51 protein-coding genes and 2 riboswitches (1 of these 53 running past the window's edge) are annotated in these 56,755 nt (G+C 75.2%); of the genes, 32 read left to right on the plus strand and 19 right to left on the minus strand.

Annotation, left to right across the window (positions count from 1 at the left end):
- Positions 1-24 precede the first annotated feature (24 nt).
- The 4 genes from ABZ234_RS09700 to ABZ234_RS09715 all read left to right on the plus strand — a co-directional run bounded on the left by ABZ234_RS09700 (position 25) and on the right by ABZ234_RS09715 (position 3,114).
- Positions 25-558, plus strand: coding sequence for a hypothetical protein (locus ABZ234_RS09700; protein WP_355011705.1), 534 nt, complete (start codon positions 25-27; stop codon positions 556-558).
- Between the two features lie 186 nt (positions 559-744).
- A complete protein-coding gene (pdxS, locus tag ABZ234_RS09705; RefSeq protein ID WP_355011706.1) occupies positions 745-1,656 on the plus strand; it encodes a pyridoxal 5'-phosphate synthase lyase subunit PdxS in 912 nt (303 codons plus the stop codon).
- Positions 1,657-1,759: 103 nt separating this feature from the next.
- Positions 1,760-2,368, plus strand: a complete 609-nt coding sequence (gene pdxT / locus ABZ234_RS09710) for a pyridoxal 5'-phosphate synthase glutaminase subunit PdxT (protein ID WP_355011707.1) — start codon at positions 1,760-1,762, stop codon at positions 2,366-2,368.
- Positions 2,365-3,114 (plus strand): YebC/PmpR family DNA-binding transcriptional regulator, encoded by a 750-nt coding sequence (locus ABZ234_RS09715; RefSeq protein ID WP_267945886.1) that lies wholly within the window; start codon positions 2,365-2,367, stop codon positions 3,112-3,114. The genes pdxT and ABZ234_RS09715 overlap by 4 nt, the downstream gene beginning before the upstream one ends.
- A gap of 208 nt (positions 3,115-3,322) precedes the next feature.
- Here the strand turns inward: ABZ234_RS09715 and ABZ234_RS09720 are convergent, their stop codons facing one another.
- Both ABZ234_RS09720 and ABZ234_RS09725 read right to left on the minus strand, forming a co-directional pair.
- Positions 3,323-4,192 (minus strand): alpha/beta hydrolase, encoded by an 870-nt coding sequence (locus tag ABZ234_RS09720; protein ID WP_355011708.1) that lies wholly within the window; start codon positions 4,190-4,192, stop codon positions 3,323-3,325.
- 164 nt (positions 4,193-4,356) lie between these two features.
- The gene (locus ABZ234_RS09725) at positions 4,357-5,634 is read right to left on the minus strand and encodes an FAD-dependent oxidoreductase (RefSeq protein ID WP_355011709.1); all 1,278 of its coding nucleotides are present in this window, start codon (positions 5,632-5,634) and stop codon (positions 4,357-4,359) included.
- Positions 5,635-5,928: 294 nt separating this feature from the next.
- Between ABZ234_RS09725 and ABZ234_RS09730 the strand changes: the two genes are divergently transcribed.
- Together ABZ234_RS09730 and ABZ234_RS09735 are read left to right on the plus strand one after the other, a co-directional pair.
- The gene (locus ABZ234_RS09730; protein ID WP_355011710.1) at positions 5,929-7,494 is read left to right on the plus strand and encodes an MFS transporter; all 1,566 of its coding nucleotides are present in this window, start codon (positions 5,929-5,931) and stop codon (positions 7,492-7,494) included.
- On the plus strand, positions 7,484-8,041 hold the full coding sequence (locus ABZ234_RS09735) for a TetR family transcriptional regulator (protein ID WP_355011711.1): 558 nt from the start codon (positions 7,484-7,486) through the stop codon (positions 8,039-8,041). Before ABZ234_RS09730 ends, ABZ234_RS09735 begins: the two co-directional genes overlap by 11 nt.
- A 234-nt stretch (positions 8,042-8,275) precedes the next feature.
- On the opposite strand, the gene ABZ234_RS09740 is transcribed toward ABZ234_RS09735, so the two are convergent.
- A complete protein-coding gene (locus tag ABZ234_RS09740) occupies positions 8,276-9,334 on the minus strand; it encodes a tartrate dehydrogenase (protein ID WP_352982922.1) in 1,059 nt (352 codons plus the stop codon).
- A gap of 222 nt (positions 9,335-9,556) precedes the next feature.
- Here ABZ234_RS09740 and ABZ234_RS09745 point away from each other — a divergent pair, with 222 nt between their 5' ends.
- Complete coding sequence (locus ABZ234_RS09745; protein ID WP_355011712.1) at positions 9,557-10,429, plus strand: LysR family transcriptional regulator; 873 nt, start codon at positions 9,557-9,559, stop codon at positions 10,427-10,429.
- Positions 10,430-10,443: 14 nt separating this feature from the next.
- On the opposite strand, the gene ABZ234_RS09750 is transcribed toward ABZ234_RS09745, so the two are convergent.
- Complete coding sequence (locus ABZ234_RS09750) at positions 10,444-10,869, minus strand: PPOX class F420-dependent oxidoreductase (RefSeq protein ID WP_355011713.1); 426 nt, start codon at positions 10,867-10,869, stop codon at positions 10,444-10,446.
- Between the two features lie 148 nt (positions 10,870-11,017).
- Here ABZ234_RS09750 and ABZ234_RS09755 point away from each other — a divergent pair, with 148 nt between their 5' ends.
- Positions 11,018-11,527, plus strand: a complete 510-nt coding sequence (locus tag ABZ234_RS09755) for a hypothetical protein (protein WP_267945878.1) — start codon at positions 11,018-11,020, stop codon at positions 11,525-11,527.
- 140 nt (positions 11,528-11,667) lie between these two features.
- Here ABZ234_RS09755 and ABZ234_RS09760 read toward each other — a convergent pair whose 3' ends face one another.
- The 5 genes from ABZ234_RS09760 to ABZ234_RS09780 form a co-directional block, all read right to left on the minus strand.
- Complete coding sequence (locus ABZ234_RS09760; protein WP_355011714.1) at positions 11,668-13,065, minus strand: adenylosuccinate synthetase; 1,398 nt, start codon at positions 13,063-13,065, stop codon at positions 11,668-11,670.
- Entirely contained in the window at positions 13,062-14,057 is a 996-nt protein-coding gene (locus ABZ234_RS09765) for a hypothetical protein (protein ID WP_267945876.1), read from the minus strand. The genes ABZ234_RS09760 and ABZ234_RS09765 overlap by 4 nt, the downstream gene beginning before the upstream one ends.
- Positions 14,058-14,115: 58 nt before the next feature.
- A complete protein-coding gene (locus tag ABZ234_RS09770; protein ID WP_355011715.1) occupies positions 14,116-15,237 on the minus strand; it encodes a J domain-containing protein in 1,122 nt (373 codons plus the stop codon).
- Between the two features lie 94 nt (positions 15,238-15,331).
- Positions 15,332-16,159 (minus strand): NUDIX domain-containing protein, encoded by an 828-nt coding sequence (locus tag ABZ234_RS09775; protein ID WP_355011716.1) that lies wholly within the window; start codon positions 16,157-16,159, stop codon positions 15,332-15,334.
- Positions 16,160-16,210: 51 nt separating this feature from the next.
- Positions 16,211-16,900 (minus strand): DUF998 domain-containing protein, encoded by a 690-nt coding sequence (locus tag ABZ234_RS09780; protein ID WP_355011717.1) that lies wholly within the window; start codon positions 16,898-16,900, stop codon positions 16,211-16,213.
- Positions 16,901-16,994: 94 nt separating this feature from the next.
- Here ABZ234_RS09780 and ABZ234_RS09785 point away from each other — a divergent pair, with 94 nt between their 5' ends.
- From ABZ234_RS09785 to ABZ234_RS09815, 7 genes are all read left to right on the plus strand, one after another.
- Complete coding sequence (locus ABZ234_RS09785; RefSeq protein ID WP_355011718.1) at positions 16,995-17,639, plus strand: TetR/AcrR family transcriptional regulator C-terminal domain-containing protein; 645 nt, start codon at positions 16,995-16,997, stop codon at positions 17,637-17,639.
- 146 nt (positions 17,640-17,785) lie between these two features.
- Entirely contained in the window at positions 17,786-18,334 is a 549-nt protein-coding gene (gene ruvC, locus ABZ234_RS09790; RefSeq protein WP_267950462.1) for a crossover junction endodeoxyribonuclease RuvC, read from the plus strand.
- 50 nt (positions 18,335-18,384) lie between these two features.
- Positions 18,385-18,999 carry a Holliday junction branch migration protein RuvA gene (gene ruvA / locus ABZ234_RS09795; RefSeq protein WP_267945871.1) on the plus strand — a complete coding sequence of 205 codons (615 nt, stop codon included), beginning with the start codon at positions 18,385-18,387 and terminating at the stop codon, positions 18,997-18,999.
- Positions 19,000-19,013: 14 nt separating this feature from the next.
- On the plus strand, positions 19,014-20,165 hold the full coding sequence (ruvB, locus tag ABZ234_RS09800) for a Holliday junction branch migration DNA helicase RuvB (protein ID WP_267945870.1): 1,152 nt from the start codon (positions 19,014-19,016) through the stop codon (positions 20,163-20,165).
- A 347-nt stretch (positions 20,166-20,512) separates the two neighbouring features.
- On the plus strand, positions 20,513-20,878 hold the full coding sequence (gene yajC / locus ABZ234_RS09805) for a preprotein translocase subunit YajC (protein ID WP_267945869.1): 366 nt from the start codon (positions 20,513-20,515) through the stop codon (positions 20,876-20,878).
- Positions 20,879-20,996: 118 nt separating this feature from the next.
- A complete protein-coding gene (locus tag ABZ234_RS09810) occupies positions 20,997-21,551 on the plus strand; it encodes an adenine phosphoribosyltransferase (RefSeq protein ID WP_267945868.1) in 555 nt (184 codons plus the stop codon).
- Between the two features lie 541 nt (positions 21,552-22,092).
- A complete protein-coding gene (locus ABZ234_RS09815; protein ID WP_276567169.1) occupies positions 22,093-24,267 on the plus strand; it encodes a bifunctional (p)ppGpp synthetase/guanosine-3',5'-bis(diphosphate) 3'-pyrophosphohydrolase in 2,175 nt (724 codons plus the stop codon).
- Between the two features lie 105 nt (positions 24,268-24,372).
- Here ABZ234_RS09815 and ABZ234_RS09820 read toward each other — a convergent pair whose 3' ends face one another.
- The 4 genes from ABZ234_RS09820 to ABZ234_RS09835 all read right to left on the minus strand — a co-directional run bounded on the left by ABZ234_RS09820 (position 24,373) and on the right by ABZ234_RS09835 (position 27,949).
- Complete coding sequence (locus tag ABZ234_RS09820; protein ID WP_267945866.1) at positions 24,373-24,840, minus strand: nitroreductase/quinone reductase family protein; 468 nt, start codon at positions 24,838-24,840, stop codon at positions 24,373-24,375.
- Positions 24,841-25,009: 169 nt separating this feature from the next.
- On the minus strand, positions 25,010-26,200 hold the full coding sequence (locus ABZ234_RS09825; protein WP_344176316.1) for an acyl-CoA dehydrogenase family protein: 1,191 nt from the start codon (positions 26,198-26,200) through the stop codon (positions 25,010-25,012).
- Positions 26,197-27,549, minus strand: a complete 1,353-nt coding sequence (locus ABZ234_RS09830; RefSeq protein ID WP_344176371.1) for a CoA transferase — start codon at positions 27,547-27,549, stop codon at positions 26,197-26,199. The genes ABZ234_RS09825 and ABZ234_RS09830 overlap by 4 nt, the downstream gene beginning before the upstream one ends.
- Positions 27,550-27,565: 16 nt before the next feature.
- On the minus strand, positions 27,566-27,949 hold the full coding sequence (locus ABZ234_RS09835; protein WP_355011719.1) for a DUF3870 domain-containing protein: 384 nt from the start codon (positions 27,947-27,949) through the stop codon (positions 27,566-27,568).
- Between the two features lie 374 nt (positions 27,950-28,323).
- Positions 28,324-28,438: riboswitch (SAM riboswitch) on the plus strand.
- A 60-nt stretch (positions 28,439-28,498) separates the two neighbouring features.
- Here ABZ234_RS09835 and ABZ234_RS09840 point away from each other — a divergent pair.
- From ABZ234_RS09840 to ABZ234_RS09860, 5 genes are all read left to right on the plus strand, one after another.
- Complete coding sequence (locus tag ABZ234_RS09840; RefSeq protein ID WP_355011720.1) at positions 28,499-29,869, plus strand: aminotransferase class V-fold PLP-dependent enzyme; 1,371 nt, start codon at positions 28,499-28,501, stop codon at positions 29,867-29,869.
- A gap of 239 nt (positions 29,870-30,108) precedes the next feature.
- Positions 30,109-30,918: an ABC transporter ATP-binding protein gene (locus ABZ234_RS09845; RefSeq protein WP_355011721.1), complete on the plus strand. Its 810-nt coding sequence runs from the start codon at positions 30,109-30,111 to the stop codon at positions 30,916-30,918.
- Positions 30,915-33,506, plus strand: coding sequence for an ABC transporter permease (locus ABZ234_RS09850; RefSeq protein WP_355011722.1), 2,592 nt, complete (start codon positions 30,915-30,917; stop codon positions 33,504-33,506). The genes ABZ234_RS09845 and ABZ234_RS09850 overlap by 4 nt, the downstream gene beginning before the upstream one ends.
- Before the next feature lie 304 nt (positions 33,507-33,810).
- Complete coding sequence (locus tag ABZ234_RS09855; protein WP_267945860.1) at positions 33,811-34,518, plus strand: SAM-dependent methyltransferase; 708 nt, start codon at positions 33,811-33,813, stop codon at positions 34,516-34,518.
- Complete coding sequence (locus ABZ234_RS09860) at positions 34,509-35,051, plus strand: DinB family protein (RefSeq protein ID WP_344176325.1); 543 nt, start codon at positions 34,509-34,511, stop codon at positions 35,049-35,051. Before ABZ234_RS09855 ends, ABZ234_RS09860 begins: the two co-directional genes overlap by 10 nt.
- A 36-nt stretch (positions 35,052-35,087) precedes the next feature.
- Here the strand turns inward: ABZ234_RS09860 and ABZ234_RS09865 are convergent, their stop codons facing one another.
- A complete protein-coding gene (locus ABZ234_RS09865) occupies positions 35,088-37,289 on the minus strand; it encodes a primosomal protein N' (RefSeq protein WP_355011723.1) in 2,202 nt (733 codons plus the stop codon).
- Positions 37,290-37,398: 109 nt separating this feature from the next.
- Here ABZ234_RS09865 and fmt point away from each other — a divergent pair, with 109 nt between their 5' ends.
- Together fmt and ABZ234_RS09875 are read left to right on the plus strand one after the other, a co-directional pair.
- Complete coding sequence (gene fmt / locus ABZ234_RS09870; protein WP_355011724.1) at positions 37,399-38,334, plus strand: methionyl-tRNA formyltransferase; 936 nt, start codon at positions 37,399-37,401, stop codon at positions 38,332-38,334.
- 75 nt (positions 38,335-38,409) lie between these two features.
- On the plus strand, positions 38,410-39,879 hold the full coding sequence (locus ABZ234_RS09875) for a transcription antitermination factor NusB (RefSeq protein ID WP_355011725.1): 1,470 nt from the start codon (positions 38,410-38,412) through the stop codon (positions 39,877-39,879).
- Between the two features lie 299 nt (positions 39,880-40,178).
- Here the strand turns inward: ABZ234_RS09875 and ABZ234_RS09880 are convergent, their stop codons facing one another.
- Entirely contained in the window at positions 40,179-41,177 is a 999-nt protein-coding gene (locus ABZ234_RS09880; protein ID WP_355011726.1) for a hypothetical protein, read from the minus strand.
- Positions 41,178-41,180: 3 nt separating this feature from the next.
- A complete protein-coding gene (locus ABZ234_RS09885; RefSeq protein WP_355011727.1) occupies positions 41,181-41,576 on the minus strand; it encodes a hypothetical protein in 396 nt (131 codons plus the stop codon).
- Positions 41,577-41,848: 272 nt separating this feature from the next.
- On the opposite strand from ABZ234_RS09885, the gene rpe reads away from it, so the two are divergent.
- The 8 genes from rpe to ABZ234_RS09925 all read left to right on the plus strand — a co-directional run bounded on the left by rpe (position 41,849) and on the right by ABZ234_RS09925 (position 49,338).
- Entirely contained in the window at positions 41,849-42,529 is a 681-nt protein-coding gene (gene rpe, locus ABZ234_RS09890; RefSeq protein WP_355011728.1) for a ribulose-phosphate 3-epimerase, read from the plus strand.
- Between the two features lie 236 nt (positions 42,530-42,765).
- Entirely contained in the window at positions 42,766-43,845 is a 1,080-nt protein-coding gene (locus ABZ234_RS09895; RefSeq protein ID WP_355011729.1) for a phosphatase PAP2 family protein, read from the plus strand.
- 70 nt (positions 43,846-43,915) lie between these two features.
- A riboswitch (FMN riboswitch) is annotated at positions 43,916-44,044 on the plus strand.
- A 118-nt stretch (positions 44,045-44,162) separates the two neighbouring features.
- The gene (locus ABZ234_RS09900; RefSeq protein WP_267945851.1) at positions 44,163-44,795 is read left to right on the plus strand and encodes a riboflavin synthase; all 633 of its coding nucleotides are present in this window, start codon (positions 44,163-44,165) and stop codon (positions 44,793-44,795) included.
- A gap of 91 nt (positions 44,796-44,886) precedes the next feature.
- Complete coding sequence (locus tag ABZ234_RS09905) at positions 44,887-46,176, plus strand: bifunctional 3,4-dihydroxy-2-butanone-4-phosphate synthase/GTP cyclohydrolase II (protein WP_330162412.1); 1,290 nt, start codon at positions 44,887-44,889, stop codon at positions 46,174-46,176.
- Between the two features lie 102 nt (positions 46,177-46,278).
- A complete protein-coding gene (gene ribH, locus ABZ234_RS09910; protein ID WP_267945849.1) occupies positions 46,279-46,752 on the plus strand; it encodes a 6,7-dimethyl-8-ribityllumazine synthase in 474 nt (157 codons plus the stop codon).
- A gap of 84 nt (positions 46,753-46,836) precedes the next feature.
- Positions 46,837-47,298, plus strand: a complete 462-nt coding sequence (locus ABZ234_RS09915; protein ID WP_267950460.1) for a PH domain-containing protein — start codon at positions 46,837-46,839, stop codon at positions 47,296-47,298.
- A 112-nt stretch (positions 47,299-47,410) separates the two neighbouring features.
- The gene (locus ABZ234_RS09920) at positions 47,411-48,577 is read left to right on the plus strand and encodes an XdhC/CoxI family protein (protein WP_355011730.1); all 1,167 of its coding nucleotides are present in this window, start codon (positions 47,411-47,413) and stop codon (positions 48,575-48,577) included.
- A 125-nt stretch (positions 48,578-48,702) separates the two neighbouring features.
- Positions 48,703-49,338, plus strand: coding sequence for a nucleotidyltransferase family protein (locus ABZ234_RS09925; RefSeq protein WP_344176342.1), 636 nt, complete (start codon positions 48,703-48,705; stop codon positions 49,336-49,338).
- A gap of 77 nt (positions 49,339-49,415) precedes the next feature.
- Here ABZ234_RS09925 and ABZ234_RS09930 read toward each other — a convergent pair whose 3' ends face one another.
- Together ABZ234_RS09930 and ABZ234_RS09935 are read right to left on the minus strand one after the other, a co-directional pair.
- On the minus strand, positions 49,416-50,342 hold the full coding sequence (locus ABZ234_RS09930; RefSeq protein WP_355011731.1) for an aldose 1-epimerase family protein: 927 nt from the start codon (positions 50,340-50,342) through the stop codon (positions 49,416-49,418).
- 550 nt (positions 50,343-50,892) lie between these two features.
- Positions 50,893-51,561 carry a DUF998 domain-containing protein gene (locus ABZ234_RS09935; RefSeq protein WP_355011732.1) on the minus strand — a complete coding sequence of 223 codons (669 nt, stop codon included), beginning with the start codon at positions 51,559-51,561 and terminating at the stop codon, positions 50,893-50,895.
- 144 nt (positions 51,562-51,705) lie between these two features.
- On the opposite strand from ABZ234_RS09935, the gene ABZ234_RS09940 reads away from it, so the two are divergent.
- Positions 51,706-52,029, plus strand: coding sequence for a YciI family protein (locus tag ABZ234_RS09940; protein WP_355011733.1), 324 nt, complete (start codon positions 51,706-51,708; stop codon positions 52,027-52,029).
- 103 nt (positions 52,030-52,132) lie between these two features.
- Complete coding sequence (locus ABZ234_RS09945; RefSeq protein WP_355011734.1) at positions 52,133-54,091, plus strand: DUF6596 domain-containing protein; 1,959 nt, start codon at positions 52,133-52,135, stop codon at positions 54,089-54,091.
- Positions 54,092-54,271: 180 nt separating this feature from the next.
- Here ABZ234_RS09945 and ABZ234_RS09950 read toward each other — a convergent pair whose 3' ends face one another.
- Positions 54,272-56,755 carry the 3' portion of a protein kinase gene (locus tag ABZ234_RS09950; protein ID WP_355011746.1) on the minus strand. 222 nt of this gene lie beyond the right edge of the window, so 2,484 of the gene's 2,706 nt are visible here — the last part of the coding sequence; the start codon falls outside the window, past its right edge; the stop codon is at positions 54,272-54,274.

Here is a 56,755-nt window from a genome sequence, read left to right on the forward strand (position 1 = left end):
ATCGAGGACGTCCTCTTCGCCGCCGTGGTCGCCTGGGCGGTCCTGGCCCTGGCGCTGTTCGGGTTCTACCTGTCCTGGAGGGCCACGCGCCTGCACCGCCTGCACCACCGGGTCGACGTGGCCCGCGCGGGGCTGGAGGGCGCGCTGGCGCGCCGCCGGTCCGCCGTGCTCGCCCTGGCGGGGGCCGGGTGCGTTCCGCGGGCGGGGGCCCGTGCGCTGGAGGAGGCGGTCGCGGCGGCCGGCGAGGCGGGGGAGCGGCGCCTCGACCTCGCGGAGAGCAGGCTCTCCCGGGTCCTGCGGGACGTCGTCGAGGAAGCGGGGTCCGGGGGCGCGGCGTCGGCGCCCCCCGTGCGGGCCGAGGTGGAGGCGGCGGCCAAGGGCGTCCACATCGCCCGCACCTTCTACAACGACGCCGTCTCCGACACCCGCCGGGCGCGCCGCTCCAGGATCGTCCGCGTGTTCCGCCTGGCGGGCACCGCGCCCCTGCCGGACTACTTCGAGATCGACGACCGTCCACCCCGGACCGCGCCCCCGGCCGCCCGTCCCGACACCCTGTAGAACCCCGGTCCGGGAAACCACCGATCTGGCCAAAGCCCCCGAAAGGGGGTGGAACTAGGATGGGGGGCTGGTCGACCCGGGGTGCGCGGCACCGACGGTGCCCGCGTGCCACCGCGCGGCCGCCGCCCCCGCTGCCCGGCGACCGCAGGCCCCCAGCGGCAACTCGACGAACGGGAGTCCACAACCGTGGCCAACAACGCATCGAACAGCACCGAGGCAGTGGTCGGTACCCAGCGCGTCAAGCGAGGCATGGCCGAGCAGCTCAAGAACGGCGTCATCATGGACGTCGTCACGCCCGAGCAGGCCAAGATCGCCGAGGACGCCGGCGCCGTCGCGGTCATGGCCCTGGAGCGCGTCCCCGCCGACATCCGCAAGGACGGCGGCGTCGCCCGCATGTCCGACCCGGACATGATCGACGGCATCACCGCCGCAGTCTCCATCCCGGTCATGGCCAAGGTCCGCATCGGGCACTTCGTCGAGGCACAGGTCCTGGAGTCCCTCGGCGTCGACTTCGTCGACGAGTCCGAGGTGCTCACCCCCGCCGACGAGGCCTACCACATCGACAAGTGGGCGTTCACCGTCCCCTTCGTGTGCGGGGCGACCAACCTCGGCGAGGCGCTGCGCCGCATCGCCGAGGGCGCGGCCATGATCCGCTCCAAGGGGGAGGCCGGGACCGGCAACGTGGTCGAGGCGACCCGGCACATGCGGTCCATCCGCTCCGAGATCAAGCGCCTGGGCACCCTGGACGAGGCCGAGCTCTTCGGCGCCGCCAAGGAGCTGCGCGCCCCGTTCGAGATCGTCAAGGAGGTCGCCGGCCTGGGCAGGCTCCCCGTTCCGCTGTTCTCCGCGGGCGGCGTGGCCACCCCGGCCGACGCCGCACTCATGCGCCAGCTCGGGGCGGAGAGCGTGTTCGTGGGTTCGGGCATCTTCAAGTCCGGCGACCCGGCCCGGCGCGCCGACGCCATCGTGCAGGCGACCCTGCACTACGAGGACCCCGCCGTGATCGCCCGCGTCTCCCGCGGACTGGGCGAGGCCATGGTCGGCATCAACCTCGACGAGCTCTCCGACGCCCAGCGCTACGCCGGACGCGGCTGGTAGACCCGGGCGCCCCGGCGCCCCGGGCGGGCGGCGGTCCCGCGCCGGTGCCGCCTCCCGCCCTCCCCGTCCCCGCTCCCCCCTCAGCCGACGAGTGAGGCCGTTCGTGACCAGCAGACCCACCATCGGAGTCCTCGCCCTCCAGGGCGACGTCGCCGAGCACCTGCGCGTCCTCGACACGCTGGACGTGCACACCGCCAAGGTGATCTCCCCCGACCAGCTCGACACCGTGGACGGCCTGGTCCTCCCCGGCGGGGAGTCCACCACGATGTCCAAGCTGGCCGTCAGGTACGGTCTGCTGGAACCGCTGCGCAAGAGGGTCCGGGCGGGGATGCCCGCCTACGGCACGTGCGCGGGCATGATCATGCTGGCGGACCGCGTCGAGGGCGCCGTCGAGGGCCAGGAGACCGTCGGGGGGATCGACATGACGGTCCGCCGCAACGCGTTCGGGCGCCAGGCCGAGTCCTTCGAGGCGCCCGTGGACATCGACGGCCTGGACGGCGCGCCGTTCGACGCGCTGTTCATCCGCGCGCCCTGGGTGGAGCGGACGGGCCCCGAGGTCACGGTGCTCGGCAGCGTACCGGGCCCCGACGGGGCCGGTAGGATCGTCGCCGTACGACAGGGCGGCCTGATGGCCACGTCCTTCCATCCCGAACTGACCGGCGACGCGCGCATCCACCGCCTCTTCGTCGACCTCGTGAAAGGACATGCATGAGCGGCCACTCCAAGTGGGCCACCACCAAGCACAAGAAAGCCGTCATCGATGCCAAGCGCGGCAAACTCTTCGCCAAGCTGATCAAGAACATCGAGGTGGCCGCGCGTACCGGTGGTGGGGACCCCGACGGGAACCCGACGCTCTACGACGCCATCCAGAAGGCGCGCAAGAACTCGGTGCCGCTCGACAACATCGAGCGCGCACGCAAGCGGGGCTCCGGCGAGGAGGCCGGCGGCGCCGAGTGGCAGACCATCATGTACGAGGGCTACGCCCCCGGCGGCGTGGCGCTGCTCGTGGAGTGCCTGACCGACAACCGCAACCGCGCCGCGTCCGAGGTGCGCGTGGCGGTCACCCGCAACGGCGGCAACATGGCCGACGCCGGATCGGTGTCGTACATGTTCAACCGCAAGGGCGTCGTGATCGTCCCCAAGGAGGGGACGACCGAGGACGACGTCACCCTCGCCGTGCTGGACGCAGGGGCCGAGGAGGTCGAGGACCTGGGCGAGGCGTTCGAGATCGTCTGCGAGGCCACCGACCTGGTGCAGGTGCGCACCGCGCTCCAGGAGGCCGGCATCGACTACGAGTCCGCCGACTCCAGCTTCCTGCCGACCATGGAGGTCCCGGTCGACGCCGAGACCGCCAAGAAGGTCATGCGGTGCGTGGACGCGCTGGAGGACTCCGACGACGTGCAGAACGTCTTCACCAACGCGGACATCCCCGACGAGGTCATGGCCGAACTCGGCTAGCGCGCCGGCCGCGGGCGTGGCCGGCGCGAAACGCGGCCCCCGGACCCCTCGGACCACCGCGCCGGGGGCCCCGGGCGGGCCGCGGGGCCGTCACCGCCCGTGCCCGGCCCCCCGCGACGGCTCCACCCGTCGCGCGAGACGCGGAGGAGCCCGGGACCGGGCGCGGGACGCCGGTGGCCGAGCCCCTCCGCGCGGTCGCGCCGCGGGTTCAGCCGCCGCCCCTCCGGAGCAGCTCGCGGACCTGCTCCGGAGCCTCGTGGAGCACCAGGTGCCCCGCGTCCGCGACCTCGTGGACGCCGGTGTCCAGGAGCCGCCGGGCCGCCCCGCGCAGGAGCGCGGGGGAGACGACGCGGTCGCGTGCCCCCGTCGCCACGGTCACCGGCGTCCCGCGCCAGTCGCGGAACTCCTCGCCCCGCAGCAGCCCGGGCACCGTGTCCGCCCGGCAGTGGCGGCCCACCAGCGTCATCCACTCCGCGAGCGGCCCCGGGCCGGCCGGCCCGCCCCACGCGCCGATCAGCCGGGCACTGGTGTCCTCACCGGGGCGGAGCCGCCACGCGCACGTCGCGCGCAGGCGTCCGGGATCCCTCGCCGGGGCGGCCAGGCCGGCCGGGTTGACCAGCAGCAGGCGGTCCACCAGCGGAGAGGGCGGCGAGGACAGCACGGCGGCGGCCCCCAGCGCGTGTCCGAGGAGGACCACCGGGCGGTCCGTGACCTGGGGCAGCAGGGCGTCCAGCCACGCGCCGTAGGCGGCGGCCCGGCCCCCGAGGGGGCGGAGGGGGGAGCTCAGCCCCGGCTGCCCCGGCAGGTCGGCGAGGATCACGGTGCGGTCCCGGGCCAGGAGCCGCGCGGCGCCGGTGAGGGTCGCCGCGCCCAGACCCGCACCGGGCAGGACCAGGACCGGGACCCCGCCACCGCCGCCGAGCACGTGGACCCGGGTGCCGCGGCCGTCCGCCACGATCCGGGGCAGGGGGCGCATCCCCGGGCAGGCGGCCAGCTCCCTCTCGCACCACGAGCGCACGGCGGCCTCGCCGGATCTGGAACGGTACACGCGCACGTGTGCCGGGAACGGGGTCGACATCTCTCACCTTCGGACGGCAGGCCGCGGCGCGCACGGGACCCGGAGCGGCGGGAGCCGTCCGGGGCGCGCCGGGGCACGGGAAGCGGCCCGGCCCCGGGACGGGGCGCGGGCCTGGCAGGAGGGGCGGGGCCGGGGCGGTGCTCGCACGCGCCGCGGGCCGGGGGTCAGCGCAGCGGATCGAGGAGGCGCAGCTCCTCGGGGCGCTTCCCGGTGGCGACCTGCTCGGCGAGCAGCCGCCCCGTGACGGGACCGTGGGTGAGCCCCCACATCCCGTGGCCCCCCGCCACGTACACGCCGGGCGTGCGGGTCGCCCCGACCAGGGGCGCGCCGTCCGGGGTGACCGGACGCGGGCCGACCCACTCGTCGGTACGGCCCTCCCAGTCCACCCCGGCCAGGTGGGTGCGGGCCGACCTGACGATCGCCGCGACCCGCCGCCCCTCCATGGCCGCGTCCGGCGGTCGGAACTCCATCGTCCCCGCCACGCGCATCGCGCCCCGGTACGGCGTGCACGCCACCCGTGCCTCGGGGAGGTACACGGGACCGGGGACCGGGACGTCGGTGGGGACGGTGAACGAGTAGCCCCGGCCGGCGCGGACCCCGACCCGGACGCCGTGGGCGCGGACGAGTCGGTCGAACCACGCGCCCGTCGCAACGACCGCGGCGTCGGCGGTCAGCCGCTCCCCGCCGGAGGAACCCCGGGAACCGGCGAGGTCCGCGACGACCCCGCCTCCGTCAGGGCGGACGCCGACGGCCTCCGCGCCGCCCCGGACCTCGCCCCCGCGCTCGCGCACGGACGCGGCCAGGGCCCGGACCAGGGCGCCCGGGTCCACATGGCGCTGCCCCTCCAGGCGCACCGCCGCGGCCACGCGGCCGGAGACCTGGGGGACCGCCTCGCGCGCCTGGTCGCCGGTGAGCACGGAGCGGTCCACGGACAGCCCCGAACGGGCCACGCGGTCGAGCTCGCGCAGCAGTGCGACGGCGGCGCCGGGCGAACGGAACACCGCCGTGACGGGCGCGCGGACCCCGGTCGTCACGACGCCCCCCTCGGCCAGGAGGTCGAAGGCGTCCAGGCACGCGGAGTTCAGGGGCAGGTTGGCGCGGACCGCGCGCTCCCACGCGCCCCACCGGCAGTGCGCGGCGAAGCGGGCGAGGAAGGCCCACAGGCCGGGGTCGGGGGAGAGGGGGACGGACAGCGGCGCGGACGGGTCCAGGAGGGCGCGTGCGCCGTAGCGGAGGACGCCGGGCTCGTTCAGGGGCAGTGCGAGAGCGGGCGAGAGCCATCCGGCGTTGCCCCAGGACGCGCCGGAGCCGACGTCGCCGCGGTCGATGACGACGACCCGGGCGCCGTGCTCCTGGAGGAACCAGGCCGTGGACAGCCCGACGACCCCCGCGCCGACGACCAGCACCCTCCGTGCCCTGCCGCCGAGACCCCTGCCCGCCATGTCCGTGCCCTCCGTCCTCCGTGTGCCCGATCCCCAGACTGGTGCCTCGCCCGCACCCGGGTGTTGTCCCCAGAGGACAACACAAGGGGCTTTGAATGTCACGGCGGCACAAGGATCGAGGCCATGACAGTGGTGCTCCGGTGTCGCCCGGTGCCGTCGGCGCGGTCGCCGCCGGCCCTCCGTGCCGAGGGGCGGACGCCCGTGGGGCCCGGCCCCGTCCTCCCCGCCACCAAAAGTTGAACTATGGTACAAGTAGTACGTTGGTTCAACTACTTCTGAGGGGGTGTGGCGGGCATGGGGAAGTCAGAGCGCGCCGGGTGGCGCGAGTGGATCGGTCTCGCGCTGCTGGCGCTGCCGACCATGCTGCTCGGGCTCGACGTGACGGCGCTCTACCTCGTCGTTCCGAGCCTGGCCGCGGACCTGGACCCGACCGCGACGGAGACACTGTGGATCATGGACGCCTACGGCTTCCTCATCGCGGGCTTCCTGATCACGATGGGGACGCTGGGCGACCGGATCGGGCGGCGCCGACTGCTGATGATCGGGGCGGCGGCGTTCGGCGCGACCTCGGTCCTCGCGGCGTTCGCCCCCAGCGCCCTGTGGCTGATCGTGGCGCGGGCACTGCTCGGAGTGGCCGGCGCGACGCTCATGCCCTCGACGCTGTCGCTGGTCAGCACCATGTTCACCGACGTCCGGCAGCGGGCGCTGGCGATCGGCGTGTGGGCGACGATGTTCGCCCTGGGGATGGCGGCGGGCCCGGTCGCGGGCGGGGCGCTGGTCGCCGACCTCTGGTGGGGCGCGGTCTTCCTCGTCGCCGTGCCGGTCGCCGTGCTGGTGCTGGTCGCCGCGCCGGTGCTCCTGCCGGAGTACCGGTCCTCCGCCGGCCCTCTCGACCTGTTGAGCGTCGGGCTGTCCCTCGCGGCGATGCTGCCGATCGTCTACGCGGTCAAGCACGCGGCCGCACACGGCGTCGATGCCCCGGCGGTGGTCGCGGCCCTCGTCGGCGGTGGCGCCGCGGTCGCGTTCGTCCGTCGCCAGCTGCGCCTGAGCGAGCCGCTGCTGGACATGGGGCTCTTCACCGGCCGGGCCTTCTCCGCGGCCCTGTCCGTCCTGTTGGTCGGCCTGGCCGGCTTCGGCGGAGCGATGTACCTCGTCACCCAGTACCTACAGCTCGTCGCGGGCCTCTCACCGCTGACGGCCGGGCTGTGGATGGGGCCGCCCGCACTGGCCATGCTCGTCGGCGCCGTCGGCGCCCCGCTCGTGGCCGTTCGCGTGTCGCCCGGCGTCGTCATGTCGGCCACCCTGGCGCTGTCGCTGTCCGGATACGCCCTGCTCTCCCTCGCGGGGGCCGACAGCACACCGGGCGTGATCGCCGGATTCGCGTTCGTCTACCTCGGGCTCGGGGTCATCGCCGCGCTCGGTACCGACATCGTCGTGGGCGCGGCGCCACCGGAGAAGTCCGGATCGGCGGCCGCGCTCTCCGAGACCGTTCAGGAACTCGGCATCGCGGCGGGGGTCGCGCTCCTGGGAAGCCTGACCACCGTGATCTACCGGAGCCGGGTCGAGGCCCCGGCCGGGCTGTCCCCCTCCGAGGCCGATGCCTACGGTGACAGCCTCCTCGGGGCCTCCTCCCTCGGGAACCAGTTGTCGGCCCCGGCCCTCGACCAGGCACGAGCCGCGTTCACCGGCGGACTCAACACCGCCGCCGTGCTGGCCGGCCTCGCCGTGGCGGCTGCTTCACTGGTCTGCTTCACGGCGCTGCGCCACCTCCGGCCCCTGGGCGACACCGCCGGTGGGGCGGAGCCGATAGCCTCGTCGGCAGGAACGGCGACCACTGGTGAGCGGGAAGATGGCGGCTGAACGAAAACCTGTCGACGGGCGCAGACTGCGCGGTGAACGCCGCCGGGTCCAGATCATCGAGGCGACGCTCGCGATCGTCCGCCGCGACGGGGCCTCCGGCGTCACCCACCGCACCGTGGCCAAGGAGGCGGGCATCACCACCAGCCTGACCCTCTACTACTTCGCGACCTTGGACGACCTGTTGGTGGCCGCCCTGACCAGCGTCACGGACGAGTACACCCGCCGCATCCGCCGACTCATCGAGTCCGAGGACGACCCGATCGCCGGCCTCGCCCACCTCATCGCCGAATCCGCCGGCCCGGGCCGGGAACGCGCACTCGCCGAACGGGAGCTGTCGACCCTGGCGGCCCGCCGCCCCGCCCTGCGGCCGGTGGCACGGCACTGGCGCGACAACGTCGCGGAGCTCGCCCGGACACAGACCGACGACCCCGATGCGGTCGAAGCCGTCGTCGCGCTGTCCGACGGCCTGTGCGCGGCCATCCTCCTCGACGACCGCGAGGCCGACCCGGACCACATCCGGGGCGTCCTCGGCAGGGCGCTGGGGTGAACCCGCCCGAGGGCCGTCGACGGCACCGGCGAGTCCCGACCGGCGTCGCGGACGCCCCGCCCCGTGACGGCCGGGTTCCCGTCCCGTGGTCGCGACCGCGCCCGCCCTCCGCCTCGTGGAGGGCGGGTCCCGGTGACCGGCGGCGCGCGTCCGTCCGCACCGGCGCCCCCGCCCCACGGACGGCCCCGCCACGGGGGCCGACCGGCGCGGGCGGGGCCCCGGTTCCGGGCGGGCTCAGGGGAGGCGGCTGAGCACCTCGCCCGTGAACTCGTCCGTGCCCGCGGTCCCGCCCAGGTCGGCCGTGCGCACCGGCGAGGACGCCAGGACGCCCCGGACCGCGTCCATCACCTGCGCGCCCGCCTCGGCGTGGCCCAGGTGGTCGAGCATCATCGACGCCGACCAGATCGCGCCGAGCGGGTTGGCCAGCCCCCGGCCCGCGATGTCGGGGGCCGACCCGTGCACCGGCTCGAACATCGACGGGAACTCGCGCTCCGGGTTGAGGTTCGCGGACGGGGCCACCCCGATACCGCCCGCGACCGCGGCGGCGAGGTCGCTGAGGATGTCCCCGAACAGGTTGGAGCCGACGATCACGTCGAACCGGGCCGGGTCCAGGACGATCTTGGCGGCCAGGGCGTCGATGTGCTCCTGGTCCCACGACACGTCCGGGTGCTCGGCCGCGCGCTCCGCCACCAGCTCGTCCCAGAACGGCATGGTGTGCACGATCCCGTTGGACTTGGTGGCGGAGGTCAGCCGTCCGCCGCGCCGGCCGGCCAGGTCGAAGGCGTACTCCAGCACCCGTTCGACGCCCCTGCGGGTGAACACCGACTCCTGGACGACCGTCTCCTCCGGGGTCCCCTCGAAGATACGCCCGCCGACCTGCGAGTACTCGCCCTCGTTGTTCTCGCGCACGACCACGAGGTCGACCTCTCCGGGGAGCGCCCGGGAGACCGGGCTCGGCACCCCCTCCAGGACGGTGATCGGGCGCAGGTTGACGTACTGCCGGAACCCCCGCCGGATGGGGATGAGCAGTCCCCACAGCGAGACGTGGTCTGGCACCCCGGGCCGGCCCACGGCGCCCAGCAGTACGGAGTCGTGGTGCCTGATCCGGTCGAGGCCGTCCTCGGGCATCATCGAGCCCTCGGCCAGGTAGCGCTCGCAGGACCAGTCGAACTCGTCGTAGGCCAGCGAGAGGCCGTGGTGGCGGCCGACCCGGTCCAGGACGGCGCGGGCGGCGGGCAGGACCTCCTTGCCGATCCCGTCGCCGGGGATCGTGGCGATGCGGTAGTGCTTCATGTCGTCTCCCGTGGGTGAGGGCCGGTGTGCCCGGCGGAGGCGCGGGGCGCCCGGCGGAGGGGAGCTGTGGGCCCGGGGGCACGCGGGTCCCGCGGCGTGCGCGGGAGCCCGGCGGACGGCGGCTCGTTCCTGCACCGATCCCAGCAGCCGCAGGGGCGCGCGTCCAAGACCGTCTGCCGATACCTTTGATAGGCCAGGCCTATAAGGGGACGGGAGTTCGCTGTGGACGTCCGGCAGTTGGAGTACTTCCTGGCCGTGGTCGACCACGGCGGCGTGAACCGCGCGGCCACCGCCCTCCACCTGGCCCAGCCCTCGCTCTCCCAGGCGCTCCGGTCGCTGGAGCGGGACCTGGGCAGCGACCTCTTCCACCGGATCGGCCGCAGGGTCGTCCTGACCGGGGCCGGGCACGCGCTGGTCGGACCGGCCCGCGAGGCCGTGCGCGGCCTGGACCTGGCCCGCTCCGCCGTCGAGGCGGCCCAGGGGCTGAGGCGCGGCAGGGTGGACGTGGCGACCCTGCCCACCCAGGCGATCCAGCCGCTGACCGGCCTGGTCTCGGGGTTCACGGCGCTGCACCCGGAGATGTCGGTGTCGGTCAGGGTGGCCCTGACCGCGCGCGACGCGGTCGACATGGTCCGGACCGGGGCGTGCGAGCTCGGCGTGGTGGCCACGGCGGGACCGCTTCCCGAGGCCGGGGTCCGCGTGCGCCCGCTGGTCCGGCAGGCCTTCGTGCTCCTGGCCCCGCGGGACGGCCCCTTCCGCGAGGGGGAGCCCGTGCCCGTCGAGCGGCTGGCGGGCCGGAGGCTGATCGTGGGCCAGCCGGGGTCGGGCATGCGCCGGTTCGTCGACGACCTGGTCGCCGACGGGCTGGAGGCCCACATCGCCGTGGAGACGGAGGACCGCCTCTCCGTCCTGCCGCTGGTCCTGGCCGGCTCGGGACTGGCCGTGGTGACCGACGCCTGGCGCGACCTCGCCGAGAGGGCGGGCGCGCTGGTCCTGGACCTGGTCCCCACCGGTCACCTGGACGTGGCGCTGATCAGCAGGCGCGGGCCCCTCACCGCGGGGGCGGAGGCCTTCGCCGCCCACGCGGTCGGCTGAGCGGGCCCCGGCCCTCAGCCGGTCATGTCGAAGGCGGCGAGCACCTTCGTGGGGCGCACGCGCACCACGAGTTCGCCCGGGGTGCCGTTGCGCCGGCCGAACTCCTCCGCCTGGTCGGGCCCCATGTAGCGCCGTGCGATCACCGTCGCGGTCCGGACGAGTTCGCCGGGGTCCTCGGACACGGCGGCCTCGCCCTGGACCTGGACGAAGCCGAACGGCGCCTCCTCCAGGTCCACGACCAGCGTCACCCGCGGGTCGCGGGCGATGGCCCGCCCCTTCGCGGTCTCCTTGCCGGTGTTGAAGACGAGCTCGTCGCCCTCGACGGTGAACCACACCGGCGCCGCCAGGGGGCGGCCGTCGGCGGCGACGTAGGCGAGCTTGCCCGTGCGGGTGCCTTCGAGCAGGAAGTCGCGGACCCGGGGATCGGAGATGGAAGTCACGGCGCAACGCTAACCCGGGTCCGTCCGTGACCGCCGTCGCGACACGTCCCACGCGTGTGCCCGCGCGCTGAGGAAACCACTGATATCTGTACGATCCACGCAGAGAAGGCGTCCGTGGTGGGCGGTCGGGCAGGGGAGAGGGGTCGTCATGAGCGAGGTCGTGCCGGACGGCGGGACGTGGCGGATCGGGGCCCGCGAGGGCGTCGCGCTCTCGGCCCGCTGGTGGAAGTGGGTGTGGTCCGCGCCGGAGGGGTGCGATCCCGTCAGGGACGCCACCGGCCGGCACGCCGCGCTCAACCAGCCGGAGGACCTGTGGTTCCTCGCCGGCACCTACGGGGGCAGGGTCGTGCGCCGGTGCGAGGTGCCCTCGGGACGCCCCCTGTTCTTCCCGGTGCTCAACCGGCAGCACACCTTCGAGTACTCCCCGGAGCCGGCGGCCATCCCGGTCGCGAGGGCCGAGGCGCACCTCAACGGCGTGCCCCTGCCGCTGGAGGAGTTCCAGGGGGTGTTCCGCAGCCCGCTGTGGGTCCGCAGGCACAGCTGGGGGCTGTGGGGAGCGGTCGCCCCCCTGAGCCCCGGAGGGTACGTGCTGGAGATCCGGGCGGACAGCGGCCGGGGCTTCCGGGTGGACACCACCTACCACCTGACCGTGGTCTGAGGCGCGGCGACCGGCGCCCCGGACCCCGTGCGGCGCCTGCCGCCGGATCCGGTCCCGCCCCGACCGGCGCCGCCGTCCGGGCGGGGACTCCACCGGTGTCCTCCGGACGCCGGTCCGCCCCGGCCCCGCCGGGAGGCCGGTCAGACGCCCGACGGGACGAGGGCGTCGGCCCGGGTGGGGCCGGAGAACACCGCCTCCAGCGGCAGGCCCAGAGCCTCGGCGAGCGCCTCCGGTGCGGCGGGGGCGGCGGAGAGGACCGGGTCGGCGGACTCCAGGGCCCGGGTGAGCCGCTCCTGCCGTGCCAGGCGCTCCGCGGCGCGGGTGGCGTCCGCGGGACCCCCGCGGCGCCCGCCGGGCTCCCGGAGGGCGGGGTGGTCCGGCGCGGGCGCGTCGCCGGGGGCGATCTCCAGCGGGGCCCCGTCCGGGCCCGTGTAGGCGGTGCACCAGCGCAGCCGGCCGCCGGCACGGGCGGGGGCGTCGGCGTGCGTGACCACCAGCGAGTCCACCCCGCCGGTGGCCGCGAGCGCGTACCGGTGCGCCACGAGGTCGAGGTGTCCCACCCGGAACGGCCCCTGCCAGGGGTGTGTGCCGTTGTGCCGCTCCACGAGCCGCTCGCCCAGCGCGGGGTCCTCCGCCACCAGCGGTCCGGCGCCGTGCCGGGTGGTGAAGGTGCGCACCACGCCGATCCGGCGGGCGTCACCCGGCCGCCCGGCCTCGGCCAGCAGGGCGAGCGGGTTCGCGGTGGTCGTGGTCGACCAGGTGGTGTAGGGGTGGAACCCGTGCCACTCGTCGAGGAGCACGCCCTGGGCCCCCTCGAACACCACGGGGGAGCGGGCCAGCAGGCCGGGCAGGTACTCCTCGTCCACCAGCCGCACCCGCCGCGCGAACGCCAGGTACGCGGACACGCACTCCTCGACGTCCGGCACCGGACCGGCCTCCCGCGGAGCACCGCCCGAGCGGGCGGCCTCCCTCCGCACCGCGTCGAGGTGGTCGGCCAGGCGGCGCAGCTTGCGGCGCAGCCGCTCGGGGCGGTCGCAGTCGCCGGCGGTCGGCGCGTCCTCCGGGCGGGCCAGGGCGTAGGCCATGGCCTCGCCCACGCCCATCCCGCAGGAGCCGTGGCGGCCGGCGCCGCGCGCCCGCTCCCGCACCCGGTTCGCCTCCTGGTGCCAGGGCGTGCTGACCAGCGCCCGGCGGTCGACCGTGACCAGCGAGAACGGATCGGGGACCCCGAGCTCCGCGAGGTGCCGGGCCTCGGCGGCCAGCGCGAAGGGGTCCACGACCACGAGCCGTGACAGGTGGGTGGGGACCGGCCCGCCCGGGGCGAGGGTTCCCGCCCCGAACTGCGCGAACGTGTGGTGCCGGCCGTCGGGGGCGACGACGTTGTGCGCCGCCTGCGCGCCCCCGTTGGCGCGCACGACGGCGCCGAAGCGCCGCCGCGCGCACAGCAGGTCCACCGTCACGCCCTTGCCCGCGTCGCCGAACCCCAGGTCGACGACGACCGCGTTCCCGTCGGACCACCGCGGAGGAGTGCCCGTCACAGCCGGCCCACCCCGCCCTCGTCGGCCCCCGCGGGGAGGCCGCCCGGGGCCGGTGCGACCACCACCGAGCCGCGCGCGGAGGACAGGGGGCGCAGCGCCTTGCCGACCGCCTCCCCGGCGTCCGACCCGGCCTCGGCCAGGTCCGACAGCCCCTCCTCCAGGTCGATGGCCTCCTCGGCCAGCCCGACGGTGACCGCGATGGTCTCCGACACCGCTTCGAGGTCGTCCAGGTAGATGACGTTCTGGCCCAGGTGGGTGTCCCAGAACCCCCTGACCTTCGGGTCGCCGTAGTAGTGGCTGCCCGTGGGCATGATGAAGAAGACCTCGAAGCTGCGCCGCAGCTCGGCGAGGATCTGCGGGAACGGGATGTTCTCGGTGACGTCGTCGCCGATCACCTCGCGCACCTCGCGCGCCTTGACCGACCCGTAGGCCATCTCGTCGCCGATGACGAACAGGTAGCCGCGCCGTCCGCGCTTCTCCAGGCAGTCCATCGCGGTGTGCCGCGCCATGAAGTACATGGCCAGCTCGTAGGACTCGGTGGCCTGGCCGCCCCCTCCGCCCTCCAGCAGGATGTTGCCGAGGTCGTCCTCCAGCTCGTTCCCCGACTCGAACTGGCCGACCTGGAGCGGCGCCCGGTCGCAGGTGGCGTCGCCGATCCCGCCGAACAGGATCTGCGGGTCCTCCACGTACCCCTTGCGCAGCAGGAGTCCGAACAGGTCGGGCAGCTTGGTCTGGAGGACGCGGGGCACGGTGCCCATGGAGCCGGTGACGTCGAACAGCACGGAGATGGCGAGCGAGTTGGGGTGCTCGTCGGAGTCGCGGCTCTCCCGGACGCCGACGTCCCGGGGGTCCAGGCTCGGGTGGGTCTTCCACTTGCTGCGGGGGGTGGAGGCGAGCACGTCGTCGGTGTAGCCGAAGCTGCTGGACCCGACGGAGGAGTTGTACGCCTGGCGCGCGTGGTAGGCGTCGGTGGACCAGTTGCTGTTTCCCATGGGTGGGTCTCCTTCTGAGGGGACGGGGGCGGCCGGGAGGGGCCGCGGGGTCGGTGCCCTAGCGGGCGGGGGCGGTGGGTGGGGAGGTTTCCGGCATGTGGAACGGGCGGAACCGGCGCGGGCCGAAGACGCGCTCCAGCACGTCGTCGAGTTCGCAGAGCAGGGCGAACCCGTCGCGGGGCCGCCGCTCGGGCGCCGGCAGGGTGCATCCGCGCGCGAAGGAGCGCAGTTCCCGGGGCAGGCGCCCCCCGGTGACGAACTCGACGCACCGGGTGGCCATGTGGATGTCGGTCTGCGCCAGGGCCGGGCGTCGCGCGGCCACCTCGGGCGGGTAGAAGTCCTCGCGGCCCGCCACCACGGCCGGGACGTGCGGTGCGGTGCGCGAGGCGTGCGAGGTCACCGAGTAGCACCAGTCGACCAGCACCAGCCCGTGCTCGGCGGGGTGGACCAGCACGTGCTCCGGCACGACCGCGCCGTGCACGACCCCTGCCCGCGCCGCGTTGCCGACGGCCACCAGCAGGCGGCGCCACATCCACGCCGCGTCGCGGGGGTCGACCCCGTCGGGGTGGGCCCGGCGCACGTCGGCGAGGGTGTGGAAGCCGTGCAGCCGCCCCAGCACGTTGGCGCGCCGCTCCACCCCGGTCGCGGAGTCGCGGTGCTTGAACGAGTCCACCAGCTCGGGGACGAACGCCCGGTAGTGCTCGTGGCCCTTCTCACGCATGCGGCGCAGGGCGGTCGCCTCGGCCTCCATCAGGTCGTTGTCGCGGGGGGACCGGGGGAGCTTGAGCACGGCGTCGTGCCACTCCCCGTCGCGGTAGCGGACCGGGTGCAGGTCGGCGACGTCGCCCCGGGCCAGGCGTCCCGCCGCGACGCGGTAGGCGCGCGTCCGGGTGGTGAGGGTGAGGTCGTCGAAGCGCAGGTCCCCGGCGGCCATCTCCCGGTACAGGGCCCACAGCCGTGTGAGCCGGGTGAAGGCCTCCGAGGCCTCCGCGCGACGGCTCCCGGGCGCCGGGTCGGGGTGGACCAGGCGGGCCAGGCGGCGGTACTCGGCGGTGGCGGCCGGGGGGACGGCTCCGCCGCCGACCGGCACGGGGCCGAACAGCGCGGCGGGGTCCTCGGCCATGGAGACGGTGCGCAGGGCCGTGTCGAACGCCGCGGTGTCGTGCTGTTCCGTGCTCATAGGTCCCTCCCTTCTCGTACGTGGCGCGCGGCCCCCGGAGCGGGGACGGTGAGGCGGCGCCGGGGCGGGTCCCGGCGCGGTCGGACCGCCCCGGTCACTGGGTGCTCCTCAGCAGGGGCGGGTGCAGGAGCGCGGCGCCGCCGGCCCGGTACAGGCGGGCACGGCGCCCGCCTCCGGAGCCGCCGTGCTCGGCGAGTTCCCCGGTGTCCTCCACGAACCCGGGGGTGGCGAGGATCTTGCGGTGGAAGTTGGCGGCGTGCAGGGTGCGCCCCCACACCGCCTGGTACACCTCCCGCAGTGCCGTGATGGTGAAGGCGGACGGCAGGAACGCGGTGGCCAGGGCGGTGTACTCCAGCTTGGAGCGGGCGCGTTCGACCGCGTCGGCGAGGATCCGCCCGTGGTCGAACGCGAGGTCCCGGCCGGCCCGGGAGCCCTCGCCGTGCCCGAGCTCGCTCCACGGGACCCAGGCGGCCTCCTCGGTGTCCCTGCCGCTGTGGGGGTCGGGCAGGTCGGGGGCCAGGAGCATGTGGGCGACCGAGAACACGCGCATGCGGGGGTCGCGCCCCCGCGCCCCGTAGGTGCCCAGCTGCTCCAGGTGCAGCTCGGTGGGGAGCCGGGTCTTCTCCGACAGCACGCGCAGGGCGGCGTCGGGCAGGTCGGGGTCGGCGGGGCCGTCCGGCCCGTCCTCCGCGCGGACGAACCCGCCGGGCAGCGCCCACCGGCCGCGCTGCGGGTGGGCGGCGCGCCGTGTGAGCAGTACGTGGGGGGTCCCCGTCCGCCGGGCCCCGGTCCCGGCCTCCGGACGGATCGTGAGGGCGACGACGTCGACGGTGACCGCGGCGGGGGCGAAGGCGTGGGGGTCGTAGCCGGAGAGGAACCTGCTCTCCGGCTCGTCGTGCTGGGGCGTCCTGTCCTCGGTCACGTGCGGGTCCTCGTTATTCTCAACCTGAGTTTTTCTCTGAATGAGATGAACTTAGCACGCAGTCCGGCCCCCGTCCACCCCTTTTCCGCCCCCAGCGTCCGGGGCCGGGTCCTTCCGGGCGGTCGAGCGCAGGAGCAGCCATGCCGCGGCCGCGAACCAGGTCAGTCCGACCGTCAGGACGACCCGCTGTCCCAGGCCGTGGAAGCCGTGCCCGGCGGACGCCATGAAGGCCGCGAAGAGCGGCGGGACGAGGGCGCCCGCGGCGCAGCAGTACGCCACCCACGCCCGCCGTCCCGGCTCTGCGGCCAGGCGCCACGCCATCGCCAGGGGCGCCGCGGTGAGGGCGGCGTGGAAGGGCAGCACGTTGACCGCGTGGACCGTCCCGGCCGGGGTGGCCGCGCCCGCCGTCCCGACCCCCACGGGGTCGGTCGGGAACACGCCGGCGACGACCAGGCACGCCCCGGCCAGGGCGGTCAGGGCCGGCAGTGCGAACGAGCTCCGGCCGGTGGGCGCCGCCCTGCGCACGCCGACGGAGAAGGCCAGCAGGAGGAGGCCGGTGGCGATGAAGTTGGCCGTCTGTATCCAGCCCCTCTCCCCGAGGGCGAGTTCGCTGCCGAACCGGTGGAGCGGCTCGTAGTCCGGGCGGTACGCCCCCTCGGCGAGGAGCACCGGGACGAACAGGGGCGCGGCGGCGCCGCAGGCGAGGAGTGCGCGGGTGAAGCGGTCGGCGGGGGGTGCCATGCCTGTCTCCTTAGCGTTGGTAAGTCCTTATCACCGCTAAGCTACCTTAGCGGTGATAAGCTCCCTGTTCCGGAGACACAGGACAGAGGGCGGTGTGACGGTGGACCGGCGGACGATCGTCGAGGCGGCACTGGGACTGCTCGACGACGAGGGGCTGGACCGGTTGACCGTCCGGCGGCTGGCCGAGCGCCTGGGCGTGAAGTCGCCGGCGCTCTACTGGCACTTCCGCGACAAGCGGGAGCTCCTCGACAGGATGGCCGAGCACCTGCGCCCGCCCCAGAGCCCCCCGGGGCCCGGGGAGGACTGGCGCTCCTGGTCGCTGCGCCGTGCCCGGGAACGCCGGGCCGCGCTGTTGTCCCACCGCGACGCGGCCCGGGTCGTGGCGGGCAGCCGCGCGGGGGCGGCCACCCTCGCCGCCTTCGACGCCGAACTCGCCGTCCTGGTCGGCTTCGGCTTCGGTCCCGTGCGCGCCGTTCGCGCCGCGGTCCTCGTCGACCACTACGTGGTGGGCTCGGTCCTCCAGCAGCAGGCCGACGCGCAGCGCCACGCCGACGCGGGGGAGACGCCTCCCGAGGACCTTCCCGAGGAGGCGCGGGCCGCGCTGACCGGAGCGACGCCCACCCTGGCCGCGGCGCTCGCCGGAGGAGGGGACCCCGGTGGGGACGAAGCCTTCGAGGACGGCCTGCTCATGATCGTCGACGGCATCGCGGCCGGCCTCGAACGGGACCGGACCGCCTGATCCGCAGGGGGATCGCGCGGGGCGTGCCGGTCAGGCGGGGGAGGCGACACGCCCGGGCGGACGGACGGCGGGGGTCGGCGCCCACCGCTAGCATGGTGCGAACGGACGTTCGAGGACATGCGCGAAGACGGGCGAGGGTGGGCGGAGTGCGAGTGTTGGGGATCGACCCGGGGCTGACCCGGTGCGGGGTCGGTGTCGTCGAGGGGGCCATCGGCAAGCCGCTCACCCTCCTCGGGGCCGACGCCGTCCGCACCAGCCCCGACACCGAGCTGCCCCAGAGGCTCGTCGGCATCGAGCGCGGGATCGAGGAGTGGCTGGACCGGTTCCGGCCCGACGCGGTCGCCGTCGAACGGGTCTTCGCCCAGCACAACCTCAGCACGGTCATGGGCACGGCCCAGGCCAGCGGCATCGCCCTGGTGTGCGCCGCGCGCCGGGGCCTGCCCGTCGCCCTGCACACACCGAGCGAGGCCAAGGCCGCCATCACCGGCAGCGGCCGCGCCGACAAGGCGCAGGTCGGCACCATGGTGGCGCGTATCCTCGGACTCGACGGTCCTCCCAGGCCCGCGGACGCGGCGGACGCCGTCGCCCTCGCCATCTGCCACATCTGGCGCGGCGGGGCGCAGGCCCGGGTCGCCCAGGCCGCACAGGACTTCGCCCGCAAGGTGGAACTCGCCCGCCGCACCCGCGGCCGCTAGCTCCCCGCCCCCAGGAAGGAGAAGGGCACCGCCCCCGGTGCCCGCACGAGATGATCGCGTTCCTCACCGGCCGGGTGGCCGCACGCGGCGCCGGCAGCGCCGTGATCGACGTCGGCGGGGTCGGCATGACCGTCCAGTGCACCCCCTCCGCCCTGTCCCGGCTCCACGTCGGCGAGACCGGCACCGTGTCCACCAGCCTCATCGTCCGCGAGGACTCCCTGACCCTGTTCGGGTTCGCCGACGACGACGAGAGGCACCTGTTCGAGCAGTTGCAGACCGCGTCCGGGGTCGGACCGCGACTGGCCCTGGCGATCCTCTCCGTCCACAGCCCGGCCGGCCTGCGCCAGGCCGTGGCGACCGAGGACACCGCTGCCCTGACCCGTGTGCCGGGCATCGGGAGGAAGGGCGCGCAGCGCATCGTCCTGGAGCTGGCGGGCAAGCTGGAGTCGCCCGTCCTCACCGACGGCACGCTGCCCCCCGCGGAGGGGGCCCCGGCGGGGGCGTCCGACGCCGCCCGGCGCGCGCAGGTCGTCTCCGGCCTCGTCAACCTCGGCTGGTCGGCCAAGGACGCCGAGGCCGCCGCGGCCGCCGTCACCGCCGAGTCGGCGAGCACCGACGTCGCCGTCCTGCTGCGCACCGCCCTGCGCAGGCTCAGCCGCGCCTAGGAGGAAGGCACCCCATGCACGAACCGTACGAGTCCGGCGAGGCCCACGGGGCCGCCCCGTACGAGCGCGAGGCGGTCTCCTCCGACGCCAGCCTCGACGACCGCCAGGTCGAGGGCGCCCTGCGCCCCCGCGCCCTGGACGAGTTCGTCGGGCAGGAGCGGGTGCGCGAGCAGCTCTCCCTGGTGCTCGACAGCGCCCGGAGGCGCAACCGGGCCCCGGACCACATCCTCATGTCCGGGGGCCCCGGCCTGGGCAAGACCACCCTGGCCATGATCATCGCCGCCGAGATGGGCGCCCCGCTGCGCATCACCTCGGGCCCGGCCATCGAGCGCTCCGGCGACCTGGCGGCCGTCCTCTCCACCCTCCAGGAGGGCGAGGTGCTGTTCCTGGACGAGATCCACCGGATGGCCCGGCCCGCCGAGGAGATGCTCTACGTCGCGATGGAGGACTACCGGGTCGACGTCGTGGTCGGCAAGGGCCCCGGCGCGACCGCCATCCCCCTGGAGATCGCCCCGTTCACCCTGGTCGGGGCCACCACCCGGGCGGGCATGCTGCCCGCCCCGCTGCGCGACCGGTTCGGTTTCACCGCGCACATGGACTTCTACTCCCCGGACGAGCTGGAGCTGATCCTGCACCGCTCGGCGGGCCTGCTCGGGGCGCCCCTCGCGGAGGACGCGGCCCGGGAGATCGCCGGGCGCTCGCGCGGGACGCCCCGTATCGCCAACCGGCTGCTGCGCCGGGTGCGCGACTACGCCGAGGTCCGGGGGGACGGGCAGCTGTCGCTGCGGACCGCCCGTGCCGCGCTCGAGCTGTACGAGGTCGACGGCCTCGGCCTGGACCGGCTGGACCGCGCCATCCTCGACGTCCTCATGCACCGCTTCCGCGGGGGCCCCGTCGGCCTGTCCACGCTCGCGGTGTCGGTGGGGGAGGAGGCGGAGACCGTGGAGGTCGTCGCCGAGCCGTTCCTCGTCCGGTCCGGCTTCCTGGCGCGCACCCCGCGCGGCCGGGTGGCCACGCCGCAGGCCTGGGCGCACATGGGCCTCACCCCGCCGCCGGACGCCGCGTTCGGCGCGGGGTCCGCCGGTCCCGCGTCCGCCGGGGCCTCCGCGCCCGGCACCGCCGCGGGGGCCGGCGCCGGGGGCGGCGCCTCCGGGACGACGCCCTGACCGGACGGTCCGCGGCGCCTCCTGACCGGGCGGGCTGACAGGGGGCGTCGCACCGGGCACAATGGGTCCCGCGTGTGTGAAACGGGGCTGAACCGTTAACACTCCGATCTCCGGCGGTGGGGGATCGGTGACCGGCGCCACGTAAACTTTGGACGAATCAGCCGATACGGGGCAGGGCTCCGTACGTGTTGTCCGACACCGGCGGAACGACTCGGCCGCCCCGCGCGTTGTACGTGCCGGGTGTGGTCCGGATCGTTCCGGGTTCGGGCGACACGAAGAAGGTGGCCGCCGGAGTGCCCCACCGGCACCCGCGGACCACATGACGAAACGTCAGGAAGGACGCCCCCGTGCAGGGCCTTTACCATCTCGCCGACGCAGCAGAGCCCACGGGCGGGCTTCTCGGCATGCTCTTCCCGTTCCTGATGATCATCCTGGTCTTCTGGCTGCTGTTCTGGCGCCCGAACCAGAAGCGCCGCCAGCAGGAGGCGCAGATGCAGAGCGCGCTGGCCCCGGGCGTCGAGGTGATGACCAAGGCCGGCATCTTCGCGACCATCGTCGAGATCCACGAGCAGGACGTCCTGCTGGAGATCGCCCCCGGCACGCGGATCCGCATGCTCAAGGCCGGTGTGGGCGAGGTCATCACCCCCGCCGTGGACGACACCCCGGTCGAGGACCGTCCCGACTTCGGCGACGACGACAAGCCCAAGGGCTGAGGCCCCCGGGCCCCGGCGGGTCCACAGACTTCGGTACCGGCCCCCCTCCGGGGCCGGTACCGCCGTGTCCGGCCCGGACGCGACCGCCCCGACACCACAGCAGAAGGTTCCACCGACCATGCCCCACGACACCGCGACCGCGGACGGCGCCCCGAGCACGGAGCTCATCGAGGCGCAGATCCGCGACATCCCGGACTTCCCGCACGCCGGCATCCTGTTCAAGGACATCACGCCGCTGCTCAACCACCGGGAGGCCTTCGCGGCCGCCGTGGACGGCCTCTGCGCGCCCTACCGCGGGCTCGGGGTGGACCACGTGGTCGGGCTGGAGGCGCGCGGCTTCATCTTCGGGGCGCCGGTCGCCATGGAGCTGGGCGCGGGCTTCGTCCCCGCCCGCAAAGCGGGGAAACTGCCCGCGCGGACCATCGACCAGTCCTATGATCTGGAGTACGGGACCGCGACCGTCGAGATCCACGCCGACGCGATCGTCCCGGGCAGCCGCGTGCTCATCGTCGACGACGTCCTCGCCACCGGGGGCACCGGCAGGGCCGCGGTGGACCTGGTCCGCAAGGCGGGTGGTACGGTCGTGGGATTCTCCGTCCTGATGGAGCTCTCAGCGCTCCACGGCCGCGAGAAGTTGCCCGACGTGGAGCTGCACGCCCTCCTCTCGGCCTGACCCCGAGCCGCGCCGAGCCAGGCGCCGCCGCCGCGGGAATGCGCGGCGGTTCGTCACCGTTGACGTACTCCACCACGGGGTGTGACGCGTTTGGTGACCCGGGTCACCCGTTGTCGTACCTGGTGGGGTGGGGTCGGGGGCCGAACACTAGACTGGTGGGAGAGGTACCGCGGCGACCATGTCACGACTGGCCCTGATGACACGCACGTGCACCGGTGGAGCCGGGCGGCGCTGACGGCGCCCGCGCCCCCGGGCGAATCCGCGGGAGGTAGGCATGCCAAGCGAAGTGGTTTCGACCGGGGCGGTATCCGCGAGCGAGCCGCGGCGGCCCACCGTGCCGGGAGGGCACGCGGACGGCACCGGTGTGCCGTCCGCGGACGCAGGACCACAGGAGGGCCGTCCGGAGGGCGCCGCGAACGGAGCGGCGCCCTCCGACGTCTTCGGGGAGGGGACGCCGAGGCATCCGGCGCCCTCCGCGACGCCCTCCACCGTGCGAGTACGCAGAAGGCTCGCCCGACTCGGCGCCCAGCGGGGAGTGACGATGAACCCGGTGCTCGAACCACTGATCAAGACCGTGCGGGCCACCCATCCCAAGGTGGACGTGCGGCTGATCGAGCGCGCCTACGAGGTGGCGGCCCACCACCACCGCGAACAGAAGCGCAAGAGCGGCGACCCCTACATCACCCACCCGCTCGCGGTCGCCACGATCCTCGCCGAGCTGGGGATGCAGGAGGCCACCCTCGCCGCCGCTCTGCTGCACGACACCGTGGAGGACACCGACTACTCGCTGGACGAGCTTCGTGCCGACTTCGGCGACGAGATCGCCGAGCTCGTCGACGGCGTCACCAAGCTCGACAAGGTCAAGTACGGCGAGGCCACCCAGGCCGAGACGGTGCGCAAGATGGTCGTGGCGATGGCCCGCGACATCCGCGTCCTGGTCATCAAGCTGTGCGACCGGCTGCACAACATGCGCACCCTGCGCTACCTGCCGTCCAAGGCGAAGAGGGAGAAGAAGGCCCGCGAGACCCTGGAGATCTTCGCCCCGCTGGCCCACCGGCTGGGCATGAACACCATCAAGTGGGAGCTGGAGGACCTGGCGTTCGCCACCCTCTACCCCAAGCGCTTCGACGAGATCGCCCGCCTGGTGTCCGAGCGCGCCCCCCGGCGCGACGTCTACCTCCAGGAGGTCATCGAGGCGGTCTCGGGCGACCTGCGCGAGTCCAAGCTCAAGGCGACCGTGCGCGGGCGCCCCAAGCACTACTACTCGATCTACCAGAAGATGATCGCCCGCAACTGCGGCTTCGACGAGATCTACGACCTCATCGCCGTGCGGGTCCTGGTGGACAGCGTCCGCGACTGCTACGCGGCCCTCGGGACCATCCACGCGCGGTGGAACCCCGTGCCCGGGCGGTTCAAGGACTACATCGCGATGCCCAAGTTCAACATGTACCAGTCGCTGCACACGACGGTGATAGGGCCCTCGGGCAACCCGGTCGAACTCCAGATCCGCACCAGGGCGATGCACCGCCGGGCCGAGTACGGCATCGCCGCGCACTGGAAGTACAAGGAGGACCGCAACAGCGGCCCCGAGGCCAGGCCCAAGGGCAGCACGGACATGCAGTGGCTGCGCCAGCTCATCGACTGGCAGCAGGAGACCAAGGACCCGGGCGAGTTCCTGGAGTCGCTGCGGTTCGACCTGTCGGTGCAGGAGGTGTTCGTCTTCACCCCCGACGGCGACGTCATCCCCCTGCCCCAGGGCGCCACCGCCGTCGACTTCGCCTACGCGGTCCACACCGAGGTCGGCCACCGCACGGTCGGGGCCAGGATCAACGGCCGCCTCGTCCCGCTGGAGAACGAGCTGCACAACGGCGAGACCGTGGAGATCCTCACCTCCAAGACGCCCGACGCCGGTCCCAGCCGGGACTGGCTGAACTTCGTCAAGAGCGCGCGCGCCCGCAACAAGATCCGGCACTGGTTCACGAAGGAGCGCCGCGAGGCGGCGATCGACCAGGGCAAGGACGAGATCGCGAAGGTGATGCGCAAGCAGGAGCTCCCGGTCAAGCGCCTGTTCAGCGGCGAGGCGCTCATCGCCCTGGCCGGCGACCTGCGCTATCCGGACGTGGACTCCCTCTACGCGGCCGTGGGCGAGCACCAGGTCAGCGCGCAGAGCGTGGTGGCCAAGCTCGTCGACTCGCTGGGCGGGCTGGAGAGCCACACCGAGGACATCGCGGAGTCGTCCCTGCCCACCAAGGCGCCGCGCCAGCGCCAGGCGGGTAACCCCGGCGTGGTCGTGGAGGGCGACGCCGACGTGTGGGCGCGCCTGTCCAAGTGCTGTACGCCGGTCCCCGGCGACGAGATCGTCGGTTTCGTCACCCGCGGGAACGGCGTGTCCGTGCACCGCGAGGACTGCGTGAACGCCGCGACCCTGGACACCGAGCGCATGGTCAAGGTGGACTGGTCGCCCACCGAGGACTCGATGTTCCTGGTGGCGTTGCAGGTGGAGGCGCTGGACCGGTCCCGCCTGCTCTCCGACATCACGCGGGTGCTGTCCGACCAGCACGTCAACATCCTGTCCGCGACCGTCCAGACGAGCCGCGACCGGGTCGCCCAGAGCCGGTTCACGTTCGAGATGGCCGACCCCGCCCACCTGGGCAGCGTGCTCCGCGCCGTCCGCGGCGTGGACGGCGTCTACGACGTCTACCGGGTCCGCAACTAGGGGCCGGCAGGTCCTCCCGCGGGCCGGTGCCGCCCCGGACGGAGGGAGGCCCCGGCCGTACCCTCGCGGGCCGGCCGGGGCCTCCTCGTGTTCCCGCGCCCGGTGTCAGATCCGGATCGTCGTGGAACGCACGATCTCGAAGACCGGGTGCCGGTCGGCCTCCTCCGCGAACGCCTCGTCCGGGGCGTCCGGCGGCGCGTCGAAGTACGGCCCCACGACGGCGGCCCGCGGGTGGTTGACGTACTCCTTGAGCAGGGGGCCCGCCTCCTCGTGCCCGAGTTCGCGCACGCTCACCAGTTCGATCCAGCCGCCCTGGCGCAGGGTCGCGAACCCGTCCTTGCGGATGTTGCGCACCCAGTCGACCTCGCCGTACGGGGAGACCAGGAACCTGCCCCGGTCGCTGTCCAGCACGTCGAGCGGGACGGTCCGCAGGAAGCCCGACTTGCGCCCGCGCGTGGTGAGCAGGTGGGTCGCGGGCGTCCCCAGGCCGTACTTGACCAAGCCGCTGACGAAGGCGTTGGCGACCCGCCGTACCCGCGTCATCTCGAACCGCTTCGTCGGTTCGTTCACCATCTCGGCAACTCCCTCGATCGGATGCTCCCCATTGTGGTGGTTCCGGGCGGCCGACGACACCGGCAGAGGGCGGTGAACCCGCCTCCGGGCCGCTCCGCCCGTGCCGCGGGCCCCCTCCCCGCCCCGTCTCCCGGGGCGCCGTGCGGACCGGGGGCCCGGAGGGCCCGGGTCAGCGGAACGCGGAGATCCCGGTCACCGCCTGGCCGATGCTGAGCGCGTGGATCTCCTCGGTGCCCTCGTAGGTGGCGACCGTCTCCAGGTTCACCATGTGGCGCATCACCGGGTACTCCAGGGTGATGCCGTTCGCGCCGTGGACCCCGCGCGCGGTGCGCGCGACCCGCTGGGCCGCGGCCACGTTCGCGAACTTGCCGAAGCTCACGTGGTTGTGGTGGCAGTCCCCCCGGTCCTTGAGGCGGCCGATCCGCAGCGCCGTCATGCCCGCGTGGTTGACGTCCACGACCATGTCGGCGAGCTTGCGCTGGGTGAGCTGGAACCCGCCGATCGGCTGCCCGAACTGCTCGCGTGTCGCCGCGTACTCCAGGGCCGCCTCGTAGCAGGCGCGCGCGGCGCCGACGGCGCCCCACACGATGCCGTAGCGGGCCTCGTTCAGGCACGACAGGGGCGCCCCCAGGCCCTTCGACGCGGGCAGCACCGCGTCGGCGGGCAGGCGCACACCCTCCAGGACGAGTTCGGAGGTGATGGACGCGCGCAGCGACAGCTTCCTGTGGATGACGTTGGCGGAGAACCCGGGGGTGTCGGTGGGCACCACGAACCCGCGGACGCCCTCCCCGGTGGCCGCCCACACCACGGCCACGTCGGCGACGGACCCGTTGGTGATCCACATCTTGGTGCCGTCGAGCACCCAGTCCGTGCCGTCCCTGCGGGCGCGGGTGCGCATGGAGCCCGGGTCGGAGCCGGAGTCGGGCTCGGTCAGCCCGAAGCAGCCGACGACCTCGCCCGCCGCCATCCTCGGCAGCCACGCGCCCTTCTGCTCCTCGGAGCCGAACTTGTGGATGGCGGCCATGGCCAGCGAACCCTGCACGGACACGAAACTGCGCAGACCCGAGTCGACGGCCTCCAGTTCGCGGCAGGCCAGCCCGTAGGCCACGGCGCTGGAGCCGCCGCAGCCGTACCCCTCCAGGTGCATGCCCAGGAGCCCGAGGTCCCCGAAGGCCTTGGCGAGCCCGCGCGGGTCGGGCAGGGTGCCGGCGTCGAACCACTCGGCCACGTTCGGCAGCAGTTCCCGCGAGGCGAAGCCGCGCACGGCGTCGCGGACGTCCCGCTCGGTGTCGGACAGTTCGGCGTCGAGGGCCAGGAAGTCGTGCGGGTCCGGGGCGGCGGGCCTGCGGGAGTCGCTCATGGGTGGGTGTCCCTTCGTGGTGCGTCGGCCGGTGCGGCCTGGGGCGGGGTTGCGGGGGCGGTCCGGCGGTCGGCCGCCGGCGCGGGGCCGGGCTCCTGGACGGCCCCGCGCCCGATCATCGCGTCCACGCGCGCCGCGTCCACGCCGAGTTCGGCGAGGATCCGGCGGGAGTGCTGTCCCAGGAGCGGCGGGGCCGTGAGCGGCGGTGGGGCGCCCTCCAGCCGGAACCCCGCCCGGACCTGTTCGATCGGGCCCGCGGTGGGGTGCTCCACGGTGCGCAGGACGTCGTCGCCGGCGGCGTCGGCCGTGCGCAGCGCGTCCAGCACCCCGCGCACCCGCCCCACAGGGACCCCGGCCCCGACCAGCAGGTCCATCCAGTGGTCGGCCGGCTCGGCGCGCAGGACGGCCGACAGCTCCCCCACCAGTTCGTCGCGGTGGGCCACGCGTCCCGGGTTGGTGGCGTAGCGCGGGTCCTCGGCCAGGTCGGGGCGGTCCAGTGCCCGGCACAGCCGCTGGTACAGGGCGTCGTTGCCGGCGGCGACCACGATCTCGGCGTCGGAGGCCGGGAAGACCTGGTAGGGCACGATCGTGGTGTGGGCGTTGCCGACACGGGCCGGCTCCGCCCCCGTCACGAGCGCCTGCTGTGTGAGGTTGACCAGGCCGGACAGCGTGGAGTTGATCAGCGACGCGCTGACGTTCTCGCCGCGGCCGGTCGCGCGGGCCCTCGTCAGCGCCCCGAGGATGCCGACGGCGGCGTTGAGTCCGGTCAGCACGTCGGTGAGGGCGACCCCCACCTTGCTCGCCGGCCCCTCGGCCGGGCCCGTGGTCGCCATCAGGCCGCTCTCGGCCTGCACGACGATGTCGAACCCGGGGCGGGCGGCCGGCTCGTGCTCCGGGCCGAAGCCGCTCACGGAGCAGTAGACGACGGCGGGGTTGCGCGCGCTCACCGCCTCGTAGCCGAGCCCGAGCCGGTCGATCACGCCGGGACGGAAGTTCTGGACGACCACGTCGGAGGACGCGCACAGCTCCTGGACGGCGGCCAGGCCCTCGGGGTCCTTCAGGTCCACGGCCAGGCTGCGCTTGTTGCGGTTCACCGACAGGAAGTAGGCGGCCTCGCCGGGGCCCCCGCCCCCGTCGGCGGGGCCCGCCCAGGGCGGGCCCCACGCCCGGGTGTCGTCGCCGCGGCCGGGCTGCTCGACCTTGACCACCTCCGCGCCCATGTCGGCGAGGAGCATGGTGGCGTACGGGCCCGCCAGGACGCGGGAGAGGTCGGCGACGCGCACCCCCGCCAGGGGCAGCGGGACGGCCGGGCCGGCGGGGTCGGGCGCGGGGCCCGCGCCGGATCGGATGTCTGTCACGGGGATGTCACTCCTCGGCGTCGGCGCCGCCGGGCAGCTGGTCGCCCTCCCGCAGCTGGTGGTAGGACTCCAGGCAGCGGCGCAGGGCCGTGGTCAGCGCGGCGCCGGACTGGCCGGCGTACCGCGTCTGCACCCGGCTGACCAGCTCGGCGATGTCCTCGGTGACCGAGGCCCCCTCGACCAGGGCGCGGAAGAAGTCCTTGCCCAGGTCGGTGAGCAGGGTGGTGTCCGCGGCGACGATGCGGCCGTCCGCGGTGTCCACGGCGAGGACGACGCCGAGCCGCTGGTACTGGGAATGGCTGGCCACGGAGTCGGGAAGACGGGCGTAGCCGGAGATGAGGACAACCCTGGGGTTGCGGAGAACCTGCTGGATACGGTCGTCGCCGTGCAACGGACACACCTCTCGCTCGCGGGCATGCGAAAACTCCAACGCTCTGGAGTCTCGCGCCTGGAGGACGGCCGGGGGAAACCGGGCGCCCGCGGCGTGAGGGCAGGCACCCCAAGTATGTCCTGACCGGTTCGGCGGCTGTCAAGCGGGGCGCGGCCCGTCCGGCGGACCCGCGGGGGCCGGCCCGTTCCGTACGCCCCCTCGGCCCCGCGCCCTCCGGAGCGGCCGTGAGCCTCGCGCCCGGCCGCCCGTACGGATCGCTCCGCCGGTCCTCCCGGGCGGTCGGCCCTTGCGCGCCCCGGTCCCGCCGGTGTGCGGCCCGGGCCACAGGGGATCCCCTGGTCCCTCCCGGGGCGCGTGTGCTAGCCTGCCTCGCAGGTCACGAGTACCAGCGCTAAGCCCCGGCTTGCTGGTCGGCAACCCTCCTTCCGCGGTGGGGTGCCCCGGGTGAGGACCAGGTCCCGACACGACCGTGTCGGACAAGCGCGGACCCCTGTGGTGTAGCCGTGACGGCGCCCCCGCGGGTCCCACGACCCGCAGAAGAGGTGCCCCATGACCGTCGTCAGCCCCATCCACACCGCGCGCTCGTTCCGTTCCGCCGCCCCGTCCGCACACCCCTCGGGCGGCGCCGCCGAGTGCACGGTCGTCGCCTCGGACGAGGGCGTCCCCCTGGTCACCGGCGAGCGCGTGGAGTACGCGAACTTCGACTACGCCGCCAGCGCCCCCTGCCTGACCCCCGTCGCGGACGCCCTGGCCGACGCGCTGCCCTACTACGCGAGCGTGCACCGGGGCGCGGGCCACCACTCCCAGGTGAGCACCGACGCCTACGAGCGGGCCCGCCGCAGCGTCGCCCGCTTCCTCGGGGCCCGCTCGGAACCCGCCGACGCGGTGGTGTTCGTGCGGGGCACCACCGACGCCCTCAACCTCCTGGCCCGCTCCGTGCCGGAGGGCTGCACGGTCGTGGTGTTCGAGACCGAGCACCACGCAGCCCTCCTGCCCTGGGAGCACCCCGCCGCACGCGCCGGGAGAGTGGTCCGCCTGCCGCTGCCCGCCACCCCCGAGGCGGCCGTCGAGGCGGCCCGCACCGCGCTGCGGGAGTCCCCCGAGGGCCCCAGGCTCCTGTGCGTGACCGCCGCCTCCAACGTCACGGGCGAGATCTGGCCGGTCGGGGAACTGGTCGCGGCCGCGCACGCCGAGGGCGCCCGCGTGGTCGTGGACGCCGCCCAGTACGTGCCGCACCTGCCGTTCGGCCTGGAGGAGACCGGTGCCGACTACGTGGCGCTGTCCGCGCACAAGCTCTACGCGCCCTTCGGCTCCGGGGTGCTGGCCGGCCGCGCCGACTGGCTGCGCGAGGCCACCCCGTACCTGTCCGGGGGCGGCGCCACGCGCCTGGTCACCGAGCACGAGGTGGTGTGGAACGACCTCCCCGCGCGCCACGAGGCGGGCAGCCCCAACGTGCTCGGCGCCGTGGCCCTGGCCGCCGCCTGCGACACCCTCACCCCCGACGTACAGGGACTCCTGCACATCCGCGAGTCCGCTCTGCTGGAGCGGCTGCGCGCCGGGCTCGCCGACGTGGAGGGCGTCACCGAGCTGACCCTGTGGGGCGACGAGCACCCGAGGGTCGGCATCGTCTCGTTCACGGTGGACGGGCTGCCCGCCGACCTGCTGGCCGCGGCGCTCTCCGCCGAGCACGGCATCGGGGTGCGGGACGGGCTCTTCTGCGCCCACCCGCTCACCCGGCACCTGCTGCCCGAGGGCCACGCCCAGGCGGTCCGGGCGAGCCTGGGGATCGGGACGACCCCGGAGCACGTGGACCGGCTCGTCGGCGCGATCGCCGACCTGGTCGCCCACGGGCCGGCCTGGGAGTACGCCGACTGCGACGGCCGACTGGCCCCGGTCCCGGACCCGCGCAACGTGCTCTGACGCAGGAGCGGAGCCCGGAAGGAGGCGCCCCGGCGGCCGGCAGGCCGCCGGGGCGCGCCCGTGCCCGGCACCGCGGGCCCCGCAGGCGGGCCCGGCGCCGCGATGGTGGTGCTGGCTGTAGCTCCCGTCGGCCAGCGCGCAGCATGGTGCGCCTGTACCGGGCTCCGTAGTGTCGTCAGGGACGTGGACGGCCCCTCCCGAGCCACGTCCTCCCCGACGCCGACCTGCGAGGACTCGCCATGCCCGCCCCTTTCCGCACCCCCACGCGCACAGCTCCGGGCGGCCGGCCCCCCGCACCGGGCGCCGTGGGCGGCCCCGCCGGGGCCGCGGTCGCCCTCACGGCGGTCCACCGCTCCTACACCGACGGCGACGGCCGCGTGTCCGCCCTGGACGGGGTCACCCTCAGGGTCCCCCGGGGGACCTTCCTCGCCGTCATGGGGCCCTCCGGCTCCGGCAAGAGCACCTTGCTCAACTGCGCCTCCGGCCTGGACCGCGTCACCTCCGGCACGGTCGAGATCGGCGGGAGGGACATCAGCGGGCTCCGGGAACCGGACCTCACCGTCTTCCGCCGCGACCACGTGGGGTTCGTCTTCCAGTCCTACAACCTGGTCCCCACCCTCACGGCGGAGGACAACATCACCCTTCCGCTGCGCCTGGCCGGGGTGCGGCCGGACGCCGCGTGGATCGACGAGCTCGTCCGCAGGGTGGGTGTGGCGGACCGGCTGGGACACCGGCCCTCGGAGCTGTCCGGCGGCCAGCAGCAGCGGGTCGCCATCGTGCGCGCGCTCGCCGCCCGGCCCGACATCGTCTTCGCGGACGAGCCCACCGGCGCCCTCGACGGCGCCACCGCCGACCGGACGCTGTCCCTGCTCAGGGGGATCGTGGACGACCTCGGCCAGACCGTCGTCATGGTCACCCACGACCCCGCCGCCGCGGCCCGGGCCCACGACACCGCCGTGATGGCCTCGGGGCGCGTCGTGGACCTCCTCCACGCGCCCGCCGCCGCGGACCTCGCCGGACGCCTCGCCTGCCTGGGGGCGGACCGATGACCGGGACGCCCGACGTACGTCCCGCCCCCGGCCGCGGGGGCCACGGGTCCCTGGCGCTGAAGCTGGCCCGGGGCCGCGCCGCGTCCCTGGCCGCGGTCGCCGTCGCGGCCCTCGGCGGGTCCGCGCTCATCACGGTCGGCGGGGTCGTCGCCGACACCGGTGTCCGCTCCGTCCTCCCGGCCGGGCGGCTCGCGGGCGCCGACGTCGTGGTCACGGCCCCCCAGAGCGTGGAGGTGCCCGAGGACCTCGACATCGCCCTTCCCGAACGGGCGCCCGTCCCCGGGACCGTGGTGGACGCGCTGGCCGAGCTGCCCGAGGTCGGCCTGGCCGTCGGCGACGTGGGTTTCCAGGCCGCGGTCCTGGGTGAGGACGGGCCCGTGGCGGGCGCCGATCCGCGCACCGCCGGGCACGGGTGGTCCTCGGCCTCCCTGGCGGGAGGGGGCGTCCTGACCGGCGAGCCGCCGAGCGCCCCCGGCGAGGTGGTCCTGGACCGCGCCTCGGCGGGGGCGTCGGGCGCGGAGGTCGGCGGGGAGGTCCGCCTCGTGGCAGGAGGCCGGACGGCCGCGTATCGGCTGACCGGCGTCCTGGACACCCCGGCGCCCTTGATCCTTGTGGACGACTCCACCGCGGCGGACCTGGCCGGACGCTCAGAAGGCCCCCGCGAGGGCACCGTCGACCTGGTCGGCCTGCACGCCGCGGAGGGCGTCACCGACGCCGAACTCCGTTCCGCGGTGGAGGCGAGCGCCGTGTTCGGCGAACACGGCCTCGTCGCCCTCGGCGGCGACCGGCGTGGCGACGCGGAGTCGCCGGGGGCGTCGGCCGCACGGTCGGAGCTGGTCGCGATCGCCGCCTCGCTCAGCGGTACCGTCCTGATCGTCGTCGGTTTCACGGTCGCCGGCGCCCTCTCGGTGTCCGTCGCGGCCCAGCGCCGGGACCTCGCCCTCCTGCGGGCGGTCGGCGCCACGCCGCGCCAGATCCGCCGCCTCGTCGCCTTCCCCAACCTGATCGCCACCGCCCTGGCCCTGCCCTTCGGGATCGCCGCGGGCTACCTGCTGGGGGACGGTGCGCTCCGGGGCCTCGCCGCACTGGGGATGACGCCCACGGGCCTGCCCGCCGTCCTCGGGCCCGTGCCCGGTCCGGCCGCCGCGGTCCTGACCCTCCTCGCGGTGTGGGCGGCCTGTGCGGGAGCGGTCCGCCGCACCGCGGGGGCCGCCCCCGTCGACGCCCTCGCCGAGTCCGTCGCCGAACCGCGTGCCCCGGGCCGCGCGCGCACCTGGGCGGGGACCGCCCTGCTGGTGCTCTCGGTGGCCGCGTCGGTGCCCGCGCTGGTCCTGGACGCCACGGAGGCGGTGGCCGGCGCGGCCGTGGCGTCACTGGTGGCGGCGGTCGGCCTGGCCCTGGCAGGACCGGCCCTGGTCCGCCGGGTGAGCGGGATCGCCGTCCGTCTGCTGCCCGCCCGGGTCTCCCCGCTGACCTGGCTCGCCGTGCAGAACCTGCACGGGCACTCCGTCCGGGTGGCCGGCGCGGCGAGCGCCCTGGCCATGACGGTGGCCTTCACCCTGGGGCAGACCTACGCGCAGACCTCGCTCTCGGCCGCGGGCGGCGCCCAGCGCGCGGCCGGGGAGAAGGCCGACCTGGTGGTGACCGCACCCGGCCTGGGCGGGGTTCCCGCAGGCCTCGCGGAGGAGGTCCGCCGGTCGCCCGCGGTGGAGGAGGCCGTCGCGGTCACGCCGACCGCGGTGGTGGGCGCCGGCGGCTTCGCCCTGCCGGGGGAGGAGCCCGGGACGACGCACATGGAGGCGGCCGCCCAGGTCGTCGGCCCGGGGGCGCAGCGGGTCCTGGACCTGGACGTGGTCGAGGGGGACCTGGGGAGGCTGTCCGGGAGGACGGTCGCGGTGAGCGCCTCGGCGGCGCGCCACTTCGGCACCGGTCTGGGGGAGACGTTCGCGTTCCGGACCGGCGACGGCGCGCGGGTCGACGCGGAGGTCGTCGCCGTGTACCGCAGGGACCTGGGATACGGGTCGGTCACCCTTCCGTCGGACCTGGCGCGGGGCCACGTCACCGGCGACGTCGACGCGCGGCTCCTGGTCCTGGCGGCTCCGGGGCAGGAGGACGAGGCGCGCCGTGTACTGGAGGCGGCGGCCGAGGGCTACCCCGGGGCGGAGGTCGCGGAGGCGGGCGCCGCGGAGGAGGGCGCGCGGGGGCCGGACGCCGGCGCCGTCCTCAACCTGGTCGTCCTGCTGGCGCTGGTCGGCTACATGGTGCTGTCGGTCGCCAACCGGCTCGCCGCCCAGACCCTGCAGCGGCAGGGCGAGGTGGACGCCCTGCGGGCGATCGGGACGACGCCGGGGCAGACCAGGTCGGTACTGCGCAGGGAGGCCGCGATGATCGCCCTCGGCGCCAACGCCGCCGGGCTCCTGGCCGTGCTGTTCCCGCTCCTCTGCGTGGGCGTGGGCCTGCTCGGGAGGCCCTTCCCCGCAGGTCCGTTCTGGCCGGTGCCCGTGGCGGTCCTGGGCGTGTCGGCCGTGGCCTGGCTGTGCGTGGCGGTGCCCGCCAGAAGGCTGACCACCTCCCCGACGCGCCGTTGAGCCGAGGCGGGCGGACGGGCGGAGAAGGGGGCGCGGCGGCGCCGGAAGAGCCGTCGCGCCCCCGGCGTCCGGGGCCTCCGGCGGCGCCCGTCAGGGCTTCCGGCACGGATGTTCCGGAACCTTGCGTCGCACGAGGCAACAAACAGTACAACAGGGCATATTTCACTCCAGGGTGTGCCGGGGATCACTTTCCCAACCTGTAGCATCGGGCCCTGACGGCATGGCGCGACGCCGACGGGCCCGACCGGTCCGCTCCTCGGCGCGTCCTGCCTCCCACGAGCGAACCGGCTGGGGGAGCGTGACCGTGACGGACGTCCGAGGACCCGAGGCAGGCCCGCTCGCGGCCGTGTCCAGGCAGCGGCCACCCGCGCAGGTCCCCGGACGGCGGTCGCGCGTGGTCAGCCTCGACCCGCGCGGGGCCGAGCCCCCCGCCTCCCGCCAGGGCGAGGCCACCCGCCTGCACCAGGCCTTCCTCGGCAGGGTCATCGACTACCTGCGCGTCGACGCCGGCGTCCGCCAGTTCGTCGACTGGGGGTGCCCGGTGCCCGGCACGGCCGAGCGCGTGCACGCCGGCGACCCCGGGGCCACCGTCGTCCACCTGGTCCCGCACGGGGCGGCCGGCATGCTCCCCACCGCGGGTGCGGCCGTGCTCTCCGGGGACGGCTCCGGACCCGACGGACTCCTGCGCCGCCTGGGCGCCTCCGGGCTCGTCGACTTCGACGAGCCCGTCGCCGTCCTGATGACCCGCCCCTTCACCGCCGACGACCCGCCCGGCGGCGTCGCGGGCCTCCACGCCCTCATGCGCGGCGGCGGCTACCTCGCCCTCGCGTCCCCCGCGCCCCGGGCCGTGGTCGAACGCGCCTTCGGCCCCTTCCGCCCTGTTGAACCCGGGGTGGCCGACCTGCGATGGTGGCCCTATCCGGACGAGGACGTCTCCGACAGGGGGACCGGGACCCTGGCGGGGCTCGGCCGCGCGCCGGGGAGCGGAAGGGGGGACCGCCGATGGCGGTGAACTGGACGGGCGAGGTCCTGGCACAGCTCCAGTTCTACTGGGAGTACTCGCTGTGGCCGCGGCTGGAGGGGCTGACCGACGCCGAGTACCACTGGCTCCCGGCGCCCGGGGCCTGGACCGTGCGGGAGGGCGAGGACGGGCGGTACCGGCCGGACTCCGCGGTCCCCGAGCCCGAGCCCCCGCCCGTGACCACCATCGCCTGGCGGCTCGGACACCTCGTCGTGGACGTCCTGGAGACCCGCGTCAACTGGCACTTCGGCGACCGCACCTACACCCGGGAGAGCGTCAACTGGCCCGGCGACGCGGCCGAGGCCAAGCAGCGTCTGCGCCACGCCTACGAGACCTGGTCCGAGAACATCCAGGGCCTCGACGAGGACGGCCTCGCCGCGCAGGTGGGCGGCACCGAGGCGCGGCAGTGGGAGGACTTCCCGATGGTCGCCCTCGTGCTGCACGTCAACCGGGAGATCATCCACCACGGGGCGGAGATCGCACTGCTGCGCGACCTCTACCGCGCCGGGCCCGCCCGGGGCTGAGCCGGGGCGGGCGCCTCCCGGCTGCCCGTCGACGGGTCAGAGCACCTGCAGCGGGTCCACCCGTACCTGGGCGAGGTGCTCGTCCCCGCGGGCGCTGCGCGCCGACGCCGCGGCCTTCAGCGAGCGGGCCAGCGCGCCCACCCCCTCGCGGGGCACCCGGAGCAGCGCGCGCTCCGTGGGCGGTGCGCCCTCGGCGACGGGGCCGCGCTCCGAGGCCACCGGCACGGGCCCGAGCACCTCGGCGCCCTCGGGCAGCTCCACCTGGGTGAGCAGTTCGCGCACGTCGTCCACGGCGCCGGTGATCGACGCCATCGTCACGGCGGGGGGGAACCCCAGCTCCCTGCGCTCGGCCAGTTCCCGTGCGGCGAATCCGCCCGGGTCCCAGCGCACCAGGGCCTGCACCACCGGCAGCGACGCCTCCGCGGACACCACCACGGTGCCGCCCGGACGCACCAGCGCTGCGGCGTTGAACCAGCGGCGCAGCGTCTCCTCCGAAGCGCGCAGGTCGGCCCTGTTCAGCAGGGCCCAGCCGTCCAGGAGCACCGCCGCCGCGTACCCGCCGCCCCTGACCACCGGTTCGGCCCCGGGGGTGGCCACCACCAGGGACGGCTTGTCCGGGACCTCCGGCAGCACCTCGTCGCGCCCGGACGTGCGCACGGTGAGGGAGGGAAAGGCCCGGCCCAGCTCCTCGGCGGTGCGGCGGGCCCCCACCACCACCGCGCGCATCCGGGAGGCCCCGCAGTCGGGACACGTCCACTGCCCGGCCACCCGTCCGCACCAGCCGCAGGAGGGCAGGGCGTTCGCCTCGCGGATCGCGAGCGGCCCGCGGCAGCCGTCGCAGCGCGCGGGTTCGCGGCAGCCCGCGCAGGCCAGGGTGTTGAGGTAGCCCCGGCGCGGAACCTGGAACAGCACCGGCCCGGTCCTGGCCGCGTCCCGCGCCGACTTGAGGGCCAGGCTCGGCATGCGGGCGGTGCGGGCGGCCTCGTCCCGGGCGAGTTCGCGGTCGTCCCCCGCGGGCTTGACGAGCGGGGCCCGGCTGCGCAGCGTCGCGCGGTCCGCGACCAGCGGGTGCGCCCAGCCGGACTCGACCAGGAGCTGGGCGTCCGTGGTGCGGGTGTGCCCGCCGAACAGCGCCCCCGACCCCGTCCGGTGCGCCCGCATGGCCAGCACGGTGCGGGCGTGCGGATAGGGGGTGTGCGGGTCGGCGTGGACGTCGTCGCCGTCGTCCCAGAGCACGACCAGCCCGAGGTCGCGGACGGGGGCGAAGATCGCGGTGCGGGTCCCCACGACCACCCGGACCCCTCCGCGCAGGACCGACAGCCAGCGCCGGTAGCGCGGGGTCGGGCCGAGGTCGGCGGGCAGGGCGACGTGCCGCCCCCCGCCCAGGCGCCGCGCCATCGCGGCGTCCACCGCCTCGACGTCGCGGCTGTTGGGGAGCACCACCACCGTGCCGCGCCCCGCGGCGAGGGCGGCCCCGGCGGCCACCGCGATCGCGTCCGGCCAGTCGTTCCCGGGGAGGGCGTTCCACACCGCGCGCGCCGCGCGCCCCTCGCGCAGGGCCGCGACGAAGGCGGGCCCCTCGGGGTAGTCCGCCCAGGGACCGCAGTCGGCCCCCGGGGCCTCGGCGGAGGGTTCCGCGCCCCCGGGCTCCGGCGCCCCGGCCCCGGGCTCGGCTGCCCCGGTCCCGCCCGGGGGCTCGGCGGAGGGTTCCGCGGGGCCTGCCTCCCCGTCCTCCGCGTCCCCCGCCGGGGCGTCCGTGTCAGGGACGGCCTCGCGCTCGACCCGCGCCCGGCGCGGCGGGACGGCCAGCCTGACCACGTCGTGCAGGTTGCCCGCGTACCGTCCGGCCACGGCCCGGGCCAGTTCCAGGATCTCCGGCGTGAGGACCGGCTCCGGGGAGACCACCTCGGACAGGTAGGCGAGCCGGCCGTCGAACTCCGAGCGCTCCACCCGCTCCGCGATGAACCCGCCGAGCAGCCGGTGGCGGAAGGCGACCTTCACCCTGCAGCCGGGAACGGCGGCCTCGTCCAGGTCGGCGGGGACCCGGTAGTCGAAGAGCCGGTCCAGGTGGGGCAGGGGGGTGTCCACGATGACGCGCGCGACGGACAGCCGCCCGGCGGGTTTCCTCGGTGCCGGACGGGACGCCTCCTCGGCCCTGGCCCTGGCCGCGGCTCTGGGGTCCACCAGCTCCGACACGTCGAAGAGGGCGTCGCCGGGTGGATCGGACTGCGCTGTCATCACCACTGGTCTACCAGAACGGTCCGACACCGCCGCTCCTCTGCGGCGGGAGCCCCCTCCGTGACTGGTAGAACAGTGTCCCGTACGCGCAGCGGAGGGGGATCCGAACATGAAGCTCGTCTTTGCCGGAACACCGGAGGTGGCAGTGCCCTCGCTCCGGGCGCTGATCGGCTCCGGGCACGAGGTCGCGGCCGTGGTCACCCGGCCCGACGCCCGCTCCGGCCGGGGCCGCCGGATCTCCGCGAGCCCGGTGGGCGAGGTGGCCGAGGCCGAGGGCATCGAGGTCCTCAAACCCGCCAGGGCCGGTGACCCCGAGTTCCTCGCTCGCCTGGAGGAGATCGCCCCCGACTGCTGCCCCGTGGTCGCCTACGGCGCGCTGCTGCCGCAGCCGGCCCTGGACATCCCCCGCCACGGCTGGGTCAACCTGCACTTCTCCCTGCTGCCCGCCTGGCGCGGCGCCGCCCCCGTCCAGCACGCGGTGCTGCACGGCGACGACATCACCGGGGCGTCCACCTTCCGGATCGTCAAGGAGCTCGACGCCGGGCCCGTCTACGGGACCCTGACCGAGGCCGTGCGCCCCACCGACACCAGCGGGGAGCTCCTCGGACGGCTGTCCGTCTCCGGGGCCGAACTCCTGAAGCGCACCGTCGACGGCATCGCGTCCGGGCAGCTCGAACCGGTCGAGCAGCCCGCCGACGGGCTGTCCTACGCCGCCAAGCTCACCCCCTCGGACGCCGAACTCGACTTCACGCTCCCGGCGCTGCGCGTCGACAGGGTGGCCCGCGCCTGCACCCCCGCCCCCGGCGCCTGGACGACCTTCCGCGGGACCCGCCTCAAGCTCGGCCCCGTCACCCCCGTGACCGACGCGGACACCCCCGACCTCGCCCCCGGTCGGATCCACGCCGGCAAGAAGCACGTCCTGGTCGGCACCAGCACCCACCCCGTCGCCCTCGGCGAGGTGCAGCCGCAGGGCAAGCGGTCCATGGCCGCCGTGGACTGGGCGCGTGGCGTGCGTCCCACCGAAGATGACCGCCTGGGCGCGTGAGCTGCCGTAGTCTCGACCTGGCGGACCGAACGGACGTCCGCCAGGCCCCGTCCCCGGTTTGTTGAGGCAGCACAGTTGAGCGAGCAGTCCCGATCCCCGTACCGCCGTCCCCGCAGGGGCTCGAAGCCCGTACAGGGCGGTGGACAGGGCGCGTCGGGGCCGCCCGCGCCCCGTGACCCCGCCCGCCGGGTCGCCTACGACGTGCTGTGCGCCGTCGAGCAGCGCGACGCCTACGCCAACCTCCTCCTGCCCGCGCTGCTCACCGAGCGCGGCATCAGCGGGCGCGACGCGGCCCTGGCCACGGAGCTGACCTACGGCACGCTGCGGCTCCAGGGCACCTACGACGCGATCCTGGAGGCGTGCGTGGACCGCACGCTCGCCTCCGTGGACGCCGACGCGCTGCCCGTCCTGCGGTTGGGGGCCCACCAGCTGCTGTCCACGAAGATCCCGCCGCACGCCGCCGTCAGCGCCACCGTGGACCTGGCTCGTCGTGTGGTGGGCCACCACCGGGGCCGTTTCGTCAACGCCGTCCTGCGCAAGGTGTCGGCCCGCGACCTGGACGCGTGGACCGCCGTGGTCGCCCCCGACCGGGACCGCGACCCCAGCGGGTACCTGGCGGTCGTACGGAGCCACCCGCGCTGGGTGGTCAAGGAGCTCGCCCGCGCACTGGGGGAGCACTCCTCCACCGGCCTGGTCCGCACCGAGCGCCTGCTGGCCGCCCACAACGAGCGGCCCCGGGTGACGCTCGTGGCCAAGCCCGGCCGCTCGACCGTCGAGGACCTGGTGGCCGCGGGCGCGGAGGAGGGGCGCTACTCGCCCTTCGCCGCCTACCTGCCCCAGGGGGACCCGGCGGGGATCCGCGAGGTCCGCCAGAACCGGGCCGCCGTGCAGGACGAGGCCAGCCAGCTGGTCGCCCTCGCCCTGAGCCGGGTCGACGCGCACGGCGACGACGCCCTGTGGCTGGACATGTGCGCGGGCCCCGGCGGCAAGGCCGGCCTGCTGGCCTCCCTCGCCGGGCAGCGCGGGGCCCGCCTCCTGGCGTCCGAGGTCCAGCCGGCCCGCGCGGGGCTGGTCGCCACGGCGGTGCGCCGAGCCCCCCGCGACGCCGGGCGCGTGATCGCGGCCGACGGCACCAGGCCCGCCTGGCGCCCGGGCGTGTTCGACCGGGTGCTGGTGGACGCGCCGTGCACGGGCCTGGGCGCGCTGAGGCGCCGCCCGGAGTCGCGCTGGCGCCGCACCGAGACCTCCGCGGCCGACCTGGCGCCCCTCCAGCACGGCCTCCTGGCCCGTGCAGCGGACGCCGTGCGCCCCGGCGGCGTGGTGGCGTACGTGACGTGCTCCCCGCACCTGGACGAGACCGACGGCATCGTCCGGCGGATCCTCGCGGAGCGGGACGACCTGGCGCTGCTGCGCGCGGCCGACTACCTGGACGAGGTGCCGGACCTGGCCGCGGGCCCGGACGGGAACTACGTCCAGTTCTGGCCGCACGTCCACGGCACGGACGCGATGTTCCTGGCCCTGTTCCGCAAGGCCGACCGGGACTGACCCGAGCCTGCCGCACCCGTCGCACGCACCCGGGACCCGTGCCCCACGAGGGCCGCCCCGGCCCGCCGACGGGCGCGGGCGGCCGCCTCAGGGCAGCAGGGCCGCGCCGTGCCGGGGAGCCGCGGCCACGGGGCCGCGGGGCCCGGACGGACGTCGCGCGGGATCCACCGGTGCTTCATTCGAGGACGAGAGCGCACGGGCTGTCCTCCCACCTCAAGGGCGGGAAGAGGAATCGTGAAGACCGGGTGTCGCGAAATACGACACCTCCGGACGGTTCAGTGACCACGACGCCGCGCGGGTCAGCGCGCCGGTCTCTCCGGCGCCGCGGCCGGGGACCCGGAGGGTGCGGCGGGAGCCGCCGGCGCGGGGACGGGCGGCGGCGGGGGCATGCTGGCCCTGAGCCGCAGGGTGAGCCGTTCGCCCAGGTCACGGTCGAAACGCCCCCCGTGCCCGACCCCCGCCCGGTCGGCCAGGTCGGTCGCGTACAGCCGGACGGAGGCCTCGACCAGCGCGGCGTAGGCCTCCGCCGCCGCCCTGGTCCGCACCCACGCGATCGCGGCCAGCACCGCGGAGGCGAGCGCGGCGGGATACCACCACACGGCCATCGGCAGGTACAGCAGCGCCCACGCGGCCAGGCCCGTGGAGCGCGACAGCGCGTCCCGCGCCTCGGCGACCTCCGTCCGGGCCTCCTCGGGCAGGACCAGCCACAGGTGCGGCCACAGCACGGCGAGGTCGGCGTCGTGGTCGCGGTCCAGGCGCGTCCGCGCCGCCCCGATACGGTCCCCGGCCCAGGTGGGGCGCTCGGGCCTCTCGGGGGAGAGCCGCGCCATGCGGTCGTAGGCGGCGGCGAAGGCGGCCTCCGCGCCCTGCCCGCCGCCCGAGCCGTCCCCGGCCGCACGGACCCGCTCCACCTCGCCGCGCAGGACGTCCCACCTGCGTCGGCGCGACTCCACCCACCGGCGGGTCCAGCCCCGCAGCGGGGGCGGCCACCGGTGCCAGTCGGCGGCCGTCCACAGGCGCTCGACGATGCGCCCGGTCCCCCGGGCGAGCAGCCCCGCGGCGGAGCTCCCGGCCAGGATCGCGGCGAACACCAGGGCCTGTCCGCCGAAGGTGTCCACCCGCGGGTCCTCGGCCAGGCGCGTGATCTCCGAGACCAGGTGGCCCACGTCCCAGGCCCGGTCCCAGCCGAGCGCGTAGGCGGCGGTGGCGACCGCCAGGTACAGGGCTCCGGGCAGGGCGAGCGCGGTCACCCACCGCTCTGCGAGCCTGGTGCCCAGCTCCGACAGGAAGGCGCCCACGGCCTACGCCCTCCTGGGGGAGCGGAGCGGGACGCCGGCTACCAGGCAGGTCGGGGGGTCCTCCGCCGGGTTCGGCTCCCAGGTCCGGTCGCACAGGCCCCGCGGGCAGCGGTACACGGCGGACGCGGGCCTGGGCAGGCCGAGGCCCGAGGGCGCCGGGTCGCGGGCGCCCACGCGGTGGGCGGCGTTGGAGTAGCCGTACAGCCCCGCCCCGTCGCCGAGGGCGACCAGGGCGCCGTGCAGCTCGTCCAGGGCGGCCGGCGCCCCGCGCCCCTCGGCCGCGGCCCTGAGCACGGCGTCCACGAGGGAGGGGCCTCCCTCCACCGCGGCGAGGCGGCCGCGGATCTCGGCTGCGTGCTCGCAGACGCTTCCCAGACGGGTCTCGGCGCCGTCGCCCATGGGGGTACCTCCGGTCGCTGGGGGGCCGACTGCGGTGAGCGTACCCCCGCGGGGCCCGGTGACGCCGGGCTTTCGCAGCTTCCCTCCCGGGCGTCCGCCACCGGCCGTGGCGAGACTGGGGATCTACGTCGTAAAGCCACGAGGGGTGGGGTCCGGCTCCCACGTGAGGAGAGGAAACGGGAGAGGGGCCCGGCCCGCCGGGAGCCGCGTCCGCCCAGCTCGTCCTCCCTCTCCGGGGCGAAGCCGGCGGCCCGTCTGGCTACACTGCTGGCGTGGCAATCCAGATCTCACCCAGCATCCTGAGCGCCGACTTCGCGCATCTCGCAGACGAGGCCGCCGCGGTCTCCCCGTCCGCCGACTGGCTCCACGTGGACGTGATGGACGGGCACTTCGTCCCCAACCTCACGCTCGGCCTGCCGGTGGTCGAGTCGCTGCTCAAGGCGACCGACACCCCGCTGGACTGCCACCTGATGATCGAGGAGCCCGACCGGTGGGCCCCGGCCTACGCGGAGGCGGGCGCCGGCAGCGTCACGATCCACGCCAGGGCCGCCGCCGCCCCCGTGCGCACCCTGCGCGAGATCCGCCGCCTCGGCGCGCGGGCGGGCCTGGCCCTCAACCCGGCCGAGGCCGTCGAGCCCTACGCCGACATCGTCGGTGAGATGGACATGCTCCTGCTCATGACGGTCGAGCCCGGCTTCGGCGGCCAGAGCTTCCTCGACGTGGTCCTGCCCAAGATCCGCAGGGCCCGCGAGATCCTCGACACGCGGGAGGCCTCCGTCTGGCTCCAGGTCGACGGCGGTGTCAGCGCCGAGACCATCGAGCGCGCGGCCGAGGCCGGGGCCGACGTCTTCGTGGCGGGATCGGCCGTCTACGGAGCCCAGGACCCCGCCCAGGCCGTCGACCGCCTGCGCGCCCTCGCCGCCGGGGCGGCCGGGGCGGCCGGGGCCGAGTGAGCCGGACCGGGCCCCGGTCCCACCCGGCCCAGGGGCCGCGCACAACGATCCCGGCCCGGCCCCGTGCACGCCTGGCCACGCGGGGCCGCGGCCCCTATGCTTCCGGTCCGTAGTCGTCAGTCGAAGAAGTCGAGGATTCCGCTTGGTCGCGGCTCCGTCTTCCCCTCCGCGTACGCGCGCCCGGGGGAGCGGCGCGGCGTGAGCGCGTTGCCAGGCGCCGACACGTGGAGTGCGCGTTGAACGCTCGGACGGCCGGTCACCTGGCCATGGACGTGCTGTGGGAGCCCGAGTCCACCGCCATCGGGTGGCTCCAGGGGCTGGGGGACTGGCTCGCCCATCCGCTGGTGGCGGTCACCCAGCTCGGCTCGCAGTTCGTCCTGATCCCCCTCACCGCCCTCGTCTTCTGGTGCGTGAACCCCGGCTTCGGGGCGCGGCTCTTCGTCGCCCTGGCCGCGTCCGGGGTGCTCAACTACCTGGGCAAGGCCGTGTTCCACGGGGCGCGCCCCTACTGGTACAGCGCCCACGTCACCGCGTACGCGAGCGGATCGAGCTTCGGCATCCCCTCCGGGCACGCCCAGGCCTCCACCGTCTTCTGGGGGTACCTGGGGTTCAGGTCGGGGCGCCGCACCCGGCTCTGGGCGGCCCTCGCGCTCATCGCCGCGATCTGCGTGTCCCGGATCTACCTGGGCGTGCACTTCTTCAGCGACGTCCTGGCGGGGCTGCTGGTGGGCGGCGCCGTCCTGTGGGCGGCCCTGCGCTGGGAGGACCGGCTCGTGGCCTGGTGGCTGGGCCTGGACACGGTCCGCTGGGTCGGCTGCGCCCTGGCCGTCTCCGTCGTGCCCTGTCTGGCGGCGGCGCTGTGGCAGGCGCTGGCCATGGGGGACTGGTCGGTCCCGGCGGACTGGATCGGCTCCACGCCCACCGATCCGGCCGGGCACACCCTCGCCGGTCTGTTCACCGTGGCCGGCGGTCTGCTCGGCGCGCTCGTCGGCTTCACGCTGCTCGCCCGACGCGGCTGGTACAGCGCGGAGGGGAGCCTGTCCGCCAGGGCCGCCCGCTTCGTCCTCGGCCTCTCGGGGATCGTGGTGGTCCAGGTGGTGGTCCACCTCCTGGCCGGAGGCCTCACGGGCCTCGCGGAGGCGGTCGTGATGTTCGCCGCCTACGCCGGGATCGCCCTCTGGGCGGCCTTCGGCGCGCCCGAGATGTTCATCCGCAGCGGTCTGGCCCACCGTCCCGGGGAGGGCGGCGGCACCCCGCTCGCGGGCGGTCACGGGGGCCTTCCCGGCGACGGCCACGCCCGTGACGACGGGAAATGATTCCGGTCACACCAACTATGCGGCCGTGCTACCGACGCGTTAAGATCCGAACCGTTGAGACAACAGTCAAACGCGTGCTCCGGGGTCGGTGTAATTCCGAACCGGCGGTGACAGTCCGCGACCCGGCCGAATCCATCGGCCGGTTGAACCGGTGAGATTCCGGTACCGACGGTGAAAGTCCGGATGGGAGGCAGCGCGTGTTGGGCCGGTCTGTCCCCCGTGGCTCCCCGTGACCCGCGGCGTCCAGCCCCGGCCTTGTCGTGGACCCGTTCCACACCCTTGCCCCGGAGCCTGTCAGGCGAAGGGAATGCACAGGCGTGTTCACCGGAATCGTGGAAGAACTCGGCAAGGTCGTCTCCATCGAGCCAGCGGGCACCACGGGCGAGTCCCTGCTGCTGACGCTGCGCGGTCCCCTGGTCAGCTCCGACGCGGGGCACGGCGACTCCATCTCCGTCAACGGCGTGTGCCTGACCGTCGTCGGCCGGGGTGAGGACACCTTCACCGCCGACGTGATGAAGGAGTCGCTGGACCGCTCCTCCCTGGGCGGCCTCTCGGTCGGCTCCGAGGTCAACCTCGAACGCGCCGCCCGCGTGGACGGCCGCCTCGGCGGGCACATCGTCCAGGGCCACGTCGACGGCACCTCCCGCCTGCTCTCCCGGAATCCCGGTGACAACTGGGACGTTCTACGGTTCAGCCTGCCCGCGGAGCTCTCCCCGTACGTGGTCGAGAAGGGGTCGATCACGGTCGACGGGACCAGCCTCACCGTCTCCGCGGTCAGCGCGCCCGGTGCGGACGAGGAGTTCTTCGAGGTCAGCCTGATCCCCGAGACCCTGAGGGCCACCACTCTGGGGGGCCTCCCCGCCGGCGCCACCGTGAACATCGAGGTGGACGTCGTCGCCAAGTACGTCGAGCGCATCGCCTCCGTGGCCGCGAGCCGGCCACGGGCCTGACCGCCGGCGCGCGGCGCCACGGGACGGACCCGCACGCGCGGGCCGTCACCACCACACCACCCACACGCACGATCCACCTCAGGGAGCGGTAATGACCGTCACCGACGCCACCCCGTCCACCTCCGACACCGGGAAGGCCGTGGTCCTCGACCGTATCGAGGACGCCATCGCCGAGTTCGCCGCGGGGCGGGCCATCGTGGTGGTGGACGACGAGGACCGCGAGAACGAGGGCGACATCATCTTCGCCGCCGAACTCGCGACGCCCGAACTGCTGGCGTTCATGATCCGCCACACCTCCGGCGTGGTGTGCGTGCCCCTGGAGGGGGAGGACCTCGACCGCCTGGACCTGCCGCTGATGACCGCGCGCAACGAGGAGAGCCTGCGCACGGCGTACACGGTCACCGTCGACGCGCGCGAGGGCGTGAGCACCGGCATCTCCGCGGCAGACCGCGCCCGTACCGTGCGCCTGCTGGCCTCCGCGGGGAGCCGGCCCGTCGACTTCGTGCGTCCCGGCCACATCCTTCCGCTGCGCGCCCGTCCGGGCGGCGTCCTCGCCAGACGCGGGCACACCGAGGCGTCGGTGGACTTCGCCCGCCTGGCCGGCCTGCGCCCCGCCGGGGTGCTCGCCGAGGTGGTCAACGACGACGGCACGATGGCCCGCCTGCCCCGGCTGCGCGAGTTCGCCGACGAGCACGGCCTCAAGCTGGTGTCGGTGGAGCAGCTGGCGGCCCACCGTGCGGCCCTCGGCGAGACCCTCACCGAGGAGGAGGCGCACCCGCCCCTGGTCACACGCATGGTCGAGACCCGTATGCCCAACCGGCACGGCGAGTGGCGCGCGATCGGCTTCAAGGGGACCGCCGACGGCGCCGAGCACGTCGCGCTGGTCCTCGGCGACCTGGCGGACGGGGCCGGTGTCCTGGCCCGCCTGCACTCGGAGTGCCTCACCGGGGACGCGTTCGGCTCGCACCGCTGCGACTGCGGGGCCCAGCTGGACGCGGCCATGGCCGACATCGCCGCGGAGGGCCGCGGGGTGGTCGTCTACCTGGGCGGCCACGAGGGCCGCGGGATCGGGCTGCTGCACAAGCTGCGCGCCTACAGCCTCCAGGACCGCGGCGCGGACACGGTCGACGCCAACCTGAGCCTGGGCATGCCCGCCGACGCACGCGAGTTCGGGGCCGGGGCCCGGATCCTCGCCGACCTGGGCGTGTCCTCGGTGCGGCTGCTGTCGAACAACCCCGACAAGGCGGAGAGCCTGGAGCGCCACGGCATCCGGGTCGAGGAGCGCGTCGGCATGCCGTCCTTCGTCACGGAGGACAACATCGACTACCTGCGCACCAAGCGGGACCGCATGGGCCACGACCTGGCGGGCGTGACCGACTGAGGCCCCGGCCGGGGCCGTCCCGGCGAGAACAAGCCCTGCCCCTCCCCGATCCGGCGCACGCCGGCCCGCGGGAGCCGCACATCTCACACACAGGAGACCCTCATGAGTGGTGAAGGACGTCCCGACCAGCACAGCGTGGACGCCTCCGGGCTCTCGGTGGGCATCGTCGCGACCCGGTGGAACGGGGCCGTGGTGGGCCCGATGCTCGCCAGGGCGCTGGAGGTCGTGAAGGCCTCCGGGGCGGCCGACCCGGTGGTGGTCGAGGTCGCGGGCGCCGTCGAGATCCCCGTGGTCGCCCAGGAGCTGGCCCGCAAGCACGACGCGGTGATCGCGCTGGGCGCGGTCATCCGCGGCGGCACCCCGCACTTCGACTACGTGTGCCAGTCGGTCACGCACGGCCTCACGGAGGTGGCCCTGCGCGAGTCCACCCCCGTGGGCAACGGTGTGCTCACCTGTGACACCCTGGAACAGGCGCGCGACCGCGCCGGCCTGCCCGGCAGCATCGAGGACAAGGGTGCCGAGGCGGCGCTGGCCGCACTGGACACGGCTGTGGCCCTGAAGGGGCTGCGCCGCTGACCGGACCCCGTCGCGCGCACGGGTGTCATCCCGGCCAGGTCTGGTGGAACGGTGGAGCAGTCGGTGCGGACGAAGGAACAGCCGGTGGACGAGGCGTCGAAGCAGCCGGTCCTGCCGAGGACGTGGCGGCCCCGGGCGGTGCGGATGGTCGCCTACGGCCTGGGCCTGCTGATCGTGGCCACCATGGCGGTGCTCGCCGCGATCCTGCCCGGGGACTGGCGGATCATGGACAGGCTCCTGCTCGTGGGCCTGGGCGTGGCGATCGCCGCGGGCCTGCACCTGATCGCCCGGCCCAGGCTCGTCGCCGCGGACGGGGGCGTGACCGTGGTCAACGGCATCCGCACCCACGTGCTGTCGTGGGCCGAGGTCGTCGACATCCGGATGCCGGTCGGCGAGCCCTGGCCCTCGGTGGACCTGTCGGACGGCACCACCCTGGCGGTGATGGGCATCCAGAGCGCCGACGGCGAGCTCGCCCTGCGCAACCTGGAGGAGTTCCGGTCCCTGCTGCACGACCGCGGTGAGGCACAGGAGCCCGGCCGGTCGTAGGTACCTCCAACGGGAGTCCTCGTTTCTTGACGGAACGGGGACTCCCGTCGTGTTGCGTGGGGCACATAGTTTGGTACCGAGAGCCACTCGACCGAACAGGAAGAGGTGCCGCGTGCGCGACATCCGAACGGCGGTGTCCGACCTCTACGCCTCAGGAGAGGTGTTCGCCCTGGCCACGGTGATCGACACCGACAAGAGCGCGCCCCGGGACCCGGGCGCGGCGATGCTGGTCAGCGCCTCCGGCGAGGTCGTCGGCAGCGTGTCCGGCGGTTGCGTGGAGGGCGCCGTCTACGAGGAGGCCCTGGAGGCGATCCGCACGGGCGTCCCCGTGCGCCGCACCTACGGGGTGAGCGACGAGGAGGCCTTCAGCGTCGGCCTGACGTGCGGGGGCACCCTGCACATGTTCGTCGAACCGGTCAGCCGGGCCTCCTACGGGCAGCTCGGCGCGGTGCTCGGGGCCATCGACGGGCACCGGCCGGTCGCCGTCGCGACCGTGGTGTCCGACCCGTCGGGGGCCGGGCGGACGGGTCGGCGCCGCGTGGTCTGGCCGGATCACGCGGAGGGGGACCTGGGTCCCGGCGGCGCCCGGTTGTCCGACGCGCTGGACGACGACGTGCGGGGGATGCTCGCCCAGGGCAGCACGGGGCTGCTGCGCTACGGCTCGGACGGGCAGCGGCGCGGCGACGAGCTGGAGGTGTTCGTCCAGTCGTTCGCGCCGGCCCCGCGCATGCTGGTGTTCGGCGCGATCGACTTCGCCGCGGCCGTGGCCGACCTGGGTTCCTACCTCGGCTACCGGGTGACGGTCTGCGACGCCCGGCCGGTGTTCGCGACGGCCAAGCGGTTCCCCACCGCGGACGAGGTGGTGGTGAAGTGGCCGCACGTGTTCCTCGACGAGATCGCCCACGAGATCGACGAGCGGACGGCGGTGTGCGTCCTCACCCACGATCCCAAGTTCGACGTGCCCGTGCTCAAGGCGGCCCTGGGCACCCGCGCCGGGTACATCGGGGCGATGGGCTCGCGGCGCACCCACGAGGACCGGCTGGAGCGGTTGCGCGAGGCCGGTGTGGGGGAGGAGGCGCTGGGGCGCCTGCACTCGCCGATCGGCCTGGACCTGGGCGCGCGTACTCCGGAGGAGACGGCGGTGTCGATCGCCGCCGAGCTGGTGCGGTCGCGCTGGGGCGGGACCGGGCGTGCGCTGAGCGAGACCAGTGGGCGAATTCACCGGGATGTCCCCGGTACCCCCCTGATTCCGGCCGGATTCGGTCGCGCGGCGACGTGAACCGAAATGGTGCTCGTGCTGATGTGCCTGGTCACGGCCGGTGCTGTGCGGACGGAGTGAGAGGTCACCCGACCGTCTGCTCCAGGTGACCTGCCCCGTGGCCGCACGCGTGGCATCATCGCGTCATGGAAACTGGGGACGCGCAGGACAAGGAGCGGGAGCGAGCGGGCCGGGTCGCCGGCCTCCTTCTGGCTGCGGGCTCCGGCAGCAGACTGGGGCGCCCCAAGGCACTGGTGGAGGTGGGCGGCGAGCGCCTGGTGGACCGGGGCGTGCGGACCCTGGGAGACGGCGGGTGCGCGCCGGTCATGGTGGTGCTGGGCGCGGCCGACACGGTCGTCCGCGACGCCCACACGGTGTACAACCCCGACTGGGAGAGCGGGATGGGGTCCTCCGTGCGCGCGGGGATCGACGCCCTGCCGGACTCGGTGGACGCCGTCCTGATCGCCCTGGCCGACCAGCCCCTGGTGACGCCGGAGGCTGTGCACCGGCTGGTGGAGGCCCACGACGAGGGCGTGCGCGCGGCCGTGGCGACGTACAACGGCAATCAGCGCAACCCGGTGATGCTGGGTCGGGAGTACTGGTCGACGGTCTACGGCCTGGCGGTGCACGACGTGGGCGCGCGCCCGTTCCTGCGGGCCTACTCGCACTTGGTGACCGCTGTGGCCTGCGACGACATCGCCAGCCCGGAGGACATCGACACGGCCGAGGACCTGGAGCGGCTCACCGGGCTGCTGGGCGGGGAGGCCCCCGGCCCGGTCTGAGCGCCGGCGCCGCGGTGGGACGCGGGCCGCCCGGGCGGCCCCGGGGCCGCGGCGGTGCGGTCCCGGGGCGGCGGGGGTCAGGGGCGGGGGAGGGCTTCGGCGGTGATGCCGAAGGTGTGCCGGGTGGCGCCGCCCGGGGGCAGCACGATCAGGTCGGTGCCGGAGGCGAGCGCGTTCGCGGGGCAGGTCATCGGCTCCGCCGCTAGGTAGGCCCGGCGGTCGGACCCGCCGAGGGTGTCGGAGCTGAACACCTGCAACCAGTCGAAGCTGCGGTCGCACCACACCGACACCCGGTGCTCCGGGCCGCCGACCCGTACCCACGCGCGTCCGTCGCCGTCGCGCTCCAGGGACGTGAAGGCGGTGTCCAGCACCGTGTCGCCCAGCTGCCTGCCCGGGGTGCGGAAGTCGAGGCGGCCGTCCTCCACCGGGACCGGGTCGCCGGCGGGCAGCAGGCGGTCGTCCACGGGCAGCCTGGCGCCGGCGGTGACCTCCAGCGTGAGGTCGCCGCGCTCCGCGAGCACCGACAGGGGCTCGCCCAGGGTGAGGTAGGGGTGGAAGCCCAGGCCGAAGGGGGCGGGGGTGTCACCGGTGTTGCGGGCCTCGGCGGTGAGCGTCAGGCCGTCGCCGCCCAGCCGGTAGACGAGGACCAGTTCCAGGGGGAACGGGAAGCCCGGGGCGCCCCCGAAGTCCAGCCGCAGTGTGGCCGCGTCGTCCGAGACCTCCTCGACCGACCACTCGCGGTCGTGGACCAGGCCGTGTATCGCGGTGCCCGTCGCCGCGTCGTTGACCTCCAGCCGGTACTCGGTCCCGGCGAAGCGGTAGACGCCCTCGCCCACCCGGTTCGGCCACGGGGCCAGGACCTGGCCCTGGAAGGCCCGGGGGCCCTCGTCGCCGTAGGGCCACACGATGTCGCGGTCGCGCCAGGCGAGCGCCCGCAGGCCCGCCCCGGTGCGGTCGACGCGGGCCAGGAACTCCCCGGCGCGCAGCTCGATCACCTCGCCCACGTGTACCCCTGCCTTCCCGTCACGGTCCGGCCGTGCGCCGAACCGGCCGATCATAGCCCACCGGACGTCCGCCGGCCGCGTCTCACCGGCCCCGCCGCTCCCGGAGCGCGGGGCCGGGGGACGGACCTGACCCCTCCGGGGCGCGGGCCCGGGAGAGCCGGTCGGCGAACAGGGCGGCGTCGACGTCCTCGGGCGAGCGGAGCCTGACCTGGGCCGTCCCCCTCGCCCCGGGCTCCGGTCGGCCGGAGGGGGCGGCCGGCTCCGTCCCCCTCCGGAGGCCGAGGGTCACGTACGAGGAGCAGCCCCTGACGTAGCAGACGGGGACGGGCCGGGCTCCGCGCCGAGGCTCCATGCGGGGTGGCCGTGCCGGAGGGCGCCGGTCCCGGGCAGGGCCTCCTCGACGACGGCGACGAGGGCCCGGGCCGCCGCCCGCAGGCCGTCAGGGAGGGCGCGGTGTGGTCGGCGACGGTCGTGTGCGCTGCCACGGTGGTTCCCTGTCCGTGTTCGGGCCGGTGGCGGAGGAGCGGTGGGGAGGGCGCGGTGCGGACGGTCAGACGGTGCGCAGGCACCGGGCGGCGACCAGGGAGATCCACAGCATCGCGGTGACGGCGCCCACGGCCAGGGTCAGGGACCCGCCCTGTCCCCCCGTCATCGCCCAGCCGTTGCCGAGGAGCAGGGCGGTGCCGGCGACACGGGAGGCCGCGGCCGTCCCCCGGCGCCCGTTCCGGGAGAAGTGGTGGCCCAGGACGTAGCAGGCGGCGATCAGGGCGGAGAAGGAGACCGTTCCCGCGGCCATGTGTCCGAGGGCGTGTCCGCTGAGCGCCGCCGGAGTGTCCAGGGGCGTGCCGGAGGGGAAACCCGCGGCCGGGTCCATGACGAACGCGCCGGCGGCGATCATCCCGGCGCCGTGGACCAGGATCAGACCCGGGATCCAGGAGCCCCCGGGGGTGCCGCGCAGGACGCGCCGCAGGCCGAACGCCCCGGCGACGGCCAGCGCTCCGGCCAGGGTGAAGTTGGCGATCTGGAGCCAGCCCAGGGAGCCGTTGCTCAGCATGCTCAGGGGATGCATGGTCAGGTCGAAGCCCTCACGGGTGGCGGCCTGCGCGAGGGAGACCACCGTCCAGAGGGGGGCCGAGGCGATCGCCGCGCCCAACAGGAGGCGGGTGCTCGCCGCGGTGCGTCCGACGGGGACGGGGGCGGTTTCCAGGGCGACGGCCATGGTGGTTCCTCTCTCGGTGTGCTGCTCTGTTCTCACCGACACGTCGAAGCGCCGATGTGACAGGGAACGGCCCCGTTCCCTGTCACATCGGCCTGATCGACGTCCCACCGGAAGTACCGGAAACCCACGAGGGAGAACGACCGCATGCGCTTTCTGATGACCACCAAGCCCGGTGACACCGCCGCCGACGAGAACCTCTACACCGAGATGGCCGCGTTCGTGGAGGAGCTCACCGCCTCCGGCGTCCTGCTGGCCACGGGCGGGCTGGAGCCCGGCGGCCTCCGGTTGACGTCGGACGGGGGCGAGATCACGGTGACGGACGGCCCGTTCACCGAGGCCAGAGAGGTGGTGGCCGGGTTCGCCCTGGTCGAGGTCCGCTCCAGGGAGGAGGCGCTGGAGGTCGCCCGCCGCTTCCGCCGCATCGTCGGCGACGGCGAGAGCGTGGTCCAGCAGGTCTTCGGCCCCTGACCGGCCGGTGCCGGACCCGGCCCCCCGCGCGGGGGCGCCCTTCCGCACCGCACGGCACCGCCCCGGTTTGCGTTCGTCCCGGGGCGGTGCTGTCATCGTGCCCGTGACCGATGCCCACCGCACCGTCGACGCGGTCTGGAAACTGGAGTCGGCGAGGATCGTCGCCGGGCTCACCCGGATGGTGCACGACGTGGGCGCCGCCGAGGAGCTGGCCCAGGACGCCCTCGTGGCCGCGCTCGAGCAGTGGCCCGAGAAGGGCGTGCCCGACAACCCCGGCGCCTGGCTGATGGCGATCGCCAAGCGCCGGGCTGTCGACCGCATCCGCCGCTCCCGGAACCTGGAGCGCAAGCACGAGCTGATCGCCCACGGCATGGAGCGCGGAACCGGCCCCGAGCCGGAGCCGGACGGCGACGACGTCCTGCGCCTGCTGTTCGTCACCTGCCACCCCGTACTGGCCACCGCGGAGCGGGTCGCGCTGACCCTGCGCCTGGTCGCGGGGCTGACCACGGAGGAGATCGCCCGCGCCTTCCTCACGGGCGAGGCCCGCATCGCCCAGCGCGTGGCGGCCGCGAAGCGCACGCTCGCCGAGCAGGGGGTGGGCTTCGAGCTGCCCTCGGGCGCCGAACTCTCCGAGCGGCTCTCGTCCGTGCTCGGCGTCGTCTACCTCGTCTTCAACGAGGGCTACACGGCGACCTCGGGGGAGGGACTGACGCGTCCCGGGCTGTGCCTGGAGGCGCTGCGCCTGGGCCGGACCCTGGCCGAACTGGTGCCGGACGAGGCCGAGGCGCACGGCCTGGTGGCGCTGATGGAGCTCCAGCAGGCCCGTGCCGGAGCCCGGACCGGGCCCTCCGGCGAACTCCTGCGGCTGGACGAGCAGAACCGCGGCCGCTGGGACCCGCTGCTCATCCGGCGCGGGTTCGCCGCCATGCTCCGGGCCCGCGACGCGGGCGGCCCTCCCGGTCCCTACACGCTCCAGGCGGCCATCGCGGTCTGCCACGCCGGGGCGGCCACGGCCGAGGACACCGACTGGGAACGGATCGCCGTCCTGTACGACCTGCTGGCCGAGCGGCTGCCGACGCCGGTCGTCCTCCTCAACCGGGCGGTGGCGGTGGGGCGGGCGCGCGGCCCCGCCGAGGGGCTGGCGCTGGTCGACACGCTGGCCGACGATCCGGCGCTGCGCGACTACCACCTCCTCCCCGGCGTGCGGGGCGACCTGCTGCTCCGGCTGGGGCGGGAGGGCGAGGCGGGGAGGGAGTTCCTGCGCGCCGCCGCCCTGGCCGGCAACGCCGTCGAACGGGCGTTCCTGCTCGGCCGCGCCGAGGCCGTCGCCGGGTCACGGCCCGAGGGCCCGACCCTGGGGAGCCTCTCCCGGGACTTCCTCGGCCGCCCCGACCTGGACGCCGCGACCGTCCGCTCCTACGGGCAGACCCTGGGGCGCCTGTGCCGGTCACTGGGAGAGGACCTGCCGGCCGCCGACCTCGACGCCGGGGCCGTGGCACGGGTGTTCGCCGCGGCGTGGGGGGAGGCGGCCCCGCGGACCTGGAACCGCCACCGGTCGGCGGTCCGCTCGTTCGGGGCCTGGGCCGGACTGGAGGGCCTCGACACGGGACTCGGGCGGCGCGCCGAGGCCCGGACCGGGGCGCCGCCGCTCGACCCCGCGCAGCTCGCCCCGCTGTGGGACGGGGAGGGCAGGGCCCTGCGGGAGCGGGTCCTGTGGCGGCTCCTGCACGAGTCCGGCGCGGGGGTGGGCGCGGTGCTGGCGCTGAACGTGGAGGACCTGGACCTGGAGGACCGCCGCGCCCGCTCGGGCGGCTCCTGGGTGCACTGGCGTTCGGGGACGGCCCGGCTGCTGCCCCGGCTCGTGGCGGGGCGGGAGCGGGGGCCGCTCTTCCTCGCGGACCGGCGTCCGGGCCCCGCCCGCAGGCCCGCCGAGGCGGACCTGTGCCCGGTGACGGGGCGCGGGCGCCTGTCGTATCCGCGTGCCGAATACCTGTTCAAGCAGGCCGGCAGGGAACTGGATCCGGCGGGGGAGGGGTACACCCTGCGCCGGCTCAAGGGGTGAGACCGCGTGCGCGGGCCGGCGCCCGCAGACGGGGTGGGGTCGCGCACGTGCCGTGGGGACCGCCCGTGTGCCGGAGCCCGCGCCGCGGCGGTGCGCGCGGCCCCTCGGCCCGGCGGGAACGCGGCGGCGGGGTCCCGCCGCCCGGGGCGGGCGCGGGCCCGTCCCCGGCGGCCGGGGACGTCAGCCGAGCAGGCCGTCGAGCGGGATCAGCACGCCCGAGCCCAGGGCGACCAGCCCCGTGGAGAGCAGGACCACCAGCATGAACAGGGACCCCGCCACGGCCAGGCGGAACGCCGCCAGGCGGCGGCGGGCACGCGCGCTGGGCTTCTTGCTGGCGGCGGACCGGCCCAGCGCCACCAGCACGACCGCCAGCAGCACGGGGAACCACCACGCGTCACCCGCACCGCCGGGCAGCAGGCCGGTCACCGACCCGGTCACCTCGGACAGCCACCCCAGGAGGCCGCCGCCGCCCGCCTCCAGCAGCCCCGTGTACGCACCGGTCACGAACTCGCTCTCGGGGTAGAAGCCCTCCTCCGGGCGCATCACGCGGCCCAGGCCGTCGACCAGGCCCAGCAGCGCGGCGGGGTAGGCGAAGCGGCGGCAGCGGCCCGCGGACATCGCCCGCTGGATCTGGCTCATGGTCCGCTCGACCCGGCGGGTGGCCCTCTCCTGGTCGCGGCGGTTGCGCGCCGGCTCCCCGGCGCCCGAGGGGTCGTAGGGGTTGGGGACGGCCTGGTTGTCCGGCCGGGTGGGAGCCGTGGCGGCCTCCGCCCGGCGCTGCCGGGCCGTCGACACCTTCCCCCGGGCCTCGGTCCAGCGGGCCCGGGCCGATCCGGCCAGCGCCGCCCACCGGTCCTGGCGGCGCGCCCTGCCGTCGGCCCGCTCCCGGGCGGCGACGGCCCCGCCGACCCGGGCGGCCTCGGGCAGCAGCAGGAGCGCCGTGAGCACGGCGCCCCTGGTGGCGACGGCGTCGCCACCGGCGCCGTCGCGCAGCGCCTGGCGGCGCAGCTCCGCCCACCACGGGGCGTGCGGGGCGTCGCTGCGCTGCTTGGGGTGCCAGGACTGGCGGCGCAGCAGCGAGCGGTGGCGTGAGGCGGTGTCGGGGACGAGCACCAGTTCGACGGCCCGCGCCCACGCGGTGTCCGTCTCGTGGGCGTCGGGGCGGCGCGGGGCGTCGGGCCCGGAGCCGACCACGCGGTCCACGTTCTCGGTGACCCGTCGCATGAGCAGCGGCACCTCGTGCTGGACGCGCTCCAGCAGGGCGCACCGGCCCGAACCGCCCGACCGGCAGGCCGGGTGCGGGCACCAGTGCTGGGATCCCAGGCCCACCGCGCCCGACTCCACGGCCTCGCGCACCACCGCGTGGCGGCTCGCGTCGCCGGTGGCCAGCGCCAGGAGGCCGTCGGCGCTGATCTCGTGGCCCCGGAAGCGCGGCGGCATACCGGGCACGTAGCGGGCGGCCAGGGCGCTGATCGCCACGTGGGCGAGCTCGGGCCGGGCGTCCAGCCCGGTCAGGTAGGCGCGGTCGAAGGTGTAGTCGTTGACCTCGCGGTCGAGCCAGGTGCGCAGTTCCGGCCAGTGGCTGCGCAGCCACATGGCCCCGGTCTCGGAGCGGTCCAGCAGGTCGAAGGCCAGGCTCGGGGGGTCCTCGTGGCTGGCCCCGGCGAAGTTGACGGGCCGCAGGCGGCGGGCGGTGCGGATCTGCGGGCGCTCGCCGGCCAGCCACTGGGCGACCTCGTCGTAGCCCCACCGGGCGGACGGGGCGGGTGCGAGCAGGCCGCGGACGAGCAGGCGCCAGCGCTCGTCGGTGATCGCGGAGATGTCCACCTCGGTGTTGCGGGCGGTCAGCCAGTTGCCGCCGCGCTCGGGGCGGCGCCCGGTCACGAGCTCGTGCACCATCACGCCCAGGGACCACCAGGAGGCGGGGCCCTCCCGGCGGCCCTCGACGACCTCGGGGGCGGCGTAGTCCTCGGTGATGGCGAGTCCGCCGTAGACGCGGCTCATGGTGGCCCGCACGGCCCCGCCGAAGTCGGTCAGGGCCACGACCGGCGGGTCCAGGGAGCGCACCAGCAGGTTCTCGGGCTTGACGTCGGTGTGGTTGTGCTGGAGCTCGTCCTGCCAGTGGTGCAGGCACTCGGCCACGGCGGAGAGCACGGCGCGCGCCCGGTCGTCGTCCAGGGGCGCCTGGTCGATGACGGCGCGCAGCGTCCCCAGGGAGAAGTACTCCTGGGCCTCCCAGGCCAGGTCCTCCCCCCAGGAGCTGGCCGCGGTGCCGTACCCGTGGATGGCCGGGGTGTGCGGCGAGGCGGTGCCGCGGGCCCGGAGCCGGTCCAGGAGTTCGCGGTTGATGTCGTGGCCGGGCCGGTACACCTTGAGGGCGAGGCGGCGCCCGGGGGAGTCGGTGGGCTCTGCCAGGTAGACGACGGCCTCGCCGCCCGCGCCGACGTGGTCGAGCACCTGGTACCGGCGCCGCAGCTCGGCGGGCACGGCGTAGTCGAGGTCGCCGGCCGGGCCGACCACCACGCGGGAGACCAGGCGGGCCATCCAGTCCAGGAGCGGGCCGAACAGCGTCCTCCACCACGGGGTGCGGCCGTCGTCGCGGCCGTCCCCGGGGATGGTCCGCGCCGGGCGCCGTCCGCCGGGGCCGGCGGGCGCGGTCGGTCC

The sequence above is a fragment of the Nocardiopsis sp. NPDC006198 genome, from assembly GCF_040613895.1.
GTDB lineage: Bacteria > Actinomycetota > Actinomycetes > Streptosporangiales > Streptosporangiaceae > Nocardiopsis > Nocardiopsis tropica.

What these genes read in the sequence shown, in the direction of transcription:
- ABZ234_RS09715 (WP_267945886.1), top strand. Translation starts at nt 2,365, where the DNA reads ATGAGCGGCCACTCCAAGTGGGCCACCACCAAGCACAAGAAAGCCGTC.
- ABZ234_RS09720 (WP_355011708.1), bottom strand. Translation starts at nt 4,192, where the DNA reads ATGTCGACCCCGTTCCCGGCACACGTGCGCGTGTACCGTTCCAGATCC.
- ABZ234_RS09725 (WP_355011709.1), bottom strand. Translation starts at nt 5,634, where the DNA reads ATGGCGGGCAGGGGTCTCGGCGGCAGGGCACGGAGGGTGCTGGTCGTC.
- ABZ234_RS09730 (WP_355011710.1), top strand. Translation starts at nt 5,929, where the DNA reads ATGGGGAAGTCAGAGCGCGCCGGGTGGCGCGAGTGGATCGGTCTCGCG.
- ABZ234_RS09735 (WP_355011711.1), top strand. Translation starts at nt 7,484, where the DNA reads ATGGCGGCTGAACGAAAACCTGTCGACGGGCGCAGACTGCGCGGTGAA.
- ABZ234_RS09740 (WP_352982922.1), bottom strand. Translation starts at nt 9,334, where the DNA reads ATGAAGCACTACCGCATCGCCACGATCCCCGGCGACGGGATCGGCAAG.
- ABZ234_RS09755 (WP_267945878.1), top strand. Translation starts at nt 11,018, where the DNA reads ATGAGCGAGGTCGTGCCGGACGGCGGGACGTGGCGGATCGGGGCCCGC.
- ABZ234_RS09765 (WP_267945876.1), bottom strand. Translation starts at nt 14,057, where the DNA reads ATGGGAAACAGCAACTGGTCCACCGACGCCTACCACGCGCGCCAGGCG.
- ABZ234_RS09770 (WP_355011715.1), bottom strand. Translation starts at nt 15,237, where the DNA reads ATGAGCACGGAACAGCACGACACCGCGGCGTTCGACACGGCCCTGCGC.
- ABZ234_RS09780 (WP_355011717.1), bottom strand. Translation starts at nt 16,900, where the DNA reads ATGGCACCCCCCGCCGACCGCTTCACCCGCGCACTCCTCGCCTGCGGC.
- ruvA (WP_267945871.1), top strand. Translation starts at nt 18,385, where the DNA reads ATGATCGCGTTCCTCACCGGCCGGGTGGCCGCACGCGGCGCCGGCAGC.
- ruvB (WP_267945870.1), top strand. Translation starts at nt 19,014, where the DNA reads ATGCACGAACCGTACGAGTCCGGCGAGGCCCACGGGGCCGCCCCGTAC.
- ABZ234_RS09810 (WP_267945868.1), top strand. Translation starts at nt 20,997, where the DNA reads ATGCCCCACGACACCGCGACCGCGGACGGCGCCCCGAGCACGGAGCTC.
- ABZ234_RS09815 (WP_276567169.1), top strand. Translation starts at nt 22,093, where the DNA reads ATGAACCCGGTGCTCGAACCACTGATCAAGACCGTGCGGGCCACCCAT.
- ABZ234_RS09820 (WP_267945866.1), bottom strand. Translation starts at nt 24,840, where the DNA reads ATGGTGAACGAACCGACGAAGCGGTTCGAGATGACGCGGGTACGGCGG.
- ABZ234_RS09825 (WP_344176316.1), bottom strand. Translation starts at nt 26,200, where the DNA reads ATGAGCGACTCCCGCAGGCCCGCCGCCCCGGACCCGCACGACTTCCTG.
- ABZ234_RS09840 (WP_355011720.1), top strand. Translation starts at nt 28,499, where the DNA reads ATGACCGTCGTCAGCCCCATCCACACCGCGCGCTCGTTCCGTTCCGCC.
- ABZ234_RS09845 (WP_355011721.1), top strand. Translation starts at nt 30,109, where the DNA reads ATGCCCGCCCCTTTCCGCACCCCCACGCGCACAGCTCCGGGCGGCCGG.
- ABZ234_RS09850 (WP_355011722.1), top strand. Translation starts at nt 30,915, where the DNA reads ATGACCGGGACGCCCGACGTACGTCCCGCCCCCGGCCGCGGGGGCCAC.
- ABZ234_RS09860 (WP_344176325.1), top strand. Translation starts at nt 34,509, where the DNA reads ATGGCGGTGAACTGGACGGGCGAGGTCCTGGCACAGCTCCAGTTCTAC.
- ABZ234_RS09865 (WP_355011723.1), bottom strand. Translation starts at nt 37,289, where the DNA reads ATGACAGCGCAGTCCGATCCACCCGGCGACGCCCTCTTCGACGTGTCG.
- fmt (WP_355011724.1), top strand. Translation starts at nt 37,399, where the DNA reads ATGAAGCTCGTCTTTGCCGGAACACCGGAGGTGGCAGTGCCCTCGCTC.
- ABZ234_RS09885 (WP_355011727.1), bottom strand. Translation starts at nt 41,576, where the DNA reads ATGGGCGACGGCGCCGAGACCCGTCTGGGAAGCGTCTGCGAGCACGCA.
- ABZ234_RS09905 (WP_330162412.1), top strand. Translation starts at nt 44,887, where the DNA reads ATGACCGTCACCGACGCCACCCCGTCCACCTCCGACACCGGGAAGGCC.
- ribH (WP_267945849.1), top strand. Translation starts at nt 46,279, where the DNA reads ATGAGTGGTGAAGGACGTCCCGACCAGCACAGCGTGGACGCCTCCGGG.
- ABZ234_RS09925 (WP_344176342.1), top strand. Translation starts at nt 48,703, where the DNA reads ATGGAAACTGGGGACGCGCAGGACAAGGAGCGGGAGCGAGCGGGCCGG.
- ABZ234_RS09935 (WP_355011732.1), bottom strand. Translation starts at nt 51,561, where the DNA reads ATGGCCGTCGCCCTGGAAACCGCCCCCGTCCCCGTCGGACGCACCGCG.
- ABZ234_RS09940 (WP_355011733.1), top strand. Translation starts at nt 51,706, where the DNA reads ATGCGCTTTCTGATGACCACCAAGCCCGGTGACACCGCCGCCGACGAG.